The sequence below is a fragment of the Paenarthrobacter sp. AT5 genome (assembly GCF_032764245.1).
Lineage (GTDB): Bacteria > Actinomycetota > Actinomycetes > Actinomycetales > Micrococcaceae > Arthrobacter > Arthrobacter ureafaciens.
The window spans coordinates 4125735-4183255 of record NZ_CP136441.1; the positions used below are offsets into that span (position 1 = coordinate 4125735).

At 64.1% G+C, this 57521-nt stretch carries 50 protein-coding genes, 1 tRNA gene, 1 pseudogene and 1 riboswitch (2 of these 53 cut by a window edge); of the genes and pseudogenes, 32 read left to right on the forward strand and 20 right to left on the reverse strand.

Annotation, left to right across the window (positions count from 1 at the left end; translation table 11 throughout):
• Positions 1-1848 carry the 3' portion of a penicillin acylase family protein gene (locus tag RI444_RS19200; RefSeq protein WP_207605457.1) on the forward strand. Its footprint begins 288 nt before the window's first position, so the window shows 1848 of its 2136 coding nt (coding positions 289-2136); the start codon falls outside the window, past its left edge; the stop codon is at positions 1846-1848.
• Positions 1849-1895: 47 nt separating this feature from the next.
• Positions 1896-2498, forward strand: a complete 603-nt coding sequence (locus tag RI444_RS19205) for a GNAT family N-acetyltransferase (RefSeq protein WP_021474064.1) — start codon at positions 1896-1898, stop codon at positions 2496-2498.
• Positions 2499-2502: 4 nt separating this feature from the next.
• Here RI444_RS19205 and RI444_RS19210 read toward each other — a convergent pair whose 3' ends face one another.
• The 3 genes from RI444_RS19210 to RI444_RS19220 are packed head-to-tail and all read right to left on the reverse strand — an operon-like array spanning position 2503 to position 5455.
• Entirely contained in the window at positions 2503-3297 is a 795-nt protein-coding gene (locus RI444_RS19210; RefSeq protein ID WP_021474063.1) for an energy-coupling factor transporter transmembrane component T family protein, read from the reverse strand.
• Complete coding sequence (locus tag RI444_RS19215; protein ID WP_207605456.1) at positions 3294-4835, reverse strand: ABC transporter ATP-binding protein; 1542 nt, start codon at positions 4833-4835, stop codon at positions 3294-3296. The genes RI444_RS19210 and RI444_RS19215 overlap by 4 nt, the downstream gene beginning before the upstream one ends.
• Positions 4835-5455 carry an ECF transporter S component gene (locus tag RI444_RS19220; protein WP_021474061.1) on the reverse strand — a complete coding sequence of 207 codons (621 nt, stop codon included), beginning with the start codon at positions 5453-5455 and terminating at the stop codon, positions 4835-4837. Before RI444_RS19220 ends, RI444_RS19215 begins: the two co-directional genes overlap by 1 nt.
• A gap of 77 nt (positions 5456-5532) precedes the next feature.
• Positions 5533-5668: riboswitch (TPP riboswitch) on the reverse strand.
• 182 nt (positions 5669-5850) lie between these two features.
• Here RI444_RS19220 and RI444_RS19225 point away from each other — a divergent pair.
• Both RI444_RS19225 and RI444_RS19230 read left to right on the forward strand, forming a co-directional pair.
• A complete protein-coding gene (locus RI444_RS19225; RefSeq protein WP_021474060.1) occupies positions 5851-6522 on the forward strand; it encodes an NUDIX hydrolase in 672 nt (223 codons plus the stop codon).
• A gap of 37 nt (positions 6523-6559) precedes the next feature.
• Complete coding sequence (locus tag RI444_RS19230) at positions 6560-6820, forward strand: DUF4235 domain-containing protein (protein WP_021474059.1); 261 nt, start codon at positions 6560-6562, stop codon at positions 6818-6820.
• A 47-nt stretch (positions 6821-6867) separates the two neighbouring features.
• On the opposite strand, the gene mnhG is transcribed toward RI444_RS19230, so the two are convergent.
• The 6 genes from mnhG to RI444_RS19260 are packed head-to-tail and all read right to left on the reverse strand — an operon-like array spanning position 6868 to position 13122.
• Positions 6868-7251: a monovalent cation/H(+) antiporter subunit G gene (gene mnhG / locus RI444_RS19235; protein WP_021474058.1), complete on the reverse strand. Its 384-nt coding sequence runs from the start codon at positions 7249-7251 to the stop codon at positions 6868-6870.
• Complete coding sequence (locus RI444_RS19240; RefSeq protein WP_021474057.1) at positions 7241-7519, reverse strand: monovalent cation/H+ antiporter complex subunit F; 279 nt, start codon at positions 7517-7519, stop codon at positions 7241-7243. Before RI444_RS19240 ends, mnhG begins: the two co-directional genes overlap by 11 nt.
• Entirely contained in the window at positions 7516-8082 is a 567-nt protein-coding gene (locus RI444_RS19245) for a Na+/H+ antiporter subunit E (protein ID WP_021474056.1), read from the reverse strand. Before RI444_RS19245 ends, RI444_RS19240 begins: the two co-directional genes overlap by 4 nt.
• On the reverse strand, positions 8079-9647 hold the full coding sequence (locus RI444_RS19250; protein WP_069696826.1) for a Na+/H+ antiporter subunit D: 1569 nt from the start codon (positions 9645-9647) through the stop codon (positions 8079-8081). The genes RI444_RS19245 and RI444_RS19250 overlap by 4 nt, the downstream gene beginning before the upstream one ends.
• Positions 9644-10144 carry a Na(+)/H(+) antiporter subunit C gene (locus RI444_RS19255; protein ID WP_021474054.1) on the reverse strand — a complete coding sequence of 167 codons (501 nt, stop codon included), beginning with the start codon at positions 10142-10144 and terminating at the stop codon, positions 9644-9646. The genes RI444_RS19250 and RI444_RS19255 overlap by 4 nt, the downstream gene beginning before the upstream one ends.
• Positions 10141-13122, reverse strand: coding sequence for a Na+/H+ antiporter subunit A (locus RI444_RS19260; RefSeq protein ID WP_179011916.1), 2982 nt, complete (start codon positions 13120-13122; stop codon positions 10141-10143). The genes RI444_RS19255 and RI444_RS19260 overlap by 4 nt, the downstream gene beginning before the upstream one ends.
• A gap of 129 nt (positions 13123-13251) precedes the next feature.
• Between RI444_RS19260 and RI444_RS19265 the strand changes: the two genes are divergently transcribed.
• The 3 genes from RI444_RS19265 (at position 13252) to RI444_RS19275 (ending at position 16420) form a co-directional block, all read left to right on the forward strand.
• Entirely contained in the window at positions 13252-14655 is a 1404-nt protein-coding gene (locus RI444_RS19265; RefSeq protein ID WP_069696804.1) for an MFS transporter, read from the forward strand.
• Positions 14656-14732: 77 nt separating this feature from the next.
• Positions 14733-15215: a cation:proton antiporter regulatory subunit gene (locus tag RI444_RS19270; RefSeq protein ID WP_021474051.1), complete on the forward strand. Its 483-nt coding sequence runs from the start codon at positions 14733-14735 to the stop codon at positions 15213-15215.
• 5 nt (positions 15216-15220) lie between these two features.
• Complete coding sequence (locus tag RI444_RS19275; RefSeq protein WP_069696805.1) at positions 15221-16420, forward strand: cation:proton antiporter; 1200 nt, start codon at positions 15221-15223, stop codon at positions 16418-16420.
• A gap of 143 nt (positions 16421-16563) precedes the next feature.
• Here the strand turns inward: RI444_RS19275 and RI444_RS19280 are convergent, their stop codons facing one another.
• The 3 genes from RI444_RS19280 to RI444_RS19290 form a co-directional block, all read right to left on the reverse strand.
• Positions 16564-17505: a hypothetical protein gene (locus RI444_RS19280; protein WP_021474049.1), complete on the reverse strand. Its 942-nt coding sequence runs from the start codon at positions 17503-17505 to the stop codon at positions 16564-16566.
• Between the two features lie 162 nt (positions 17506-17667).
• Positions 17668-18243: a dCTP deaminase gene (dcd, locus tag RI444_RS19285; protein WP_021474048.1), complete on the reverse strand. Its 576-nt coding sequence runs from the start codon at positions 18241-18243 to the stop codon at positions 17668-17670.
• A complete protein-coding gene (locus RI444_RS19290) occupies positions 18237-18935 on the reverse strand; it encodes a hypothetical protein (RefSeq protein ID WP_021474047.1) in 699 nt (232 codons plus the stop codon). Before RI444_RS19290 ends, dcd begins: the two co-directional genes overlap by 7 nt.
• Here RI444_RS19290 and RI444_RS19295 point away from each other — a divergent pair.
• Entirely contained in the window at positions 18883-20391 is a 1509-nt protein-coding gene (locus RI444_RS19295) for a CAP domain-containing protein (protein ID WP_242703201.1), read from the forward strand. The genes RI444_RS19290 and RI444_RS19295 overlap by 53 nt on opposite strands.
• A gap of 57 nt (positions 20392-20448) precedes the next feature.
• Here the strand turns inward: RI444_RS19295 and RI444_RS19300 are convergent, their stop codons facing one another.
• Positions 20449-20892: an SRPBCC family protein gene (locus RI444_RS19300; RefSeq protein WP_021474045.1), complete on the reverse strand. Its 444-nt coding sequence runs from the start codon at positions 20890-20892 to the stop codon at positions 20449-20451.
• 195 nt (positions 20893-21087) lie between these two features.
• Here RI444_RS19300 and RI444_RS19305 point away from each other — a divergent pair, with 195 nt between their 5' ends.
• The 3 genes from RI444_RS19305 (at position 21088) to RI444_RS19315 (ending at position 23365) form a co-directional block, all read left to right on the forward strand.
• The gene (locus tag RI444_RS19305) at positions 21088-22641 is read left to right on the forward strand and encodes a D-alanyl-D-alanine carboxypeptidase family protein (protein WP_069696810.1); all 1554 of its coding nucleotides are present in this window, start codon (positions 21088-21090) and stop codon (positions 22639-22641) included.
• 74 nt (positions 22642-22715) lie between these two features.
• Positions 22716-22786 (forward strand) — tRNA-Gly (locus tag RI444_RS19310).
• Between the two features lie 102 nt (positions 22787-22888).
• Positions 22889-23365, forward strand: coding sequence for a nuclear transport factor 2 family protein (locus RI444_RS19315; protein ID WP_021474043.1), 477 nt, complete (start codon positions 22889-22891; stop codon positions 23363-23365).
• A 21-nt stretch (positions 23366-23386) separates the two neighbouring features.
• Here RI444_RS19315 and RI444_RS19320 read toward each other — a convergent pair whose 3' ends face one another.
• A complete protein-coding gene (locus RI444_RS19320; RefSeq protein WP_207605455.1) occupies positions 23387-24802 on the reverse strand; it encodes an MFS transporter in 1416 nt (471 codons plus the stop codon).
• 151 nt (positions 24803-24953) lie between these two features.
• On the opposite strand from RI444_RS19320, the gene RI444_RS19325 reads away from it, so the two are divergent.
• Both RI444_RS19325 and RI444_RS19330 read left to right on the forward strand, forming a co-directional pair.
• Entirely contained in the window at positions 24954-25808 is an 855-nt protein-coding gene (locus RI444_RS19325) for a LysR substrate-binding domain-containing protein (RefSeq protein WP_021474041.1), read from the forward strand.
• Positions 25809-25853: 45 nt separating this feature from the next.
• Entirely contained in the window at positions 25854-26627 is a 774-nt protein-coding gene (locus RI444_RS19330; protein ID WP_021474040.1) for a sugar phosphate isomerase/epimerase family protein, read from the forward strand.
• 962 nt (positions 26628-27589) lie between these two features.
• Here RI444_RS19330 and RI444_RS19335 read toward each other — a convergent pair.
• On the reverse strand, positions 27590-28627 hold the full coding sequence (locus RI444_RS19335) for a LacI family DNA-binding transcriptional regulator (RefSeq protein ID WP_207605454.1): 1038 nt from the start codon (positions 28625-28627) through the stop codon (positions 27590-27592).
• 197 nt (positions 28628-28824) lie between these two features.
• Here RI444_RS19335 and RI444_RS19340 point away from each other — a divergent pair, with 197 nt between their 5' ends.
• From RI444_RS19340 to RI444_RS19350, 3 genes are read left to right on the forward strand one after another with little or no spacing between them, the layout of a single operon-like run.
• Positions 28825-29994, forward strand: a complete 1170-nt coding sequence (locus RI444_RS19340; RefSeq protein WP_166187601.1) for a Gfo/Idh/MocA family protein — start codon at positions 28825-28827, stop codon at positions 29992-29994.
• A complete protein-coding gene (locus RI444_RS19345) occupies positions 29994-31208 on the forward strand; it encodes a dihydrodipicolinate synthase family protein (protein WP_021474146.1) in 1215 nt (404 codons plus the stop codon). The genes RI444_RS19340 and RI444_RS19345 overlap by 1 nt, the downstream gene beginning before the upstream one ends.
• Positions 31205-32044 (forward strand): sugar phosphate isomerase/epimerase family protein, encoded by an 840-nt coding sequence (locus RI444_RS19350; RefSeq protein ID WP_207605453.1) that lies wholly within the window; start codon positions 31205-31207, stop codon positions 32042-32044. Before RI444_RS19345 ends, RI444_RS19350 begins: the two co-directional genes overlap by 4 nt.
• Positions 32045-32160: 116 nt before the next feature.
• Here the strand turns inward: RI444_RS19350 and RI444_RS19355 are convergent, their stop codons facing one another.
• Together RI444_RS19355 and RI444_RS19360 are read right to left on the reverse strand one after the other, a co-directional pair.
• Positions 32161-33243 (reverse strand): YihY/virulence factor BrkB family protein, encoded by a 1083-nt coding sequence (locus RI444_RS19355; RefSeq protein ID WP_021474148.1) that lies wholly within the window; start codon positions 33241-33243, stop codon positions 32161-32163.
• Between the two features lie 130 nt (positions 33244-33373).
• Positions 33374-34585 carry an ROK family transcriptional regulator gene (locus tag RI444_RS19360; protein WP_069696372.1) on the reverse strand — a complete coding sequence of 404 codons (1212 nt, stop codon included), beginning with the start codon at positions 34583-34585 and terminating at the stop codon, positions 33374-33376.
• A 137-nt stretch (positions 34586-34722) separates the two neighbouring features.
• Here RI444_RS19360 and xylA point away from each other — a divergent pair, with 137 nt between their 5' ends.
• The 8 genes from xylA to RI444_RS19400 all read left to right on the forward strand — a co-directional run bounded on the left by xylA (position 34723) and on the right by RI444_RS19400 (position 45064).
• Entirely contained in the window at positions 34723-35910 is a 1188-nt protein-coding gene (xylA, locus tag RI444_RS19365) for a xylose isomerase (protein ID WP_207605452.1), read from the forward strand.
• Positions 35911-36002: 92 nt separating this feature from the next.
• Positions 36003-37427 (forward strand): xylulokinase, encoded by a 1425-nt coding sequence (xylB, locus tag RI444_RS19370; protein ID WP_207605451.1) that lies wholly within the window; start codon positions 36003-36005, stop codon positions 37425-37427.
• A gap of 69 nt (positions 37428-37496) precedes the next feature.
• Positions 37497-38480 carry a LacI family DNA-binding transcriptional regulator gene (locus RI444_RS19375; RefSeq protein ID WP_207605856.1) on the forward strand — a complete coding sequence of 328 codons (984 nt, stop codon included), beginning with the start codon at positions 37497-37499 and terminating at the stop codon, positions 38478-38480.
• Positions 38481-38617: 137 nt separating this feature from the next.
• Positions 38618-39904, forward strand: coding sequence for a DDE-type integrase/transposase/recombinase (locus RI444_RS19380; protein ID WP_062095146.1), 1287 nt, complete (start codon positions 38618-38620; stop codon positions 39902-39904).
• A gap of 235 nt (positions 39905-40139) precedes the next feature.
• On the forward strand, positions 40140-41906 hold the full coding sequence (gene araB, locus RI444_RS19385) for a ribulokinase (RefSeq protein ID WP_021474153.1): 1767 nt from the start codon (positions 40140-40142) through the stop codon (positions 41904-41906).
• Complete coding sequence (locus tag RI444_RS19390; protein ID WP_062098269.1) at positions 41903-42610, forward strand: L-ribulose-5-phosphate 4-epimerase; 708 nt, start codon at positions 41903-41905, stop codon at positions 42608-42610. Before araB ends, RI444_RS19390 begins: the two co-directional genes overlap by 4 nt.
• A 31-nt stretch (positions 42611-42641) precedes the next feature.
• Entirely contained in the window at positions 42642-44171 is a 1530-nt protein-coding gene (araA, locus tag RI444_RS19395) for an L-arabinose isomerase (protein WP_062098271.1), read from the forward strand.
• Positions 44168-45064 carry an aldose 1-epimerase family protein gene (locus RI444_RS19400; RefSeq protein ID WP_207605450.1) on the forward strand — a complete coding sequence of 299 codons (897 nt, stop codon included), beginning with the start codon at positions 44168-44170 and terminating at the stop codon, positions 45062-45064. The genes araA and RI444_RS19400 overlap by 4 nt, the downstream gene beginning before the upstream one ends.
• Positions 45065-45122: 58 nt before the next feature.
• On the opposite strand, the gene RI444_RS19405 is transcribed toward RI444_RS19400, so the two are convergent.
• A complete protein-coding gene (locus RI444_RS19405) occupies positions 45123-46139 on the reverse strand; it encodes a LacI family DNA-binding transcriptional regulator (RefSeq protein ID WP_207605449.1) in 1017 nt (338 codons plus the stop codon).
• A 127-nt stretch (positions 46140-46266) separates the two neighbouring features.
• Here RI444_RS19405 and RI444_RS19410 point away from each other — a divergent pair, with 127 nt between their 5' ends.
• From RI444_RS19410 to RI444_RS19445, 8 genes and pseudogenes are all read left to right on the forward strand, one after another.
• Positions 46267-46629 carry an L-rhamnose mutarotase gene (locus tag RI444_RS19410; RefSeq protein ID WP_062098277.1) on the forward strand — a complete coding sequence of 121 codons (363 nt, stop codon included), beginning with the start codon at positions 46267-46269 and terminating at the stop codon, positions 46627-46629.
• On the forward strand, positions 46626-47792 hold the full coding sequence (gene rhaI, locus RI444_RS19415) for an L-rhamnose isomerase (protein WP_021474159.1): 1167 nt from the start codon (positions 46626-46628) through the stop codon (positions 47790-47792). The genes RI444_RS19410 and rhaI overlap by 4 nt, the downstream gene beginning before the upstream one ends.
• A gap of 6 nt (positions 47793-47798) precedes the next feature.
• On the forward strand, positions 47799-49832 hold the full coding sequence (locus tag RI444_RS19420; RefSeq protein WP_207605448.1) for a bifunctional aldolase/short-chain dehydrogenase: 2034 nt from the start codon (positions 47799-47801) through the stop codon (positions 49830-49832).
• Complete coding sequence (locus RI444_RS19425) at positions 49829-51337, forward strand: rhamnulokinase (protein WP_207605447.1); 1509 nt, start codon at positions 49829-49831, stop codon at positions 51335-51337. Before RI444_RS19420 ends, RI444_RS19425 begins: the two co-directional genes overlap by 4 nt.
• Before the next feature lie 32 nt (positions 51338-51369).
• Positions 51370-51948, forward strand: coding sequence for a helix-turn-helix transcriptional regulator (locus RI444_RS19430; protein ID WP_021474162.1), 579 nt, complete (start codon positions 51370-51372; stop codon positions 51946-51948).
• A 29-nt stretch (positions 51949-51977) separates the two neighbouring features.
• On the forward strand, positions 51978-52511 hold the full coding sequence (locus tag RI444_RS19435; RefSeq protein WP_225739997.1) for a DUF6036 family nucleotidyltransferase: 534 nt from the start codon (positions 51978-51980) through the stop codon (positions 52509-52511).
• Positions 52512-52615: 104 nt separating this feature from the next.
• Positions 52616-53047 carry an aspartate 1-decarboxylase gene (gene panD, locus RI444_RS19440; RefSeq protein ID WP_170828595.1) on the forward strand — a complete coding sequence of 144 codons (432 nt, stop codon included), beginning with the start codon at positions 52616-52618 and terminating at the stop codon, positions 53045-53047.
• A 186-nt stretch (positions 53048-53233) separates the two neighbouring features.
• A pseudogene (locus tag RI444_RS19445) lies at positions 53234-54161 on the forward strand (AEC family transporter).
• Between the two features lie 68 nt (positions 54162-54229).
• Here RI444_RS19445 and RI444_RS19450 read toward each other — a convergent pair.
• Both RI444_RS19450 and RI444_RS19455 read right to left on the reverse strand, forming a co-directional pair.
• Positions 54230-56866: a trehalase-like domain-containing protein gene (locus RI444_RS19450; RefSeq protein WP_069694891.1), complete on the reverse strand. Its 2637-nt coding sequence runs from the start codon at positions 56864-56866 to the stop codon at positions 54230-54232.
• A gap of 90 nt (positions 56867-56956) precedes the next feature.
• A protein-coding gene (locus RI444_RS19455; RefSeq protein WP_021474167.1) for an LLM class flavin-dependent oxidoreductase crosses the window boundary here: on the reverse strand, positions 56957-57521 show its 3' portion. 425 nt of this gene lie beyond the right edge of the window; the window shows 565 of its 990 coding nt (coding positions 426-990); its start codon lies off the right edge, out of view — the gene reads right to left on this strand; its stop codon occupies positions 56957-56959.

The window sequence follows — 57521 nt, forward strand, 5'->3', positions numbered from 1 at the left end:
CGCCGCTGGTGTGGGAAATATGTGGACGGCGTGAACCAGGCTTTGGCGGACGGCCTGCGGAGCGGCGCGGAATTCGACCGGGCCGGCGCTGCGGCCGAACCGTGGAATCCCTGGACCCCGCTGGGAGTTTTCCTCGTTCACCACATCCTGTTCTCCACCTTTCCCAACAAGCTGTTCCGCGCCCACGTCGCCCGTACCCTTGGCGCCAAGGCAGTGGACCTGTTCAGCATCGAGGCACCGGTATGGTCGGGCAGCAACGCGTGGGCTGCACATGGATCCGTCACTGAAAGCGGGCTTCCGCTGGTGGCCGGCGACCCCCATCGCCTCATGGAACTGCCCGGCGTGTACCAGCAGGTGCGCCTGGCTTGCCCGGAGTTCGACGCCGTCGGGTTCGCTTTCCCTGGTATCCCCGGGCTGCCGCATTTTGCGCACACAGGTCACACCGCCTGGGCCATCACCAATGCCATGGCCGACTACCAGGATCTCTTTGAAGAACACCTCCGCCGGCTCCCCGGCCGTGGGGCCTCCGCCGAGCGGGTGCTCGCGCGGGGCCCCAAGGGTTGGGAGGTCGTTGAGGCCGGCGTCGAAACCATCACCGTGCGGGGCGGCGAGCCGGTCCGCGTGGAAGTCCTCCAGACGCCCCGCGGTCCCGTTATTTCACAAACGCCCGACGGCGGCGCGCTGAGTTTGCGCTTCCCCGCGTCGGTTGAAGGGCGGCTGGGTTTCGAATCCCTCCTTCCGCTGTTGCGGAGCCGGAGCGTGGCAGATGTGGAGGCTGCATTCGATTCATGGGTGGAACCCGTCAACAGTGTCATAACAGCAGACGTCCATGGCTCCGTACGACAATTCGTGGCCGGCCTGGTTCCGCAACGCAATCCTGCAAACCGTCGCTTGCCTGTTCCGGGCTTCTCTTCCCGTCACGGATGGGACAAGCAGTACGTGGCTCTTCCCCGCACCGAGGTCCGCCGTTTCGCCGTCAGCGCCAACGATCGCGCAGCTGGCGGTGGAGACTCCGTAGCCTTGGAGTTCGCTCCGGAACACCGGGCGCGGAAGATCCGCGAGCTCTTGGAGGCCGCCTCGGAACCCTTGACGGCGGAGCACATGCGGGCCATTCACTCGGACACGTACCTGGGGCCGTGGCCACACTTCCGGAAACTCTTGGCGGCCCTCGATGCAGATGATCTTTCCCCGGAGGCGTCGTCCCTCCATGCCAGGCTTCTCGAATGGGACGGTCGGATGGACGCCGGGAGCCATCTGGCGGCGTGCTTCGCAGCGTGGCGGGGTGCCCTCGTCCAAAGGATGGTCAGGCATCCTGCCTTATCTGCCCTTGCCGGGCCGACGGGATTTTCGCCCTTGTTCGGACCGTGGCTCTCCATAGGTTCCCGGGTGGGTTTCGCGCTCGAAACCCTGACGGTCCGCGCCGGCGAACTGGGGATATCGGTGCCTGTTGAGGCTGCTGCGGCCCTTGCGGATGCGGCGCAGGATAGGGCCTTGGAGGATTCAAGCAAGAACCGCGGCACGTGGGGTGACCGGCATCAGCTTCTGGCGGTCCATGTGCTACCCGGAGACCTCACCGGTTCGGCACCAACACGTGCGCTCAGCGGGGACACCGGATGCGTCCTCTGCACGGAGAGCCTTCCCGGTGTTGACGACCGCAGCTTCCGGGGACCTGTCGCCCGTTATGTCTGGGACCTTGCCGAGCGAAGCAACAGCCGCTGGGTGGTCCCTTTCGGCGCCTCCGGCAGACCGGACAGCCCCCATTTTGCCGACCAACTCCCCCTCTGGGCCGAGGGTGAACTCATTCCCGTGATCACGGATTGGGGCCGTCTTCGCAACGAAACGCGCTGACAGCTGCTTCCGGCACGCACGCCACACACAAACCAAATGGAGAATGAATGACCACCTCAACAGAGGACTTTGCCGTCCGCCAGACCATCTACGCAGAAGAACTCCCGGGCTGGGGTTCGTTGCGGATTGTCCCGCTCATTCCTTCGGAAGACATCGAATTGGTCCACCAGTGGGTCTCGCAGCCAAGGGCAAGGTTCTGGGGCATGACCGAAAAATCACGCGAGGAAGTCCAGGGAATCTACGAGTTCCTGGACTCCCTGGACACGCACCATGCCTTCCTGGTGATCCTGGACGGGGAGCCGCTGGCTTTGTTCCAGACGTACGAGCCGCTGCACGATCCCGTGGGTGAGGCCTACCCTGCGCGCGAGGAGGACATCGGCATGCACCTGCTGCTCGCTCCCGCGACGCGGCCGATTCCGCACTTCACCCCGCGGCTTGCGACGTCCCTCATCAAGTACATGTTCTCGGTGCCCGGAAAGGACCGGATCATAGTGGAGCCCGATGCCAGGAACGCCAAGGCGCTTCGACGGCTGGAGGCGACCTGCTTCGAGCTGGGTCCGATCATCCAGCTCGAAGAAAAGGAAGCCCAGCTCGGCTTCCTCACGCGGGCCGGCTTCGAACAAATCCAAGCGGAGCAATCCACTCGCTGAACCCCTAGCGCCAGACGAAGCTCCACGTGCCTGCGCCCAAGGCGGCCAACACAGCCGCGGCGGCAATCAGCACCCCTCCCAGCAAGACCCAAACGTCCAGCATTGAATAGGTGGACTCCCGGGCCCACGTGCGCTGCGCTCCTCCGAAGCCCCGGGCCTCCATGGTCACAGCCAGCCGCGACGCCCGCCGGACAGCTTGGACCAGCAGCCCGAAGCTCTGACCAAGGGTCGCTTTGAGCCGCTGCACCGGGTTTCCCTGCGATCCCACGCCGCGGGCGCGCCGGGCCATGCCAATGGTTTGCCATTCCTCCGCCATCAGCCCCACAAGCCGCATCGCAGCCAACGATCCCAACACGAACCGGTGCGGGAGGCGGGCCTTCTGAGCCAGCGCGTCGGCAAGGTCGGTGGGGTCCGTGCAGGTCATCAGGAGGATCGCGGGGAGGGCGATCGCCAAGCCGCGGAGCATGAAACCCAGCCCCAACTCAAGGGAACCTTCGCTGATGGACCACAGTCCGACGTCGAGCAGTACGGCCCCGCTGTCCGCAGCGACAATCGCCGTGCTCCACCCGCCAATTGCGGCTGCGATGATGAGCGGCCACGCCCGCACCCACAAGAGCCGCAAGGTCAGCCCGGCCAGCGGGAACAGTGCGAGTTCGGCGGCAAGGGCGATCGATGCCGATACCCAGTCGATGGACAAGGCCAGGACCATCGAAATCAGGAAGACGGCGACGAACTTCGCCAGGGGGTTGGCCTTGGTCAGCACCGCGTTGTTTCCGGTGAGGCTTAGCGCATCCCTCATGCGGCACCCGCTTCCTGCCTGGCAGCTTCTGTGGCCGGGTCCAGCCGCAACTCCATGCCGCCCAGCACTGCGCTGAATTCCTCGTCGTGGGTGACGGACACAACGGCCGTGCCCTGGTCCAGCAACTCGGACAGGAACGACGCGAGTTCCGCCCAGGTGTTGGCATCCTGCCCGAAGGTAGGCTCATCAAGCACCAGGACCTGTGGGTGGGCGGCCAGGACGGTCGCGACGGAAAGCCGCCGCTTCTCGCCGCCGGACAGCGTGTAGGGATTCGCGTCCACCAAGTGCGTCAAACGGAGCCTCTCCAGGAGTTCGTCCACCCGCTCCTCACCCCTGCCGAGGTGCCGGGGCCCAAACATCAACTCATCCATCACTTTGCCCGTGACGAACTGATGCTCAGGCTCCTGGAACACCGTCCCGATCCGGGAAATCAGTTGATCCGCCTTCCATTTGAAGGGATCGATTCCGGCGCCCTCGGAAAGCTCGACGGCGGCAGAGACCTTTCCTGCCACCGGCGCCAGAAGGCCGGCCATCGTGAGCGCAAAGGTGGACTTCCCTGCGCCGTTGGGGCCAGTGATGGTCAACGCCCGTCCTGCCCGAACCTGGGCAGACACACCGGCTTGGACCGGGATGGGCGGGATGCTCTTGAAACCCCTCCGCCGCGGCTTTTCACGGGAAACGGCCACGTGTTCTGCTGCGAGGAGCAACTCCGCCGGCCCCTCAGCGGTGGTCCTGGTGCGGGTACGGGGCACATATCCCGGGACCCAGACTCCGGCTGTGATGAGCATGCTCCGGGCTTCGGCGAGCACCTGATCGGGAGGGCCGTCCAACAGCACTCCGCCACCGGCCGCGCCCGGTTGGAGGACCACTATGCGGTCAACCAGGTCCTTCCATACGGACACCCGGTGTTCCACCACAACCAGCGTGGCACCGGTCTTTTCAAGGCAGCGGCGAACTGCGTCCCGGACTTCCAGCACGCCTGCCGGGTCCAGGTTCGCCGTTGGTTCATCGAGCAGGATCAGCCCCGGCCGCATCGCCAGAATCCCGGCCAGCGCCAGGCGCTGCTTCTGTCCGCCGGAAAGAGCCGCCGTCGGATGGTCCAACGCGAGGCCGTCGCCGGCAGCGGTACGCAACCCGACGTCGTCGAGCGCTTCATGGACCCGGGCCCAAATGTCGTCCCGGGGCACGGCAAGGTTCTCAGCTCCAAAAGCGACGTCGTCGCCCACGCGCGACAGGACTACTTGCGTTTCCGGGTCCTGCTGCATGAGCCCGGCCCGGCCCCGCTGTTCGCGAGGTGCCGCACCGTCGATGAGGAGGGAACCGGTCTCGTCCGCGTCGTCTTCCTCATCACCCAGCACCCCGGCCAGGGCGTGCAGGAACGTCGATTTTCCGGCGCCGGACGGCCCCAGCAGCAGAACCCGTTCCCCGGGTTCGATCTGCAGGTCCAGCCCCTGGATGGCTGCTACCGTCCGGCCGGAATGCCGCCAGCCCCAGCCGTTGGCGGAGATGGCGGCGGGCCGTACCTGTGCCGGTCCCATCAGTTGAAGACTGACTCTGACGCGGCTTTCCGGGAAGCGAAGGAACTCAAGACGCCCGTGGACGCGAGCCCGCGGGTGGCCACCCAGGACAGTGCCCCGGCGATGATTGCACCCGAAACGGTGGTGAAGGCGATGTAGGCCAGCTTGTCGACGGCTTCGTAGGCGATGTTCCAGCCCCACGGCATGAAGGAATCGTTAAGGCCGCAGAACAGTCCTGCCCCGGCACCCGCGAGGAGGGCCACCGGGAGGTTGAACTTCTTGTAGCGGAAAGCAGCGAAGATCAGTTCCGCTCCGAGGCCCTGCAGGATGCCGGAGATCAGGACCGTGGTGCCGTACTGGGACCCCATGATGAGCTCACCCGTTGCTGCGACCGCTTCGCAGAACAGCGCTGCTCCCGGTTTGCGGATGATGAGCATGCCCAGTACGGCCGGGATCATCCACCCACCGGCGATCAGGCCGGTGAGGGGCGGATAAGCAGCATTCATGGGAACGGATACGAGTGCGGCGCCCTGGGACCAGGCCCAGAAGATCACTCCGCCTGCGATGGCAATCAGCGCCGCCACCACAATGTCTACAACGCGCCAGCTGTTGCCGGCCTTCTTCACGCTTGACGTGGTCATTCTTAGCCTCCTGAGGTTACAGGAGGGGAAAGTGCTCCCCGGTATTCCCGGTGGCCTGCTGCCATCCGGTTCCGGACACTCTGAGAAGCTCGACTCCCTTGCGCCGGTACTAACCGGATCAGGTTCGAGGGTCTGCGGCTGTCCGCACTCTCAGCGCCCTCGCGTCTCCTGCATGCCTGCAGGTTCGACGGCGGCGCTCCCCTGTCGTTATCAATCTGCCCTTGTGGGCGTGCCCAGTTTACACCGGAAGGGGTGCGCCGGGTTATGGGCCCGGTCATAAACCTTTTGCTGTTTCACGGGCGCACAGCCGCGACCCGCTGTGCCGCACACCTGAGAGAATGGGGCCAGCAGATTCAGCACACCGGATTCACAGCAGCAAGAGGGGCGCCCATCCCATGACAGAACAGCCAGCCAAGGACACCCCCGTGGCCGAACCCCGCCTTGCCGCCAGCGTGATCCTGCTTCGGGATGCGTCGGCGGGACTGGAAGCCTTTGTCCAGCACAGGGTCTCTTCCATGGACTTTGCCGCCGGCATGGTGGTGTTCCCCGGCGGTCGCGTCGATGCCTCGGACGCGGAGGGCTGGGACTACTCCTCCGAACTGCTGGAAAGGCATGCGGCCGACTGGGCGATGAGCTCGATCGCGGCCTCCGACCCGCATGCGCAAGCAGGCACGGTGCTGGCGGCTGCCATCCGTGAAGTGTTCGAGGAAGCAGGGCTGACCCTCGACGCCTCCCAGCTCCGCCCCTGGGCCAACTGGGTGACGCCCACGGACATGCCCAAGCGCTTCGACACCTACTTCTACGTGGCCAGGCCCGCCCCCGGAGCCGAGCCGCAGCACCAAACCACGGAGGCCTGGCAGTCACTCTGGATGCCGGTGGAAGGCATCCTGGCGGCCGAGGCAGAGGGCAAGCTTCAGCTCATGCCCCCAACGTACTTCCTGCTCAAGGAGATCTCGGAGTTCCACAGTGTGGAGGCCGTGTGGCAGGCCGAGCATCAGGTGCGGCCCGTCCTGTCACCTCCGGGCTCCATGGCTGCGTTCCTGAAGGAACGCGGGAACAAGCAGTAAAACGCGGCCCCCACCGCCGTGACGCTAGGCTGAGGTCATGAACTTCTTCTTCAAGCTTCTGGGTGCCGGTGTGAGCCTCGGCGCGGGTTTCCTTGGCACCAAATTGGTGAACAAGGGTTGGGAAAAGGCCACAGGCCACAAGCCGCCCACAGGCCACGACGACGTCGAGACGAGCCTCCGCTCAGCCCTGACCTTCGCGTTGGTATCGGCTTTCGTCAGCACGCTCATCCAGGTGCTCACCAGCCGCGGAACCCAGCGTGCCATTGCCCGGTTCGCGAAGTCCCAGGACATCATCTAGGAGCTTCCGGTTTCCTGGCACGCGTTCCTGAAACGCAGGAACGCGTGTCAGTTCTCCTTCTGGCTTTCGGCTGCCCGCTGGACCACTGCTTCCAGTTCATCCTTGGTCAGCAGTTCCCGGTGTCCGTGCTTGGTGCGGTACGCGGAGCGGCCCACCATGTGCGCGGAGACTGGAGCGGTGAGCAGTTGGAAGATCCAGGCCACCAGCAGGACCGGCCACACCCACCACGTCCTCATCTGCAGGCCTATGGCAGCCAGCATCAGGAACAAACCCAGGACCTGGGGCTTGGTGGCGGCGTGCATGCGGCTCATCAGGTCGGGAAAACGCAGCAAGCCAATAGCAGCACCCAGGGACATCAGCGCGCCCACCACCAGAAAGACGGCGGTCACGCCATCAATGACTGCGTCCATGCCCGTTGCATCAGGACTCATTGCTTTGACCCCTTCTGTCGGCCACGAAGCGGGCAACCGTTACGGATCCGATGAATCCAATAACGGCCAGGGCAACCAGCAGCATGAGGTTGTTCAAGTGGCGGTTCACGGCCATGTCGATAGCCAGCGCCGCGCCCAGGATGGCCAGCAGTACGTCCGATGCCAGCACGCGGTCCAGGAGCGACGGGCCGATGGCGATCCGGATGATGGCCCCGGCAGCAGCCAGGCTCAGGATTGCCGCCGTTAGCACCAGTACAAGTTCTTTCACAGCGCTGCCCCTTTCACACCTGGGTGCTGCTCGGCCTGCAGCGCGTCCAGTTCTTCACGTGTTCCCATGATCCGGATCAGCCCGGCTTCGATGTCCTGGACCTCCCGGCGGATCTTCTGGATGTCCTCTTCGGTTTTCATGTTCAGGGCGTGCAGGTACAGGGTGGACGTGGAGCGGTCCACTTCCACCACCAGCGAGCCCGGAATCAGCGAAATGACGTGGCCGGTGGCCGTCACCATGAGGTCGGAATGGCTCCGCAACGGAACAGCGACGATGGCACTGCGCACGCTGGGCCCTTTGACCACGGCCAAGTAGAGGACCAGGAAGCTCGCTGCCGCCACTTTGCCGAGGAACATGAGGGCGAAGCGGAATGCCCGGAGCACGTTGAACCGCCCGCTGAGTTCCACGGGCGGAAGGTAGAACAGCTTGGCCACAATGATCGCGATCAACGCGCCGAACAGCAGATTGCCCGGGCTGAAGTCCCGCCAGAGGGCACCCCACACGATGACCAGCCAGACCAGCAGCGGCAATTCGGTCCGGAAGGATATGGGTTTACGGCTCATTTGGCATCACCCGGCTGCGCCTGCGCGGGCACGGGAGCGGTGTCACCCAGCACGGAGTGGATGTACGCACCCCGGTCCAGCATGATTTCCGCAGAGCCGCCGGCGAGGTTGAAGAGCGGTCCGGCGAAGACTGTCAGTGCCACTCCGAAGACCACCAGCGCTGCGGTGGAACCCACCATGCTTCGCGGGAGGACTCCGACGCTGCCGGGAGACTGAAGGACGGGGTCCGGGAAGTCAGCGTCCTCGGGCTTGCGCCAGAAGGCCCTGTTCCAGACGCGGGCAATCGCCAGCAGCGTCAAGAGGCTTGTGACAACCCCGCCCACTACAAGCGTTATGGCCAGCGGTGTTCCCAGATCCACACCGGCCTGCAGAAGGCCGAGTTTGCCCAGGAACCCTGAGAAGGGCGGAATGCCTGCAAGGTTCATGGCCGGTAAAAAGAACAGCACGGCCAGCAGCGGGGAGAGTTTGGCCAGTCCGCCCAACCTGTCGATCGACGACGATCCGCCGCGACGTTCAATGAGGCCCGTTACCAGGAACAGGCTTGTCTGCACCGTGATGTGGTGGGCCACGTAGAAGACTGCCGCTCCCAGCCCCGTCACGGACGACACCGCCAAGCCGAACACCATGTACCCGATGTGGCTGACCAAGGTGAAGGAGAGCAGACGTTTGATGTCGCTCTGTGCCAGGGCACCGAGGATGCCCACCACCATCGTCAGCAGGGCCACCACCATAAGCGGGGTGTTGAGCGTGTCCCCCGGGAAGAGGAGCGTCTCCGTCCGGACCATGGCGTACACGCCCACTTTGGTCAGCAAGCCTGCGAAGACTGCCGTGACCGGTGCCGGGGCCGTCGGGTAGGAGTCCGGCAGCCAGAAGGACAGCGGGAAGACGGCTGCTTTGATCCCGAAGGCTACCAGGAGCATCACGTGCAGGAGGTTCTGGGTCCCCTGATCCAGCTCGGCCAGTTTGATGGCCAGGTCCGCCATGGTGATGGTGCCGGTGGCGCCGTAAATCATGGCGATGGCGATCAGGAACAGGACCGAGGAGACAACCGAGACCACCACGTAGGTGACGCCGGCGCGGATGCGTGGTCCGGTACCTCCCAGGGTCATCAGTACGTAGCTCGCGGTCAGGAGGATCTCGAAGCCCACGTAGAGGTTGAAGAGATCACCGGTGAGGAAGGCATTGGACACGCCGGCCACGAGGATCAAGTAGGTGGGGTGGAAGATCGAGACGGGAGCTTCCTGGTCGCCGTCGGCCATGCCCTGGCCGGTTGCGTAAATCAAAACCGCGAGGCTCACCACCGTGGAGACCACCAGCATGAGTGAGGAGAACTGGTCCACCACCAGGACCACGCCCCACGGAGGCAGCCAACCGCCCAGCGTGACGGACGTCGTGCCGCCGTTCCACACGGAGAAGAGGAGGAAGGATTCCAGAATCAGTGTGAGGCTCAGGATCCCGATGCTGACGGCACGCTGCGCCGCAGTGTGCCGGATCAAGACGAACGCCAGCGCAGCGCCCAGGATGGGGAGAAGGACAGCAAGCGGTGACAGGTTAGCGAGATTCACGCGCTGCCTCCTTCCCGGCTCTTTGCCGTTTTGGGGGTTTCGGTTTCTTCCGGATCCAGGCGTTCCTCGGGGGTGGACGGCGTAATGGCGAACTCCGAGGTTTCCAAGGGAACGATTGCATCGTCTTCAGCGTCGTAGCTGGGTGTTTTGGCCACGCGGCGGTCTTCAACGTCATCCTGGATTTCGTCTTGCCGTGCCAGGGCCCAGGTGCGGTAGATGATGCCGAGCATGAAAGCCGTGACGGCGAAGGAGATGACGATCGACGTCAGGATCAAAGCCTGCGGCAGGGGGTCGTTGTAGGCCCCCGGATCTGTCTCTTTGCTGTACAAGGGAGCCAGGCCCGCGTAGCCGCCGGTCGCGAGGATGAGGATGTTGGTGGCATTTGCCAGCAGCATCAGGCCCAGCAGGACGCGCGTAAGGCTGCGTTCCAGGATGAGGTAGATCCCGCAGGCGTAGAGAACGCCCATGACGATCAGCAAGGTCAGGTTGATGCTCATGCGTTGCCCTTCCCTGCAGAGGCGGTCTCGGCGGCGTCTTCCTCGGCGATGGGGGCTCCCTTTCCTTCAAAGTGCTCGTCGATCTCGGCACCAAGGCTGCGGAGCACGTCCAGGGCCAGGCCCACCACCACGACGTACACGCCGATATCGAAGATGGTGGAGGTGACGAACTTGACGTCCCCGAACACCGGGAGCCAGAACTCGATGATGGCGCTCTGGAACACCTGGCCGCCAAGGAACAGCGGTACGACGCCGGACGCAGCCGCCGTGGCCAAGCCAGTTCCCAGGAGTGTTCCGGCGCTGACTGTCGCTGCCTCACTGAGTTCGAACCGGCCGCCGGCCAGATAACGAATGGTGAGGGCCAGGCCTGCTGTCAGGCCTCCCGCAAAACCGCCGCCCGGCAGGTTGTGCCCGGCCAAAAGCAGGTAGATCGAGAAGACAATCATGGAGTGGAAGATCAACCTGGTGACAACTTCGAAGATGATGGACCTGCGCTCGGGGGCCAGGGTACGGCCTGCCACAAGCCAGGCATCGCGTGTCACGTCGCTGAACTTCCGGGCGACGGCCAGCGTGGCACTGTCGCGGGAATCGCGCTCCACCCGCCGGCCCACACTGCCTTCGGGTACTGCCGCTGACGTGCGGATCCGGTCGCCCCGGCTGCGCACGAAGATCAAGCTGGCCACACCGGTGGCTGCAACGGCCAGCACCGAGATCTCACCGAACGTGTCCCATGCCCGGATGTCCACGAGGGTCACGTTGACGACGTTCAGTCCCCCGCCGCCTTCGTAGGCAAGCTTCGGGAACTCCAGGGAGACCGGCGTGGCTACCCGCGCACCCATCGCGAACATGGCAACGAAGATCATGGTGGCGCCGAAGGCTGCACCGATAATGACGCGGATAACCCGCAGCCTGCCGCCGGTGCGGTCCCTCAGCTCTGCAGGAAGGCTTCGCATGGCCAGCACGAAAGCAACCAGGACGATTGTTTCCACGAGCATCTGGGTCAAGGCGAGGTCAGGAGCGCCTTGGAGGGCGAAGACCAGGGCGATCCCGTAACCGGTGACGGACACCATGAGTACGGCGAGGAAACGTTTGTTGGCCCGGACGGCCGCAAGCGCACCCACCACAATGCCGATTCCCACAATCAGCTGGAGCGGCGAATTGGGATCGATGAAGTACACGTTGCCGGGCAACGGCTTGTTGGAAACGAGCAGTGCTGTCAGGGGAACCGCGAAAGCGACACTGAGGATGACCGTCAGGTAGAAGTACAGGGAACCACGCTGCGTGCGGCCGGTGATCCAGACCGCGACGTCGTCCAACGCGCCGATGGTGTGCTGGTAGGCGCGGTCGCCATCCACCCAGTCAGGGACAAATGCCTGTGCCCGGGACACGAAGTTGCGGCCGTAGAACATCGCCGCGCCCACCGCGAAGGTCAGTGCTGTCAGTCCCAAAGCGGGAGTGACGCCATGCCACAAAGCCAGGTGTCCGGCGTCGACGGCGTTTTCCTTGCCTGCGAAGAGCGCGGCGTAGGGCTGGATCCAAGCGTCCACGGGCACCGGCCAGACGCCGTAGGCGATTGACAGCGCGGCAAGGATGGCAGGGGCCGCGAGGAAAGCAGGCTTGATGGCTTTGAACGGGGTGCGTTCAATGCCGGGCTTCGTGGCGAATGCCCCCCACATGAACCGCGCGCTGTAAGCGAATGTGAGGATGGAGCCGATCACCAGCCCCACCAGGATCCAGATGCCCCAGGCGGGCGCATCGTGCTCGGTGGCGTAATGCACGAACGTCTCGAACACCGACTCCTTGGCCACGAAGCCAGCCAACGGCGGCACACCGGCCATCGATGCTGCGGCGATGGCAGCCACTACGCCCAAAGCCCGGGAGGAACGGAATACGCCGGACAGCTTGCGGATATCACGCGTACCCGATTGGTGGTCGATGATGCCCACCACCAGGAACAGCGTTGCCTTGAACAAACCGTGGGCCAGCAACAGTGCCAGTCCGGCCAGGGCCGCGTCCGGCCTGCCCAAGCCAACCACCATGGTGAGGAAGCCGAGCTGGCTGACAGTGCCGTAGGCGAGGATGAGCTTGATATCGGTCTGCCGCAGCGCCCGGTAGCCGCCGATGAGCATGGTCGCCAGGCCCAATCCGAGGACCAGCGGCAGCCACAACGCAGACTCGGCAAAACCGGGAGCAAGCCTGGCAACAATGTAGATGCCGGCCTTCACCATCGCCGCAGCGTGGAGGTATGCACTCACCGGCGTGGGCGCCGCCATGGCACCGGGCAGCCAGAAGTGGAACGGGACGAGGGCCGATTTGGTGATGGCACCAACCAGGACAAGCACGACGGCGGCGGTCACGGCATCCTGCATGGGGCCGCCCACGAGCTCCCCGGCTTGCTCGAGGATCGCCGAGATCCGGTAGGTTCCGGCTGCCTGGCCGAGGATGATGAGGCCCACGAGCATCGCCAGCCCGCCTGCGGTGGTGACCATCAATGCCTGCAGGGCCGAGCGGCGCGCTGCCAGCCTGGTCCGCGCGTAGCCGATCAGGAGGTAGGAGAGGATGGTGGTCAGTTCCCAGAAGATGAACAGCATCAGCAGGTCATCGGACGTCACCAAACCGAACATCGCGCCTGCAAAAGCCAGCAGTTGGGCACCGAATCCGCCAAGACTGTGGTCTGAATTCTTGAAGTACCGCGCGCAATAAACCAGCACCAGCGTGCCCACGCCAAGGATCAACAGCGACATCACCCAGGACAGGGCGTCCATCCTGAACGCGAATTCCAGTTTCAGGTCCGGAATCCAGGGGACAATCTCTTCTATGCCGCCGGCGGAATATACAGCGTCATGCTGAAGGACCAGCCAAATGAACGCGCCGGCAGGTATGGCGGCCAAGGCATAAAAAGCGTTCCTACCGAGTTTGCTGAAGATCAAGGGCGCCACAGTTGCCGCTACAAAGGTGATGGCGAGAACTGTGATCAAAGGTGTCTCCGCAAAGTCAGGAATGAATTATCAAAAGTTGGAGCAGGCGGTACATACGTTGGGTTCAGTCTGTCTAGTTTATCAAGGCGAACCGACAGTTTTTCCCCTGCTCCGGATAGCATTCAGGCTATGAACGCGGCTGCAGTTCCCGAAACTTCCCCACCGTCGTCCGAGCTTGCCTCGGGTCCTGCCTCTTCCAAGAAAGGCCAAATACTGGCGTGGGCTGCATGGGACTGGGGTTCGGCTGCGTTCAACGCCGTGATGACCACTTTCGTGTTCACCGTGTACCTCACATCGAATGCTTTCGGCGGGGAAGATACTGCATCTGCTGCCCTTGGCACCGCCCTGGCCGTCGCCGGCCTCGCCATTGCCCTCCTTGCCCCGGTCACCGGCCAACGCTCGGATGCCGGAGGGCGCCGGAAGCTCTGGCTGGGCGTCAACACTGCAGCGACGGCAGTTCTGACCGCGTTGTGTTTCTTCGTGTTCCCGGAACCGGGTTTCCTTCTGCTGGGCGTCAGCCTGATCGCGCTGGGGAATGTCTTCTTCGAATTCGCAGGGGTCAACTACAACGCGATGCTCGCCCAGATCTCCACGCCCAGGAACATCGGCAAGGTCAGTGGCTTCGGGTGGGGCATGGGGTACCTCGGCGGGATTGTCGCCCTCCTGCTGGTCCTGCAACTGTTTGTCCAGCCGTCTTTCGAGTGGTTCGGTTCGTCCACGGAAGACTCCCTTAATATCCGCCTGGTGGCCGTCTTCTCGGCGTTGTGGTTCTTTGTCTTTGCCCTGCCGGTCCTCTTGACGGTGCCCGAAGTGCGGATTCGCAAGGACACTGCCTCGCTGGGCTTCTTCGCTTCATATCGCTTGCTGCTGCGGCGTATCGCAGCCATTTACCGCACCAGCCCGCACACGATCTTCTTCCTTCTCTCCAGCGCGATCTTCCGGGACGGGCTGGCCGCCGTCTTCACCTTTGGCGGGGTGATTGCCGCAGGCACGTTCGGCTTTGAACTGAAGGACGTCATCTTCTTCGCAATCTTCGGCAACGTGGTCGCAGCCGCCGGCGCCATCGTGGGCGGCTTCCTGGATGACAGGATCGGGCCCAAGGCCGTCATCGTCCTGTCGTTGATCGGGTTGCTCATCGCCGGAACGGTCATCCTGGTCCTCGGCAACGGGGACTATGATTTCTTCGGATACCAATGGGCCGGCTCCACCACCTTCTGGGTTTTCGGACTCCTCCTCTGCCTGTTCGTAGGACCGGCGCAATCGTCATCCCGGGCTTACCTTGCCAGGCTGGCTCCGGAGGGCGAATCGGGCGAACTTTTTGGTCTTTACGCCACTACGGGTCGGGCTGTCAGCTTCCTCGCTCCCAGTCTTTTCACCTTGTGCATCACAATCGCCGCTCCGTTTGTTGAAGAAGGTGGGGCCCAACGTTGGGGCATCCTCGGGATCATGGTGGTCCTGCTGGCAGGCCTGCTGGTGATCCTGCCGGTGAAGCCGCCGAGCAAGACCGCGATTGCCGTGGTCCCCAGCAAATAAAGGCCCGGCGGGAACCGGGCACGAATGCCGCTCCCAAGCGGACTATCGAAGATTTTCTACAGAGTTAAGGTTGAGAGATGAACGTGGAAGAGACCGAACTCCCGGGCCTCGGTGTCCGCAAGGACTTCGTCACAGCGTCGGGTCGTCGCATCGGCGTGGTTGAGCACCGTGAGGGTGAGACCGAACTTTTCGTTTCCACATGGGACGATCCTGACACTTGCCAGGCTTCCATCCCGCTGACGGCCGATGAAGCTGCAACCTTGGGCAACCTCCTTGGCGGACAGCACATTGCCATGCGGCTTGCGGAAGATCACAAGGAACTCCCGGGCATCATCACCCGGCAGTTCTCCATCAAGTCCAGTTCCCCCTTCGCCAACCAGCCCATGGGGAAGGCACAGATCAGGACGCGGAGCGGGGTTTCCATCGTCGCCCTCATGCGCGAAGGCGAGGTGATCCCGTCACCGTCACCCGAAGACGTCCTTCATCCCGGTGATTTGCTCGTAGCGGTCGGCACGCAGGAAGGCCTTGACCTGGCCGCCGCCATCTTCCGTAACGGCTGACCCGCATGGATCCTTTAGCAGTGACCCTGGTGGAACTGGGCGCCGTAGTCTTCTGCCTGGGGCTGCTTGCCAGGTTGGCCGGCAGGATCGGTATGTCCCCGATTCCGCTGTACTTGGTTGGCGGACTGGCCTTTGGGGCAGGCGGACTGGTGGATTTGGATGGCCTGCATGAGTTCGCGCACCTGTCCGGCGAGATCGGGGTGATCCTGCTCCTGCTGATGCTCGGGCTGGAATACACCGCTTCCGAACTGGTCACCGGACTCAAGCGCTCATGGCAAGCCGGAATTATGGACCTTGTCCTCAACTTCATCCCCGGCGCGGGCATCGCCATGCTCCTTGGTTGGGGACTGGTGGGGGCAATCGTGATGGGCGGCGTCACCTACATTTCGTCCTCGGGCATCGCCGCGAAGGTCATTACGGACCTTGGCCGGATCGGTAACCGTGAAACACCCGTGGTGTTGTCGATCCTTGTTTTCGAGGACCTCGCCATGGCCGTCTACCTCCCGATCCTCACCGCCATCCTTGCCGGCGTCGGCTTCCTCGGCGGGCTGCAGACCGTGGGCATAGCACTGGCTGTTGTCACGGTGGTCCTGGTGGTGGCGCTGCGGCACGGACATCGGGTGTCGAAGGCGATCCACAGCGAGAACTCCGAGGTGTTCCTGCTCAACGTCCTCGGCCTGGCGCTCCTGGTTGCGGGTTTGGCCTCAGCGCTGCAGGTCTCGGCCGCAGTGGGTGCCTTCATGCTGGGCATCGCCATCTCCGGCGCAACCGCCCACAACGCCACCCGCATCCTGGAACCCCTGCGGGACCTTTTCGCGGCCATTTTCTTCGTAGCGTTCGGGCTCAACACCGATCCGGCATCTATTCCGCCGGTCCTCGGCTGGGCGCTTGTCCTGGCGATCCTCACGGCCGCAACCAAGGTGGTTACCGGCGTCTGGGCAGCCAAGCGCGCGGGTATCGCAGTTCCCGGTCGTTTCAGGGCAGGGGCGGCCTTGATTGCCCGCGGCGAATTCTCGATCGTCATTGCCGGGCTTGCCCTTGCGTCCGGCGCCGTTCCAGGCGAGCTCGCGGCTCTCGCAACGGCTTACGTGCTCATTATGGCCATCCTGGGCCCACTCGCGGCCCGGTTCGTGGAGCCCTTGGTCAAGATGATCCGCAAGAGCCCCAAGGCTCCTCCCCGGAGAACCGAGCCCACCCCGGTCTGAACACCCCGCTCACCCAGGGGTGAGTTCCCGGCACTAAGCCCTCACCTAAACCCCGGGAACAAACCCCTCGGGGTGCACTCCCAAACGACTCCCTCACCGAGGGGTGAGTTCTCGGCACTAAGCCCTCACCTAAACCCCGAGAACTAACCCCTCGGGGACCACCCTTTGCGGATCAGGGCATCCCGTACACGTCTTGCCGCGGCATCATAGCCACCGGACCGGATGTGCTGTGCCGTCACCGTTATGGATGTCCATCCGTTTTCGGCCAGGGCTTCGTCCCGGCGAATATCGGATTCTTTCTGCTCGGCAGTCAGGTGATGTCCGCCGTCGTAATGGGCAGCCACCCTGAACTCCCGAAAGGCGAGGTCGGGCCACGCTATTTCCCGCCCCTCCGGAGTGCACACCACATAACTGAGCACCGGTTCGGGGAGGAATGCACGGCCCAGGGCCAGGCGAAGCTTAGTCTCGGGCACGGAATCGGCACCTACCCTCGCGAGTTCCAAAGCAGCCCGGGCCTTGCGAATTCCCCGCTGACCGGCGTTTGCTTCGATCTGCGCAGCCAAGTCGGCGAGCGAACACAGGGCGGTGCGGTTGTGTCCAAAACTCCTGGTCTGGCTGCAGACAAAATGGTCGGCCGCCGCCACCAGGTCTTCCAACGGCAGGACGTTTGCCAGGTCCAACCACGTACGCGCCGGGGTGGTCAGCTGCACGCCGTCCAGCTCGCAAACATCCGCGTCGGGCAGGACCATCCGATGCCCGCGGACTCCACGCCGTTGCGGCCGGTGCGTTCCATCACGCCGGGACAGGTGCACCAGGAAGCTGCGCTGGGTGGCCAATGGCAACGGACACAGCCACAACTTGGCAGCAGTTTCACGAACACAAACGGTCCCCTCACAGACCGACGTCAGAACGCGTGCTGTGTGCCGGATGTCCTGGGTTTGGCCCCACGGAACCCGGATGCCCCGGCTGGGAACCAGCAAGTCACTGGCCCACGCTCGGTGCTCGGGAACGCCTGCATCCCTCTGCTGGGACAACGTGAACGAACGTCCTTGGATGTCGAAAGGCAGGGCCGCAGGTTTCCTCATGAACCATTTTTGGCACGACAAAGGCGCCTCAGCTGGGCCCCGAACGGGTTACCCACAGTGTGGAGGAGCAGTCCCGGCCAGATCCCTCCACCGAGGGGTGAGTTCCCGGCACTAAGCCCCCACCTAAGCGCCGGGAGCTAACCCCTCGGCGGGCGGGAACAGCTAAATGGACGTCCTGTGGAAGTTCAGGTGGCTGCGGCTGGCGGTCGGGCCACGCTGGCCTTGGTAGCGGTTGCCGTACTCGCCGGACCCATAGGGGTGCTCCGCTGCCGACGTGAGCCGGAAGAAGCACAACTGGCCGATCTTCATCCCGGGCCAGAGCTTGATGGGCAGGGTTGCCACGTTGGACAGCTCCAGCGTGACGTGGCCGGAGAATCCCGGGTCAATGAACCCGGCGGTGGAGTGGGTCAAAAGACCAAGCCGGCCGAGGGAGGACTTTCCCTCCAGCCGCGCCGCGATGTCATCCGGAAGGCTCACGGTTTCATACGTGGAACCGAGGACGAATTCACCCGGGTGCAGGATGAACGGCTCGTCGCCCTCGACCTCCACCAGGCGGGTCAGCTCGGGCTGCTCCTCGGCGGGGTCGATGTGGGCGTATTTGTGGTTGTCGAACAGCCGGAAAAAGCGATCAATCCGCACGTCCACGGAAGACGGCTGAACCATCGCGGGATCGTACGGTTCAAGGACAATCCGTTGGGAGTCAATTTCGGCACGAATATCGCGGTCAGAGATCAGCACAGCATCAAAAATACAGTATTGATTGTTCCGGCTCCCGTGGGACGATAGTTCCCGGACAAGTTAAGCCGCGCCCGTGGTTTGGGGGCAACGAGCATTCGCGGGGTAATTGTGGGGAAATGGGCAGCGCCCGCGGCTATGGTCGTGGCCGGAACAGTGGCATTGGTCATAGTCGGATCCAGCCAGCTGCTTCCGGCGACGGAATCCACGCCGGGGGGCGGGACCACCCCCTCCAGCAGCGCACCTTCCGCTTTCCAGGCTCCCGAACCAAGTACGACGCCGGCACCCTCACCTGCGGTGGACACGCCCGCGGTTGGCGGGGATTCCACGTCCACCCCGGCGACGGACCCGGGATCGATTCCGGCACCTGCCGGGCCAACCCGGCCAGTCGCCGTCGAGCCGACCATTGAGAGCCCGCCGCCGGTGCCGACGATCGGACCGTCATGGGGTCCGGACGCCCCGGGTACGGTTGGCACGCCATCAGAGAGCGCAGGGGCGGGTGCCTCTGGACCGGCACCGAGCGAACCGTCCGCGTCCGCAGTCCCGACGCCGACTGCACCCGCCGCTGGACCCGGACCTTCCGCGCCGCCGTCGGCAGCGCCCACCGCAACGGTGACCCCGTCACCCAAGCCCACCGCCACGGTGGCCCCAACAGCAGCGCCCACTGCAACGGCCAGCCCGTCGGCAACAGCCATTCCGTCACCCAAGCCCACCGCCACCCCGACCCCCACCAAGGCAACGGGACCCAGCGCAACTCCAACGCCGACGCCGACGCCGACCGGCACAGCCACAACTCAGACAAGCGCTCCAACACCGTTCCCCGGCAAGACCCCCAGCGGCGACGCCAACGCTGACAACGGCGCCCTCGCTCTGCTTCCCGACAGTAATTCGGCCGCGATCCTCACTGTTTTCAATTCCATCAACAGCTACCGGGCTTCCCTCGGCCTGGCCCCGGTGAAGTACCACGCAACCGTGGCAGGCCTCGCGCAGGATTGGTCCAACAACATTGCCAGCCGGGAAGTGATCCAGCACAGGGCCAACTTCTGGACGGATCCCCGCGCCTTGAACCCGAACAACGGTGCCGGCGAGGTGATCGCCGTCCGTTGGGACCGCGACGCCGCACAGTTGGTGGAGTGGTGGAAGGGTTCTCCCGGCCACGATGCCGTATTGAGGGATCCCCGGTTCAACGTGATCGGCATCGGCATCACGTACACCGACGGTAACTGGCAGACCACGCCCAACCGCTTCACCATGTGGGGCGTGGTCAACTTCTTCGGCTACACCACGTTGCCGTCGGGGACGGTGACCAAACCGGGCGGAACAGGCACGCCTCCGGGAACGGTCACCCCTCCGGCTGATCCGGTGGCCGCCTGCGAACCCGGCGATAAATACCAGCCGCCCACGGTGGACCTGAAGTCAGCCGCCATCCGCAGCGGAGCGGACCTCGTGTCTGTCGCAGCCGACGGTTCGGTGTACTCGTACCCCTCCCTGGGCAACGCCAAGTACGGTGCGGCCCGGAAGATCGCCCAGGGTTTCACCGGGCTCAAGGAACTCTTCGTTTCGGACTGGGACCGTGACGGGGTGTTCGACCTCATCGCCCAGCGGACGGATGGACAGCTCCTGGTGTACCCGGGCAGGGCTTCGGGCGGGTTCGGCTCGCCCGGCGTCCTGGGCCATGGGTGGCAATCGCTGACCCTCGCGGTGGGTCAGTGGTGCGCGACCAACCGCCTGCCGCAGATCGTGGCCATGGACGGTTCGGGCGGGTTGTGGCTCTACAAGAACTCCGGCATGACGTACATCCGAAGCCAGGCCGCCATCGCCACAGGCAATCCTGCGGTGCGGCTCAGCATGGTGGACTACAACGCCGATGGTTTCCAGGACCTGCTCACGGTGGAGGCCAGCGGTTACCTTCGCCTGTACCGCGGCAGCGGGCTGGCCACTCCGCGCCAGGAAGCACGGCCGATTGTCGGTGCGGCCTGGACCGACTACACCGGCTTGCGTTCCCTTCAGGGAGTGGACGGGCCCGGCAGCACGGGCGTCGCGGGCTTGGGCACGAACGGCGTTCTGGAGTACTGGGACCTCACCTCGGGACGACTCACAACGCCAGTGTCCGTGGGCGGCGGCTGGACCGGCTTCAAACTGGCGCAGTAGCAAGCCTGCGCAGTAGCAGACCGGCGCAGCCAGCCGGGGCCGGGCCGGCAACGAACGTCAGGCGGCAGGGCGCGATTCGATCACTGCCTTAAGCTGTTCCAGCTGTGCAACCTCGGCCTCCATGGTTTTTTGGACCATGCCAACCATCAGCTTTTGCAGGCCTTTGGGGTGGTATTCGAGGGCAAACCGTAGGCGCGTTGCAGGCCCCTCGGTGCTGAGGTAGTAGCCGCCCGTGGGGCGTGCGGGTCCGGCGATGACTTCGAAACGGACTTCCGCTCCGGGCCGCGCGTCAGTGATCCGGAAGTCTGCGGCGATCGACCGGCCGCCGGGGCCTGTCAGCGTCTGCTGGTACACGGCACCTTTTTGGCCGCGCTCCCCTGATTGCAGCGAAATGCTGCGCACGCCGGAACGCCAGAGGGAATTGTTAAGGCCATCCATGAGGAACCCGTAAACGGTCATGGCGTCCCTGTTGATCACCACTTCATAGGCTGCGAGTGCCACGGAAACTTCTTTCGGCGTACGGTCGAATGGTCGTAGCCCGGTTCCCCATACACTGCAGCTAACACCTTCAGAATAATCAGCCGGACCTGCCTCCAACACGCACTCGGGCGAGCCTTGATCGAATGGTTACCTGACATGGCACCCCGGGGCGCGGTAGAGTGCGTGCCGCTGGCAAAAACAGATGTTGGGGGAAACATGCAGCTTCACGATCACCGCGCTCGGGCGGCAATAGTACGACGACGGCTGGTCGGGCTGGCTGCCGGCCTCGCCGTGGTGGCGGGCAGCGCAGCAGTCGCCGCACCGGCAGACGCAACGGCCGCCGCATCGGCAAGTGCAGCCCACATGACCCCGGCGCGGGTGGGTGCAATGCCCAACGCCGCACCGCCGTCGTCGGTTGCCAAGGCCGCCCTGCCCGCCACCGTGAACCCGCTGCCAAGCGTGGACCCCATCAGCGACCCCGCGAGTTTCTCCGTGCTGGTGAACAAGTCCCGTCCGCTGAACCCCGCAAGCTACGCGCCGGGTGACCTCATCAATGCGCGCGGCTCAGGGCAGTACCTAAGGGCCGAAGCAGCGGCGTGGCTGAACGGCCTGTTCCAAGGGGCAGCGGACGCGGGCACGGGCGGGCTGTCGATCGTGAGCGGCTACCGGTCCTACGCCCAACAGCAGCAGGTCTATGCCTACTACGTCAGCATCTACGGCCAGGCATATGCGGACACCATTTCCGCGAGGCCGGGCTACAGCGAGCACCAGACCGGCCTGGCGGTGGACGTCGGCAACCAGAACGGTTCCTGCGGCCTGAGCACGTGTTTCGGGGACACCGTGGCCGGACGTTGGGTGGCTGCCAACGCGCACAAGTACGGTTTCATAGTGCGCTACCCCAACGGCTACACCGGAACCACGGGCTACAGCTACGAACCGTGGCATTTGCGGTACGTGGGAGTGGCACTGGCGACGGACATGAACCGCCGCGGCTACGCCACCATGGAGCAGTACTTTGCGGGCAACCCGGCCGCTGCCGCCAGCATCAAGTCCGGAGCGGACCTGGTGGCTGCCGATTCTTCCGGCCGCTTGCTGCGTTACCCGGCGACGGCGGTGGGCAGCTACGCGGCGCCGGTTCAGATCGGCTCGGGCTGGACGGGGCTGAAACAAGGCTTCGTGGTGGACTGGGACATTGACGGCGTGTACGACATCCTGGCCCAGTGGAACAACGGTGTCCTGGGCGTCTACCGGGGACTTCCCGGAGGTGGCTTCGCCGGGCAGGTTGTGGTGGGCAACGGCGGTTGGGACCGCATGACCATCACCGTGGGCAAGTGGTCGCACGCCCATCCCCGGCCTTCCGTGGTTGGATACTTCCCCGACGGCGTCCTGCGCTATTACCCCAACACGTTCGGTGGAGCACTCAGCGGCCCGCAGGTCATCGGCACGGGGTGGAACGGCCTCGAACTCACCATGGCCGACTGGGAGGGCGATGGCGCCAACGACATCATTGCCCGCAGGTCATCGGGAGCACTCATCAACTATCGCGGTGATGGCTGGGCCGGTTTTTACGGGCCGGCGATGACGGTCGGCACCGGGTGGCAATACATGCGGGTTCTGACGCCGAGCTTTGGTCTGACAGGCGCGGGAACGCGGGGCATCACGGCCCAGACCATGGAAGGCAACCTGTACAACTACGGACTGGGCCGCGGGCAGTGGACGACGTATGCACAGGTCGGCTCCGGGTGGAACAGCCTGAAGCTCTTCAAGTAGCTCGCGCGTCTGTCCGGAACAGCTCGTGAACTGCGCTAAGCTGGGATTCGCTCCGGTCACCAACCGGGACGAATGCGGGCGTAGCTCAATGGTAGAGCGCTAGCTTCCCAAGCTCGATACGCGGGTTCGATTCCCGTCGCCCGCTCAGACGAAGACCCCTTGCCTGTGGTTCCACGGGCAAGGGGTCTTTTCTTGTGCCGCCCCGAGCCTAAAATCGTAGGTACATCACCTACCCGGGAGGTCCCCCATGACTCTCACCGACGATGCTGGGGCGGGTCCGCTCGCCGTCATCCACCGCCTGTTGGAAGCCACGAACAAACACGATCTGGAAAGCCTGGCGGAGTGCTTCGCTCCGGGCTACGTCAACGAAACCCCGGCCCACCCCACCCGCGGATTCACGGGCCGCGACACTATCCGCAGCAACTGGGAGCAGCTCTTCACCGGAGTTCCGGACATCAAGGTCCGCATGGTCTCGCACAGTGTTTCCGCAGACCAGGTGTGGACGGAACTGCACATGCAGGGTGCCTGGCGCGACGGAACACCCCACGAGCTGACGGGTGTAGTGATCTTCGGTGTGGAAGAGCATGCCATCAACAGCGCCCGCTTCTATATGGAGCCTGTGGAGCATCTCCCCCGCGTCGTCGACACCGCGGACAGGGTCAGTCACCGGGTCACACATGGCCGGCCGGCAACCCGGGAAGCACCGGCTGAAGCGGCACGGTAATCCACCGACGCCGGCCAGGCCTCAGGCGGTCTGTGTCCTCTCCACGATCCGCACTACGCGGCGACGGTCGCGCAGGTCCACTTTCAGCTGCAGCGAGGACCGGCGGGCGAGGACGACGGCGACCACCGCGGCTGCCGTTGCCGGAACGCCGCCTGCTATCAGGATGCCCAGCTGCGGCCCGAGGTGTTCGGCGAGCCAGCCCATCACCGGACCGCCAATTGCCTGGCCGCCAATGAGCACCACCAGGTAGAGGCTCATGACGCGACCCCGGATGCCCATGTTCGAACTTGTCTGGACCATTTGGTTGGCGGCAGTCAGGAACATGAGGCACCAGAACCCTGCAAGGACCATGGCCACGCAGAACCACACCATGGAGGGCATAGCCGCCGACAGGACCAGCATCAGTCCGTAGAGGCCCGCGGATACCACCACCGAACGCAGCCGGAGCTGGCGACGGCGCGCTGACGCCACTGCCCCCGTCAGCGCACCGAGCGCAACCATGGCGTTCAGCAGGCCGTAGCCTCCGGCACCGGCGTCGTACACGTGGTCCGCGAACGCGGCCAGCAGCACGGGCAGGCTCATCGCGAAAACCGCCACGAACCCGGCCATCAACCACGGCCAGTAGATGGTCGGCTTGCTGAGCGCGTAGTTCAGTCCTTCGCGCAGCATGCCCTTCCGGCGGGGCGTGGGCTGGCTGATGTGGAGCTGATCCTTGCGCAGGATGAAGAGCATGGTCACCGTGGAACAGCACGCCACGGCGTTCCCGGCGAAGGCCCAACCGGCTCCGACGGCGGTCAGGAGCCAGCCTGCCAGGGCCGGACCAATCAGCCCGCCCAATTGGAACGTTGTGGAGTTCACGCTGATGGCGTTCCGCAAGTACTTGGGACCGACCAGCTCGTTGACGAACACTTGGCGTGCGGGCTGGTCCAGCACGGTCACGAAGCCCAACAGGAGCGCGATCACGTAGACGTGCCACACCTCCACCACGCGCGTCAGGGAGAGGGCCGCCAGCGCTGCCGCCAGGATCGCGGCCGCGGACTGGCAGATGATCAGGATCTTCCGTTTAGCGAAGCGGTCGGCAATCATCCCGCCCCACGGTCCCAGGAACAGCGACGGCAGGAACTGCAGGGCCACGGTTATTCCGACGGCGGTGACGGAGCCGGAGAGTTGAAGCACCATCCAGTCCTGCGCGATGCGCTGCATCCACACAGCGATGACGGCAATGAAGTGGCCGATGGCGAAGATCCGGAAGTTAGGAACCTTCAGTGAAATGAATGTGTGCCGCCAGGGCAGTTTCTCGCTCACGACGGCGAGCGGCTGGGTGCTGGTGTCCGGCTTGTTTGTGCCCGGCTGGTTCGTGACCGGCATGGGACCAGCGGAGAGGGAATCGACGACGGGCTGGCTGACGTTTGCCGCAGAAGGCGGAGGGGGTGCCAAAGGAAGTCCTCGGATCAGGGGTTTTAGTGGAATGCCATTAACGCTAGGGTTGCCAACAGTAATTGTGGAAGCGTATTGCGGTGATAACTAAGATTGCGGATCGCAATGGGGCGTCCGCCACTCCGCCTTCCGCCAGGCCTCGAGGAGTTCCGTGTTTGAACCTGTCCAGCTCCGTTCTTTCCTCGCCGTGGCGGAAACGCTGAGCTTCACCAAGGCCGCAGAACGCTTGGGCCTGGCGCAACCCACCGTGAGCCAGCACGTCCGCAAGCTTGAGACCGCCGCGAAGCGCGTGCTGGTGGCCAGGGATACCCGCGAAGTCCGACTGACCGACAACGGTGACGCCATGGCCGGGTTTGCACGCAACATCCTGGCAGCACACGACTCCGCTGCCCGATATTTTTCAGGCTCGGCGATGAGGGGCCGCCTGCGCTTCGGAACCGCTGACGACCTGGCCATCACCGGCCTGCCCCGTATCCTCCGCGAGTTCAGGCAGCTTTACCCGCAGATCAACCTGGAACTCACGGTGAGCCAGAGCGACCAGCTGTACAAGCGCCTCAACGCCGGGCAACTGGATCTGGTGTTCGTCAAATGGGTGGCAGGCGCCAAGGACGGGACGGTGGTCCGGCATGACAACTTCGCCTGGGTGGGCCTTGAGCAGACTGTCCTGGAACCGGGTGCTCCGGTACCGCTGATCGCCTACCCCGCTCCGAGCCTGAGCCGGAAGCTTGCGATTGACGCGTTGGAGGCGGCAGGCCGGACCTGGCGTATCACGTGCAGCACCAAGCAGATCAGCGGCGTCCTCGCAGCGGTGCGGGCCGGCATCGGAGTAGCCGTCATGCCCGCTTCCCTGGTTCCGGAAGACCTGAAAGTCATCACCCAACGCTTCGGGCTGCCACCGGTGGGGGACGTCGACTTCACGTTGATCCGGAATCCCTTGGCCAACGCAGAAGTCATTGATGCACTGACCCAGGCGATCATGGGCAGAACGCTGAACAAGTCCACATAGCAGTCAGGCCTATCCCGGTAAGCGCATTCCCGGTAACCTTGGCCGATGATCGACCTCACTACGCTGGCGGACCTCACGCCCGGCATCTGTTCCGTCACGCTCCGCTCCGCAAGTATCGAAGAGGTGGTCAGCGTTGCCTCCGAGGCGGGACTGGCGGGCATCGAGTGGGGAACGGATGCGCATGTCACCGATACCGCTTCCGCGGAGAAGGCCCGGGAGGCCTCGGAGGAAGCCGGCCTGACCGCGCTTTCCCTCGGCTCCTACTATCGCGCGGGCTCGTTCGGGGACTTCGAGCAGGAGCTCAAGCTTGCGGAGATCCTGGGCGCACCGAGGATCCGGATCTGGGCAGGCGGGTCGGGCTCAGCCGACGCGGACGCCGAACTCCGGGACGCCGTCATCCGTGATGCCCGGCGGGTTGCAGGGCTCGCTGCCGAACGCGGAATCTCCATCGCTTTTGAGTACCACGCCAACACCCTCACCGACTCCCCCGAGGCCACCCTTGACCTCTTGGATCGCGTCGGCCAAGGCAACGTGGGCACTTACTGGCAGCCCGCCGTCGGGCTTTCCGATCAACAAGCCCTGGAGTCGCTCCACAAGGTCCTGCCCCACGTGGTGGGCGTCCATTGCTTCTCCTGGGGTCCGGAAGCTGAACGCCAACCCCTGCGGTCACGGAAGCAGCTGTGGCAGGCAGTCTCCGATGTGCTGAGGGGCAATGGGAAGGACATGGACGTAATGATCGAATTCGTCGCGGACGACCTCCCGGAAAACGTGCTCAACGACGCCACGTTCCTGCACAGCATCGCCCTCGGCGAGGACTAAGCCCGGGCACAGCCGCCGAGCCGGCATACCAGGATGGACACTGGCCCTGAACCTCGGTCACTCGGTGGGACGCCTTAACCCAATTGCCGACATCGTGAGATCTGTATGCCGATATTCTCTGGATGGCGTCCATGACGCGGTCTATGTTCTGGGAGAAAATCGGCTCATGATGTGCCACCCGGTTCCTTATGCCACGGACCACGCCCACGTCCCGGGCTAACCCTCGTACAGCGGCCGATGTTCCTTCGCTTTCGGGCACGTTCGGGAACACCGTGGTCAGCAAAGGATTCCAGATCGCTGTGTCGTACCGGCTGGAAAGCATTTGTTCCCAGAATACGAACTTGAGCTCTGGGATAACTTTGCCTGTTGTGGGGTTCCGGGAAGCTGCCTGCTGAACATCCCTGCGAGGCTCGTAGCGCCCGTGCTTTTTGGGGGACGCTGTACAAAAAACGGTTGTCCCAGGGCCATCTCTCCCGGTACGTCCGCGTAAGTGCTTCGTGGATGGCGTTCCGAAGCACTACCTCAAACAAGTGCAACGGCAGCAGCAGTGCCGAAGCCAGCTCGGCGTTCCACTCGTACAAGTTGATGGCGTCATCGTGGCTGGCGCCTCTGCTTTGCGCCGCACGGTCAAAAGCTGTCAGTCGGGCAGGGGTGATGGCCCTGCGTATCTCGGCGTACTGCAATTGACCGGACCCGCCTATCTCGGTAGTGTCTTGCGTACACGCTTCGGGTTTTGAGGGCGAAAGCCTACGCTCGGAGATAAAAGAGATTGAGAAAATGCCACCCGATCGGGTGGCATTTTTCATGCTATCGACGCGCTCCATTCGGACCCAATCCGGCTCAGGCGCCTTGAAAACCGGGCACAGCCGCCGAGTTCGCCGCAACGCTGCGGTTCGCGGGAAAGCTTGGGGTGTCACTGCAGGTTTCCGGCGAACGCGGCGAAAAGCATCGCCCGGCCGACCTCAGGCGGGGTCGCCGGCAGGGACCTCAGTACTGCGTCGAAGCTTGACGGACCCCGTGACAGAGCCGCCTTCCGTTGCTCCGGCAGCCAGGCGGCCGATCTCCTCCAACGGCAGGAACACGGTGGACAGGGCCGGACGGAAGTCGCGGAGGGTTTCAATGTCGTCGAACCCGGCAATGGTGGCGTCCCTCGGGATCCATACCCCCTCGGAACGGAGGGCCGCGGTAACGCCAATGGCCATGACGTCGTTGACAGCGAAAATGCAGAGGCGGTCCTTGGCTGAGGTGATCCGTTCGGCCAACGCCAGCCCGGCGTCGTAACCACCTGCACGGTTGAAGCCGGTCCGGATAACCTCGGCGGCAGGCCTGCCGGCTTCCGCAAGTCCACGCTGGAATCCGCGGACACGGTCGTCCGAGGTAAAGAGCCCTTCCGGTCCCGCCACCACCACGAACCCAGCGTCGTGGGAGTCTGCAAGTTCCCGGGCCAGATCGGCAGCGAGTTCTTCGTTGGGTACCTCCACTACGCGGTAGCCCTCGGTTGTTGAAGCACCCACCACTGGATGGCCGACCACCCCTACATGGCCACCGTTGCGGCAATAGCGGTCCAATTCCGCGGCGAGCCCGGCATTGGCCAGAGCGTCTTCGTCCCGGGCAGAGCGTGAACCGGCGATCACGATCGAATCAGCCCGCCGCGCCGCAAACGCGGCCACGGCTTCACGTTCTTCTGCGGGCGATCCGGAGGTGCTGGCCAACAAGACCATGCGGTTTTGCTCGCGGGCCGCACCCTGTACTCCTCGGGCAATCGCCGAGAAATAGGGGTCGGCGATGTCGTGCACGATGAGGCCGATCAAACCCGAGCTGGACTTGGCCAGCGCCTGGGCCTGCGCGTTGGGGACATAACCGAGCTTGTCCGCAGCCTGGCGGACCCGGTCGGCGATGTCCTCTGCCGGCTTGCGGGAGGATCCATTCAGGACGCGCGATGCCGTTGCCAGGGAAACCCCTGCCAGGCGCGCTACTTCGCTCAGTGTGCTGGCGGCCACAACGGCCCTCCTTCTCTGCGTGCGCCCGGGACTGGCGCTAGGGAAATTATGGCAGCATTCCTCCAATTCCGGGAAAGCGCTTGCCAAGCAGCCACGCCATAAGGCATCATCGATTCATTGGGAATGCGCTTTCCCATCCTGCAGACATCCACTGCCCGCACCGTCGCGGCAGGCAACTTTAGGCACTTGGAGAAAACATGGGCTTCGAAACAAAGACGATCCGCATCGCCATGAACGGCATCACCGGCCGAATGGGATACCGCCAGCACTTGCTGCGTTCCATCCTCCCCATTCGTGACGCGGGCGGCTTCACCCTGGAGGACGGCACCAAGGTCCAGGTGGAGCCCATCCTTGTGGGCCGAAACGAAGCCAAGATCCGTGAACTCGCCGAGCTGCACAAGGTTTCCGAGTGGACAACGGACCTCGATGCCGTGATCAACGATCCCACCGTGGACATCATCTTCGATGCCTCCATGACCAGCCTCCGCGCAGCCACACTGAAGAAGGCCATGCAGGCCGGCAAGCACATCTTCACTGAAAAGCCCACGGCCGAGACGCTTGAAGAAGCCATCGAACTGGCCAGGATCGGCAAGGAAGCCGGCGTCACCGCAGGCGTCGTCCACGACAAGCTGTACCTCCCGGGACTGGTGAAGCTGCGCCGCCTGGTTGATGAAGGGTTCTTTGGCCGCATCCTCTCCATCCGCGGCGAGTTCGGCTACTGGGTCTTTGAAGGTGACGTTCAGGCAGCACAGCGCCCGTCCTGGAACTACCGCAAGGAGGACGGCGGTGGAATGACCACGGACATGTTCTGCCACTGGAACTACGTCCTTGAAGGCATCATCGGCAAGGTCAAGAGCGTCAACGCCAAGACCGCCACGCACATCCCCACCCGCTGGGACGAGGCCGGCAAGGAGTACAAGGCAACGGCTGATGACGCTTCCTACGGCATCTTCGAGCTGGAGACCCCGGGCGGCGACGACGTCATCGGCCAGATCAACTCTTCCTGGGCCGTGCGCGTGTACCGCGACGAACTGGTTGAGTTCCAGATCGACGGCACGCACGGTTCCGCCGTCGCAGGTTTGAACAAGTGCGTCGCGCAGCAGCGCGCCCACACCCCCAAGCCCGTCTGGAACCCGGACCTTCCCGTCACCGAATCCTTCCGCAGCCAGTGGCAGGAAGTCCCCGCCAACGCCGAACTGGACAACGGCTTCAAGTTGCAGTGGGAAGAGTTCCTGCGCGACGTCGTAGCGGGACGCGAGCACCGTTTCGGCCTGCTTTCCGCGGCCCGCGGAGTGCAGCTGGCCGAACTCGGCCTTCAGTCCTCGGCCGAGCGCCGCACCATCGACATCCCGGAGATCAGCCTCTAATGACGTCCCTTATCCTCCCCACCGACGACGGCGGTACCCGCGAATACCGCCTTCAGGCGGCCACCACATGGGCCAAACCCGCTGCTCCCCTGACCGCACGGCGCGCTTATGCCGCAGCCCACGTCATCCCCGAGGTCGCTGCTGACAACACCCCCGGCGCCCCGGCCCAGCTCGACTGGGAAGCCACGCTCGCCTACCGGCATGAACTATGGTCCTACGGCCTGGGCGTTGCCGATGCCATGGACACCGCTCAACGCGGCATGGGCCTGGACTGGGCCGCAACCCAGCAACTGATCAAGCGCACCGGAGCCGAGGCCGCCTCGGTGGTGGGCGGCAACAACGCCGCAATCGCCGGAAAGTCCGTGCGTGACCTCGTTTCCTGCGGTGCGGGCACCGATCAGCTGGACATAGCAGCCCTCCCGGACGGCGCAGCCGGCATCAAAGCCGTGATCGAGGCCTACCGCGAGCAGATCGCCGTCGTCAGCGAAGCCGGTCCCAAGGTGATCCTGATGGCATCCCGCGCGCTGGCCAAAGTGGCCACCAGCGCGGACGATTACCTGCACGTCTACTCCACGCTCCTCCAGGAAGTCGAACAGCCGGTCATCCTGCACTGGTTGGGCACCATGTTCGATCCCGCGCTGGCCGGCTATTGGGGCTCGGACGACGTTTCCGTGGCTACCGACACGTTCCTCAGCCTGATCCGTGAACACGCGGACAAGGTGGACGGCGTGAAGGTTTCCCTGCTGGATGCTTCCCATGAGGTTGGCCTCCGCGCAGCCCTTCCGGAAGGCGTGCGCCTCTACACGGGCGACGACTTCAACTACCCGGAACTGATCGACGGCGACGCCACCCACCACTCGGACGCGCTGCTGGGCATCTTCGCGGCCATCTATCCGGCCGCGTCGGTCGCCCTCCAGAAGTACGACGCCGGCAACGGTGCAGAGGGGCGCGCCATCCTTGATTCGACGCGTGAGCTGGGAAAGCACATCTTCAGCGCACCGACGTTCTACTACAAGACCGGAATCGCCTTCCTGTCCTGGCTCAACGGCAGACAGCCCGGCTTCCAGATGGTGGGCGGACTGCACTCCGGCCGTTCCGTGCTGCACCTCTCGAAGACCTTCGAGCTGGCAGACAAGGCCGGGCTCTTGAAGGACCCGTCGCTGGCAGCTTTCCGTATGTCCGATTACCTGCGGATCAACGGGGTGGCCGCATGAGCGACTTCTCGCGTCTTTCCCTCAACAGCGCCACCACCAAGAAGTGGACGCTCGCGGAAGCAGTCGACGGTTGCGCACGGGCGGGCATCCCGGCCATCGGCCCTTGGCGTGACCGCGTTGCGGAAGCGGGCCTGGACAAGGCAGCCAAGCTGATCAAGGACGCCGGCCTTCGGGTCTCATCACTGTGCCGCGGCGGTTTCCTCACGGCAGCCGATCCCGAGGGCCAGGCAGCAGCACTTGCCGACAACTTTGAGGCTGTCCGCGAGGCCGTGGCGCTGGATACCCGGGAGCTGTTCCTGGTGGTCGGCGGACTCGCACCCAAGGAGAAGGATGTTGTGGCTGCCCGCCAGCGCGTCGCGGACCGGCTCGAGGAACTGGTTCCCTTCGCCTCGGAAAACGGCGTGCGCCTGGTGCTGGAACCCCTGCACCCCATGTACGCAGCGGACCGGGCACTCATTTCCACCCTCGGCCAGGCCTTGGATCTTGCCGCGCCCTACGGCGCCAGGGCCGTGGGCGTCGCCGTCGACACTTTCCATGTCTGGTGGGATCCGGAACTGAAGGCGCAGATCGAACGCGCCGGCCGCGACAACCGCATTGCTTCCTACCAGGTGTGCGACTTCAACCTGCCGATTGCCGCCGATGCGCTGCTGTCGCGCGGAATGATGGGCGACGGCGTCATCGACTTCGCGACCATCGGCACCTGGGTCAGGGACGCCGGATACACGGGTGACATCGAGGTGGAGATCTTCAACCAGGAGATTTGGGATGCGGACGGGGACAAGGTCCTGGAAACCATGAAGGAGCGCTACGCGGAGCTCGTGCTTCCGTACGCCTGAGACTTGTGATCCGTCAGGTCGGGAATCCCTGGCGGATCACAGCCAAACGAGCGGATCCCTGCCAAGGTCACGGCAGGGATCCGCTTTTGTTTGTGCCCCCCGGCAGGTCCAGGGTCCTAGGAGCTCCGCCCGCTTTCTCCCTTGCCGTGGACTTCACGGATTTCCTCACCGCTGCGGACCAACTCGTCTTCCTTTTCCTGCATCTTGTCGCTCTTCTTGGTGTCGCGCGGAGGCAGTTGAATGGTCTCTTCGGCTTCGATGCCGCCCTGCAACTGACGGCCCCGCTCCATCTCGGCGTCGAACTCTGCACCAAACAGGAGGGACATGTTCAGGATCCAGAGCCACAGCAGCATGATGATCACACCCGCAAGGGCGCCATAGGTCTTGTTGTAGTTGCTGAAGTTGGCAACGTAGAACCCAAAGCCGAGCGAGGCCAGGGCAAAGATCACCAGGGCGATCAGGGAGCCCATGCTCATCCAGCGGAACTTGGGCTGCTTCACGTTGGGAGTGAAGTAGTAGAGCACCGCGATGATGGCGACGACGATCAGGATCAGGACCGGCCACTTGGCAATGTTCCAAATGGTCAGGAACGTCTCCGACATACCGATGGCCCCGCCCACTGCTTCAGCCACCGGGCCGCTGAGGACAAGCATGGCCGCCACCAGGGCAGCGCCAACCACGGCCACGACGGTCACGGCGAGCATGGTGCCGCGCAGCTTGACGAAGCCGCGGCCTTCGTCCACCTCGTAGACTCGGTTCATGGCCCGGCTAAAGGCCGTGGTGTAGCCGGAAGCTGACCACAAGGCCACCAAAATACCGAAGACCAGGGCCAAACCTGCGGTGTTGGACTTAGTCAGCTCTTCGATGGGCTGGCGCATGGCCTCGACACCCGGCCCCGGCGCGAATTGCTGGACGATGTCCAGGAGCGCCCCGGTCGTCTTCCCGGCATCGCCAAAGATACCGATCAGGGAAACCAGGGCGAGCAGCGCCGGGAACATGGAAAGGACCGCGTAGTAGGTCAAACCCGCGGCCGCGTCGGGGCACTGGTCCTTGGTGAACTCACGCAGCGTGCGCTTGGCAATGTACGTCCAGGTGGGCTTCACAAGGTCATTGGGACTGTCCGGCTTCCGGGAGTCCTCGGGAGAAGGGGCAGTAGCTGCCTTCGCGGTGCTGGTCTTTTCAGTTTCGTTAGTACTCATGAGGCACCTGTCCGTGGGGGATAGCTTGCGCGAACAACTGACCCAACAATACTAAGCATGCTGATTATCACAAGGGAAGTCCGTTGCCCCAATCAGGCCGGCGCCCACGGGCCGGCTTTCACAGTCCGCCCTAGGCGGTGCGGTCCGTCACCACCAGGCCCAGCGGCGACGCGATGACGGAGCGGATCACCTGCCCGGCAGCGCCAAGCAAGGTACCGGCGTGCTTGAGTCCGGACACCTTGAGGTCTTCGGGGCGCACCAGGCCCGGGGCGTGGCGCTCCACGCTGGCCAACACCGCGGGACGCAGCCACTCGGCGAGTTCGGCGAAGTGACCGCCCAGGACCACGGCTTCAATATCCATCAACCGGGCTGATGAGGCGAGCGCGACGCCCAAGTACTTTCCGGCGTCGTCCACTGCTTTGACGGCGCGCGGCTCCTTGTCCGCCAAGGCGGCCAGCAAAGCTGCCGTCCGTCCGGAGAGTGGACCGGGGGCAATCCCGGCAGCCTCGAACACAGCCTCCTGGCCCGCGAAAGTTTCCAGGCATCCCACGCCGCCGCAGGAACATCCGGACCCCTCCGGGTGCACCACAATATGGCCGAGCTCCCCGGCCGAACCGCCGGGGCCCGTGTAGAGCTCGGAGCCGATGATGACGCCGCCACCTACGCCTACTTCGCCGGAGACGTAGAGGAAATCGGGCTGGCCTGCCCCGTACCAAAGCTCGCCCAAGGCAGCGCTGTTGGCCTCATTGGACAAGCGGACACCCAGCGGCACATCACCCAGCAGCGCGTCCACGTTCAATTGCTCATGCTCCCAATGCAGGTTGGGAGCGGACAGGACAACACTGCGGGCCTCATCCACGAGGCCCGGAACGGCAAGCCCGCCTCCCAGGATGGCTATGTCCCCGGCAGCCGCGGCGCCCTTCGCCTCGCCGGCAAGTTCTGCGAGCTTGGCCATGACCTCGCCGGGTTTAAGACCACGGTTATGCGACTCCACAGTGGTGGTGAAGCGGAGGTTTCCCCCGAGGTCCACCAGCCCCACCGCGAGGTAATCCACGTTGATTTCCATGCCCACCACGCCCCGCCTGGGGCTGAGCTCCAGGCCCTGGCCTGGCCGGCCGCGTTCGCCGTCCCTGTAGAGGCCCACCTCGGAAACGAGCCCGGATTCCACCAACTCCGCAACCAGGCTGGACACGGCCGCCTTGGTGAGGCCGGTTGCCGCAGCCAGCTGCGCCCGGCTTGGCTTGGCGTCTCCCGTCCGGGCTATGGAGTCCAGGACCAGTGAAAGATTACGACGGCGGACGTCACCCACCCGCCCGGGCGCGGCGTTCTCATTCACTGGCATGGGACTTCCTCGCGGCTTGAAAGTTTCTTGTCGGATTCCATTGACCATGATCCATCATCACCCATATAGTTCAGATTGAAAACTAATTGGAGTGCTTTTCTCAGGTGCTTCCGTCCACGCATTGCAAAGGAGCAAGAATGTCCCCGCAACCCACACCCCAGGACCGTTTCACCTTTGGCCTCTGGACTGTTGGCTGGACCGGCAATGATCCCTTCGGTGTTCCCACCCGCGAGGCGCTGGACCCGGTGGAAGCCGTCCACAAGCTGAGTGAGCTTGGCGCCTATGGCATTACGTTCCATGACAACGATCTGGTCCCGTTCGACGCCACCGCGTCCGAACGCGACCTCATCCTCAAGAACTTCAAGGGCGCCCTCGCAGAAACGGGCCTCAAGGTGCCCATGGTCACCACCAACCTGTTCAGCCACCCGGTCTTCAAGGACGGCGGCTTCACGTCCAACGACCGCTCCATCCGCCGCTACGCCCTGAGCAAGGTCCTGCGGAACATCGATCTCGCCGCTGAGCTCGGCGCAGAAACGTTCGTCATGTGGGGCGGCCGCGAAGGCAGCGAGTACGACGGCTCCAAGGACCTTTCCGCAGCACTGGACCGCATGAAGGAAGGCGTCGACACCGCTGCGGGCTACATCAAGGAAAAGGGCTATGGCCTGCGCATCGCACTGGAGCCCAAGCCGAACGAGCCCCGGGGCGACATTTTCCTGCCCACCGTAGGCCATGCCCTGGCATTCATTGCCCAGCTGGAACACGGCGACATTGTCGGCCTCAACCCGGAGACCGGCCACGAACAAATGGCAGGCCTGAACTTCACCCACGGAATCGCCCAGGCACTGTGGGCCGGCAAGCTCTTCCACATTGATCTCAACGGCCAGCGCGGCATCAAGTACGACCAGGACCTGGTGTTCGGCCACGGCGACCTCACCAGCGCCTTCTTCACCGTCGACCTCCTGGAGAACGGCTTCCCGAACGGCGGACCCAAGTACGACGGTCCGCGCCACTTCGACTACAAGCCCTCACGCACCGACGGCTACGACGGCGTCTGGGAGTCGGCCAAGTCCAACATGGCCATGTACCTGCTCCTCAAGGAACGTGCCGTCGCCTTCCGCGCGGACCCCGAAGTCCAGGAAGCACTCGCAACCTCCGGCGTGTTCGAACTCGGCCAACCCACCCTGGCCGCCGGCGAGACCACCGCGGACCTCCTGGCTGACGCATCAGCCTTCGAGTCCTTCGACGCCAACAAGGCCGCGGAGCGCTCCTTCGCCTTCATCAGGCTGAACCAGCTGGCCATCGAGCACCTCCTCGGCGCCCGCTGATTCATTCCATCGTGAAGTTGCGGTGGCCGGTCCGGCTTTGACCCCGGGCCGGCCACCGCACCCGATCCGTTTACACGAAAGATAAGAGAGTTATGCCCCTCGTCGCCGGGATCGACAGTTCCACCCAGTCCTGCAAGGTAGTCATCAGGGACGCAGCAACCGGCGCCCTGGTGCGCCAGGGCCGCGCAGCCCACCCGGAAGGCACCGAAGTCCACCCCGACCATTGGTGGAACGCGCTGCAGGAAGCCATCGCCCAAGCGGGCGGATTGGACGACGTCGATGCCGTTTCCGTAGGCGGCCAGCAACACGGCATGGTGTGCCTCGACGAGTCCGGCGAGGTGGTGCGGCCGGCGCTTCTGTGGAATGACACGCGCTCCGCTCCCGACGCCGAAGCCATGGTTATGGAGGCAGGCGAAGGAGATCCGGCTGGCGGCGCAGCGCAGTGGGCCGCGCTCACCGGCACTGTCCCGGTAGCATCCCTGACAGCCACCAAGCTGCGCTGGCTTGCACGCAACGAGCCGGAAAACGCCCGACGCACCGCTGCGGTTTGCCTGCCGCATGACTGGTTGTCGTGGCGGCTTGCCGGCCACGGTCCGGGATCGGGTCCCGAGTCGCTGCGCCTGCTCCGCACAGACCGCTCCGATGCTTCCGGGACAGGCTACTTCTCGACCGAACGCAATGAATACCTGCCGCAGGTCCTTGAGAACACGCTGGGTCATGTGCCCCTGCTGCCCGTAGTCCTTGGACCACTGGAAGCGGGCGGCAAAACTCCCGCCGGCGCCCTGATCGGACCCGGCGCCGGGGACAACGCCGCAGCGGGACTCGGCGTCAGCGCCGCCGTCGGAGATGTTGTGGTGTCGATCGGCACCTCCGGGACGGTCTTTGCCGTATCCGATGTTCCGGCCAAGGACGCCAGCGGCTTGGTGGCGGGGTTCGCCGACGCCACAGGCAACTACCTCCCCCTCGCCTGTACCCTCAACGCCACCAGGATCTTCGATGCCACCGCATCGTTGCTCGGGGTTGACCTTGCCGAACTGGGCCGGCTGGCGTTGTCCGCTCCGGAGGGTGCCGGCGGCCTGACGCTCATTCCTTATTTCCAGGGTGAACGCACTCCGAACCTTCCCAATGCCACCGGCTCCCTTCATGGGCTCACGGTGTCCAATTACACGCCCGCGAACCTGGCGCGCGCCGCCGTCGAGGGTGTCCTGTGTTCGCTGGCCGACGGCCTTGCGGCGCTTCAGGCGCAAGGCGTGGCCGCCCGGCGGATCATCCTGGTGGGCGGAGGCGCGCAATCCGAGGCCGTGCAGCAGGTGGCCGCCGCGGCGTTCGGGCTGCCCGTGTCCGTGCCGGAACCGGGAGAGTACGTCGCCGACGGCGCAGCACGTCAGGCCGCCGGAGTCCTCACCGGATCGCTTCCGAACTGGGAGATGGAGGGAACCAACGTTGCCGCCGGTTCCCCGGACCCGGAGTTCCTGGCCAGGTACCGTCATTACGCCGCGAAGGCAGCCAACCACTGATCGGCGTTGCCGGTGCTCTATCGTGACAGGGTGAGCCCCGAACAATCCGCCCCCAGTCGGCCTCCGGTCATGGAAGACGTCGCCCGCGTGGCCGGCGTCTCCCACCAGACAGTTTCCCGGGTCCTGAACAACCATCCGAACGTCAGCGCAAAAACCAAAGAGCGCGTCGAGCAGGCGATCACCGAGCTCGGGTACCGGCGGAACACCGCTGCCCGCAGCTTGGTGACACGCCGGTCCCAGACCATTGGTGTGCTCGGGAGCGAAATGGGCCAATACGGTCCGTCGCGTACCCTGCTTGGAGTACAGCAGGCGGCGCGGGACGCCGGGTACTTCGTCAGCGTCGCCGGGCTGCGGGACGTGACACCGGAAACCATCAAGGACGCAGTGGCGCACTTCATGGACCAGGGCGTGGACGGCATCGTGGTGATCGTCCCGCACCCGGGGACGTTCGAGGTGTTGCACCAAGTCACAAGCCAAGTGCCCTTGGTAGCCGTAGGTGCCGTGGGGGACGAAGAGTTGAGCGGCGCCGCCGTCGATCAGCGTGAGGGGGCCCGGCTCGCGGTCCAGCACCTCATTGAACTCGGGCACCGCAGGATAGGGCACCTCTCCGGCCCCACTGACTGGATTGACGCAGCCGCCCGCATCGAAGGGTGGCAGGAGGCCCTGCAGGGGGCCGGGCTGGAGCCGGCGGAGTTGATCGAAGGCGACTGGAGTGCCGAATGCGGCTATCGCGAAGGCCTCAGGATCGCCGCCGACCGCACTGTGACGGCGCTGTTCGTGGCCAATGACCAAATGGCCCTGGGCGTCTTGCGCGCTTTCCACGAATCGGGAACACGGGTTCCGGAAGACATCAGCGTGGTGGGCTTCGACGACCAACCTGAATCTGCGTTCTTCATTCCGCCACTGACAACCGTCGCCCAGGATTTCGAAGAGCTGGGCCGGCGCTGCATCGATCTTATGCTCCACCTGGTGGAGAACGGCCCGGGCGTCACTGCCGCAACCGTGGCGCCCCGTCTGGTGGCGCGCAAGACCACCTCCGCCCCTCCCAACTGAGTCGCAGCACTGCGCGTTTTGAGCCGTGAAAACGCGTGTGGAGTCTCATGACTTAATAGACAGTTCTGTCTCATGACTTCGTAGACACTCTGTCTCAGGACATCGTGGACACTTAGCTTGCGGGTTTGCTGCTATGCATGAGCAAACCCCAACCGGACATCAAGATCCGGCATGCTGTGGCAACGTGGTCCGAGGATTCGCCCAGAGGCGCGGTTACTGCGTTCTGCAGGAAGCACAATGTCTCCCGGGCCTGGTTCTACCGGGTCCGGGCGGCGGCTGCCGAGGTGGGGCCGGTGAAGGCATTGGAGAAAAAGCCCACGATTCCAAGAACCATGCCGGCCCTGACCCCACAGGCGATGATCGAGTTGCTGCTCGGTACCCGGGCGGAACTGCAGGAGAGCGGGCAGGACCACGGTCCGCTTTCTGTCATCGCGAAGCTCTCACGACAAGGCTTCACACCGCCCTCGCGTGCCACCGTGGCCAGGATCTTTTCCCGGGCCGGTGTCGTGATGCCCGAACCGCGGAAGAAGCCTCGAAGCGCCTACAAAAGGTTCGTCTATCCGCAACCCAACGCGTGCTGGCAAATCGACTCGACCGAATGGCAGCTCGCCAGCGGCAAGAAGGTAGCCATCTTCCAACTCATCGATGATCATTCGCGTTTGGCGCTGGCGTCCCTGGTCGCACCCGGCGAAACCAGCGCCGCCGCAATCGCCGTCGTTACCCAGGCCATCGAACGCCACGGAGCACCGCAGAAGTTCCTTTCCGACAACGGCTCGGCACTGAATCCCACCCGCCGCGGCCGCACCGGGGCCCTCGTGGAGTTCCTCAAAGCCAAAGGCATCGAACCGATAACGGGCAAACCCTACAAACCCACCACCCAAGGCAAGAACGAACGCTTCCACCAAACCCTGCACCGATACCTGCACAGGCAACTCCCGGCCCCTTCAATGGCTGCCCTGCAACTGCAGGTCGACGCTTTCGATCTCTACTACAACAACGAACGCGAACATCAAGGCCTACCCGCGGGAACGACGCCCTATGAGGCCTGGAACGCCACCCCGAAAACGCCCCCGCCAACCGTTCCTGAGCAAGTCACGCCCGCAACGGACAGGCAAAGCGCGCACCGAACAGTGAACCGGAACGGGTCCGTGACGATCCTAGGAACCCACTTCAAAATGGGCAAAGAACACACCGGCACCACCGTGCACATCATCTACGACGACACCACCATCATGTTCTTCGGAGCACAAGGCACCGAGATCATCACTCACCCCAGACCTCCGCACGGAACCACCTACGTCGGCAACGGAAAACCCTCAGGAGTCGTCGCAGACCCACAAGGCACCCGCAAGAAACGAACAAAGTACCCGCCCCGCAGAGGCCGACAAACAAAGTCCCAAGACGAAGTGTCCACACAGTCGTGAGACAACAACCGTCCACGAAGTCATGAGACATGAAGTGTCTACAAGGTCATGAGACATGACAAGCCGTGAAAACGCGCACTGCTGCGACTCAGTTGGGGGCGGCGGTGAGTGGGGGGCTTGACTTGCTTGTTGTTAGCGCTAACAATTGCAGCAGACCCTTTGTCCGCCCCTTCACCCCTCCCCACTTCACCCGACCCCCGGCAACGAGGCCTTGGCCAGCCGGATGGAGAATCCCATGAACCCCGTAGAAAACTCACCCTTGGATCAGCAGTACGTCATCGGCGTCGATTTCGGGACGCTGTCCGGACGCGCGGTAGTAGTCCGCGTCTCGGACGGGCTGGAACTCGGCAGTGGCGTGTTCGAGTATCCGCATGCCGTGGTGTCCGAGGTACTCCCCGCTACCGGCGAGCGCCTCCCCGCCGATTGGGCCCTCCAGGTTCCCAACGACTACCGCGACGTCCTGCGCAACGCAGTCCCCGCCGCCGTCGCCGACGCGGGCATCGATCCAGAGAACGTCGTGGGCATCGCCACTGACTTCACGGCCTGCACCATGGTCCCGACGACGGCGGACGGCACTCCGCTGAACGAACTGGACCGCTTCGCTGACCGGCCGCATGCCTACGTCAAGCTCTGGCGTCACCATGCCGCGCAGCCCCAGGCGGACCGCATTAACCAGCTTGCGGAAGAGCGGACGGAAGCGTGGCTGCCCCGCTACGGCGGGTTGATCTCCTCCGAATGGGAATTCGCCAAGGGCCTTCAGCTGCTTGAGGAAGACCCCGAGATCTACGCTGCGATGGACCAGTGGGTGGAAGCGGCGGATTGGATCGTCTGGCAGCTGTGCGGCACGTACGTTCGGAACGCCTGCACAGCCGGGTACAAGGGCATTCTCCAGGACGGGCAATACCCGTCCAAAGACTTCCTCACGGCACTCAACCCGCAGTTCGGGGACTTCGTTGACGACAAGCTCGCCCACCGCATCGGGCGCCTCGGCGAAGCGGCGGGAACCTTGACGGAGGAAGCTGCAGCCTGGACCGGATTGCCGGCCGGGATCGCCGTGGCTGTTGGCAATGTGGATGCCCATGTCTGCGCCCCTGCGGCGAACGCGGTCGAACCTGGCCAGTTGGTGGCCATCATGGGCACATCGACGTGCCACGTTATGAACGGGGACACCTTGCGTGAGGTCCCCGGCATGTGCGGAGTGGTCGACGGCGGAATCGTGGACGGGCTGTGGGGTTACGAAGCCGGGCAGTCCGGTGTGGGGGACATCTTCGGCTGGTTCACCAAGAACGGCGTTCCACCGGAATACCACCAAGCTGCCTCGGCTCAAGGCGTCAGCGTCCACGAGTACTTGACCGAACTCGCAGAAAAGCAGGAAATCGGCCAGCACGGCCTGATTGCGTTGGACTGGCACTCCGGTAACCGCTCGGTGCTGGTGGATCACGAACTTTCCGGCGTTGTTGTGGGCCAAACGTTGGCCACCAAACCGGAGGACACCTACCGGGCGCTGCTCGAGGCCACGGCATTCGGCACCCGGACGATCGTGGACGCCTTCCGCGACTCCGGCGTTCCGGTAAAGGAGTTCATCGTGGCAGGCGGGCTCCTCAAGAACAAGCTCCTCATGCAGATCTACGCCGACGTCACGGGTCTGCAGCTCTCCACGATCGGTTCGGAACAAGGCCCGGCGCTGGGCTCGGCCATCCACGCTGCAGTGGCTGCGGGCAAGTACAAGGACATCCGCGAAGCCGCCGCGGCCATGGCTGCAGCCCCGGGTGCCGTGTACACGCCCATCCCTGAAAACGTCGCGGCCTACCAGGCACTGTTCAACGAGTACCGGACCCTCCACGACTACTTCGGTCGCGGCACCAACGACGTGATGCATCGGCTCAAGGCCATCCAGCGGAAAGCGGCGTCCAAGGGAAGCGCATCAGCGATGGCCGGCGACGCACCGCCGTCGAACGCCGCGTCCCAAGCAAGCCAAGCACTGGAAGGTGCCACCGCATGAGCTCCCTCCAAGACACCATCGCCGCAGTCCGGCAAGAAGTCTGCAGGCTGCACGCCGAACTGACCCGCTACCAACTGGTGGTGTGGACGGCCGGCAACGTCTCGGGCAGGATCCCCGGCCACGAGCTCATGGTCATTAAACCGTCCGGCGTTTCCTATGACGACCTAACCCCTGAACAAATGGTGGTCACCGACCTCCATGGCGTGCCGGTCGACAGCATCACCACCGGCACTGGCCAAACCATCTCTTGGCACAATCCGGCCCTGTCGCCGTCCTCCGATACCGCTGCACATGCTTACGTGTACCGGAACATGCCCGAGGTGGGCGGGGTGGTCCACACGCATTCCACCTACGCCACGGCGTGGGCTGCCCGCGGAGAGGACATCCCCTGCGTGCTGACCATGATGGGGGACGAATTCGGCGGCCCGATCCCCGTGGGGCCGTTTGCGCTGATCGGTGACGACTCCATTGGCAAAGGAATTGTGGAGACGCTCAAGAATTCGAACTCCCCCGCGGTGCTGATGCAGAACCACGGGCCCTTCACTATCGGCAAGGACGCCCGTGCGGCGGTGAAGGCAGCCGTGATGTGCGAAGAAGTGGCCAAGACCGTCCACGTTTCGCGCCAACTTGGCGAGCCGCTGCCGATTGATGAAGCCAAGATCGCCTCCCTGTTCGACCGCTACCAGAACGTCTACGGCCGCTGAACCAGGCCCACCCCAAACTTCAGGAGAACTCATGCCCCACAACACATCGGCCAACAGCACATCCCTCGACCAGTTCGAAGTCTGGTTCCTGACCGGCAGTCAGCACCTCTACGGCGAGGACGTCCTCAAGCAGGTTGCAGCCCAGTCCCAGGAGATTGCCGAGGCCCTCAACGCCAACAGCAACGTTCCGGTCAAGCTCGTGTGGAAGCCCGTCCTCACCGACTCGGACGCCATCCGCCGGACAGCCCTTGAAGCCAACTCGGACGACTCCGTGATCGGCGTGACCGCGTGGATGCACACGTTCAGCCCGGCCAAAATGTGGATCCAAGGCCTGGACGCCCTCCGCAAACCGCTCCTGCACCTGCACACCCAGGCCAATCGGGACCTGCCGTGGGCGGACATCGATTTCGACTTCATGAACCTCAACCAGGCAGCCCACGGGGACCGCGAATTCGGGTACATCCAGTCCCGCCTCGGCGTGCCGCGGAAGACCGTCGTCGGGCATGTCTCCAACCCGGAGGTCGCGCGCCAGGTGGCCGCGTGGCAGCGCGCCTCCGCCGGTTGGGCGGCGGTCCGGAACCTGAAGCTGACGAGGTTCGGCGACAACATGCGCAACGTCGCTGTCACTGAAGGCGACAAGACCGAGGCCGAACTCCGCTTCGGCGTCTCGGTCAACACCTGGTCTGTCAACGAACTCGCCGACGCTGTCCACACCGCGGAAGAGTCCGACGTCGACGCCCTGGTTGCCGAGTACGAGCACCTTTACGAGGTGGCTGACGAGCTGAAAGCCGGTGGCGCCCGCCACGAGTCCCTCCGCTACAGCGCCCGGATCGAGCTGGGCCTCCGGAGCTTCCTTGAGGCCAACGGCTCGGCCGCGTTCACCACCTCGTTCGAGGATCTGGGCGAACTCCGCCAACTCCCTGGCATGGCAGTGCAACGGCTCATGGCCGACGGCTACGGGTTCGGGGCCGAGGGCGACTGGAAGACCGCCATCCTGGTCCGCGCCGCAAAGGTCATGGGATCCGGGCTTCCCGGCGGTGCCTCGCTGATGGAGGACTACACCTACCACCTGGAACCGGGCAGCGAAAAGATCCTCGGCGCCCACATGCTTGAAGTCTGCCCGTCCCTGACCGCGAAAAAGCCGCGTGTGGAGATCCACCCGCTTGGTATTGGCGGCAAGGAGGACCCCGTCCGGATGGTGTTCGACACCGATGCCTCGTCCGGCGTCGTCGTTGCGCTGTCCGACATGCGCGACAGGTTCCGCCTGGTCGCGAACGCTGTGAACGTCGTCGACCTTGACCAGCCGCTGCCCCACCTGCCGGTGGCCCGCGCGCTCTGGGAACCCAAGCCGGACTTCGCCACCTCGGCCGCCGCGTGGCTCACCGCCGGAGCGGCGCACCACACGGTATTGTCCACGCAGGTAGGTATGGACGTGTTCGAGGACTTCGCCGAAATCGCCCAAACCGAACTCCTCACCATCGACGAAAGCACCACCATCAAACAGTTCAAGAAGGAACTCGCTTGGAACGCGGCCTACTACAAACTGGCAGGCGGCCTGTGAGCACGGAATTCACCCTTGAAGCCGGCGGTTACAAGGCCGTCGTGACGGAACACGCTGCGGCCTTGCGGGTGCTGCAGTTCCACGGCCGGGACTTGGTGGTTCAGTTCCCGGAAGGGGGGCCCATCCCCGATTACCGGGGCATCATCGCCGCGCCGTGGCCCAACAGGATCGAAGACGGCCAGTACACCTTCGACGGCGTCACCCACCAGTTCCCCGTCAATGAACCCGAGCGTGGCGCTTCTTTGCATGGCCTCGCCTTTCCGCTCGACTGGACTGCGAAGGAGCACGACGCCGGTTCGGTCACGCTGACGTGTGTGGTGGGACCAAGCGAGGGCTACCCCTTCGTGCTGGAACTCACGGCGCAGTACGCCCTGGATGAAAACGGGCTGCACAGCACGGTCCGCGCCGCGAACATCGGGGAGTCCGCAGCTCCCTTCGGCGTGTGTCCGCATCCGTACCTGGTGGCCGGGAGATCGCCACTGAACGAATGGATCCTCGAAGTCCCCGCAGCCACGTTCCTTGAGGTGACGCCGGACCGGCTCCTCCCCATTGAACTGGCGTCTGTGGAAGGTCATGAGTTCGACTTCCGCTCCCCACGTGCAATCGGCACCACCGAGATCGACCACGCGTTCACGGACATAGCGTTCGACGGCGGGTCGGCGCGCCTGTCGCTACGGGACCCGGCGGGCGCCGGCGTCGGAATGGCGTGGGACGAACGCTGCCCGTGGCTGCAGATTCACACGGCGGACAAGCCGGCTCCCCTGCCCAACCGGATCGGACTGGCAGTGGAGCCCATGACGTGCCCGCCGGATGCCTTCAACAGCGGCACGGACCTGATCCGTCTGGAACCGGGCGCAACCCACTCCGCGTCCTGGAGCATCTACTCCCTGTAAACCCAACTGGGTCGCATTTGTGCGCGTTTTGAACGTTCAAAACGCGCACAAATGCGACCTACTTGGGGGAGCCGGCGGTACTTTGGCGCACCACGAGTTCGGGCGTGAAGACGACGGCGCGGTGCTTGGTTCCGCCGCTCTCCTGCTCTTCGGCGAGAAGCTCGACGGCGGTCCGGCCCAGCGCCTCGGTGGGCTGCCGGATGGAGGACAAGGGCACGACGGCGGAGACTGCGAAGTCGATGTCGTCGTAACCGATCAAGGCGATGTCCTCGGGGATTCTCACCGTTCGCAGCATGGTCAGTGACTGCATGACGCCAAGGGCAAGGAGGTCGTTGGAGCAGAAGACGGCTTCGGGACGTTCCTCCGGCGAGCGCTCCACCAGGCTGTTGCCCACTTGGCGCCCGGCAAGGACGGTCTGGCCGGCAGAATCCAGTACCTCCATGGACGCATCGGATTCTTCGGCGACCGCACGCTGCGCGCCCTTGAGTCGGTGGGCCACCTGGCGGATGGACGGGGTACCAACAAAAGCCAGACGACGGCGGCCGATGTCCAGCAGGTGCCGGGCGGCCAGGTAACCGCCTTCCTCATCATCGACGGAGACTGAGCTGCAGCGATCGCTGTCGGCGAGTTGATCCACCAGCACCGTGGGCACGCCGCGTTCCCGCAAGGTATCGATCCGGGCCGTGACGTCTCCTACGGGCGAGATCAGGAGTCCTTGGACGCGCTGTTCCTGGAAGAGGTCCATGTAGTGGGCTTCGCGGGCAGCGTCCTGGCCACTGTCCCCCACCAGGACCACGCTTCCGAGTGCGGTGGCCGCATCTTCGGCGGCCCGGGCCACTGAAGAGAAGAAGGGGTTGCCGACATCGAGGACGACCAAGCCGATGGTTCGGCTCTGGCCGGCGCGCAACTGGCGTGCAGCGTCATTGCGCACGAATCCGAGCTCGGCAATGGATTTGAGAACGCGCTCCTTGGTCCGCTGCGAGACCCGGTCCGGGTAATTCAGCACGTTGGACACGGTGCCCACGGCAACCTTGGCGTGGATGGCAACATCTTTGATGCTGGCTGTTTGGGACATGCTTTCCGGTCTCCCCCGTCGTCTTGTCCGGCTATATGAACGCCCTTGACACCCCCTTCCTTGCGAGGGTAATTTGAATCGTAACAAATGAAACGATTCAAAACCGAGTAACCCCGGAGAACCGCAGATGAGGGTATGTTTCCGCTCCTCAGTTCAGCCCGAACTGATGGATGAGTACAGGCGCCGGCACGCAGCTGTCTGGCCGGAGATGCTTCGCGCATTGAAGGACGCCGGATGGAACAACTACTCACTGTTCCTTGCTCCGGACGGGCAGCTCATCGGCTACCTGGAATGCGAGGACTACGCGGACGCTCAGGCCCGCATGGCCCTCACCGAGGTCAACGCCCGTTGGCAAGCCGACATGGCAACCCTCTTCGCGAACAGCGACGTACCGCCGGATGAGGGATTCGAAATCCTCGACGAAGTTTTCAACCTTGAAGACCAACTGGCTGCGGCCAGTCACAGCACCCACCAGAAGGAAGAAGCATGAACACCACGGAATCGGCCCTGGGCCGCTTGGGAGAACTGGCCATCGAAGTGCCGTCCTGGGCCTACGGAAATTCGGGGACCCGGTTCAAGGTCTTCGGCACCCCGGGGACCCCGCGCACCGTGCAGGAAAAGATCGCCGACGCCGCCAAGGTTCACGAGCTTACGGGCCTGGCGCCCACTGTTGCGCTGCACATCCCGTGGGACAAGGTGGACGATTACTCCGCTTTGCGTTCGTATGCAGAGGACCTGGGGATTGGCCTGGGCACCATCAACTCCAACACGTTCCAGGATGACGAGTACAAGTTCGGCTCCCTGACCTCGTCCAACGAGGCCGTACGCCGCAGGGCCATCGAGCACCACTTGGAGTGCATCCAGATCATGCACGCCACCGGGTCAAAGGATCTGAAGATCTGGCTGGCCGATGGCACCAACTACCCTGGCCAGGACGACATGCGGGGCCGTCAGGACCGCTTGGCCGACTCGCTTCAGGAAATCTACGCCGCCCTGGGTGATGAGCAGCGCCTGGTGTTGGAGTACAAGTTCTTCGAACCGGCTTTCTACCACACCGATGTTCCGGACTGGGGTACCTCGTACGCGCAGACCCTGGCCCTGGGTGAGAAGGCGTTCGTGTGCTTGGACACCGGCCACCACGCCCCGGGGACCAACATCGAGTTCATCGTGATGCAGCTCCTGCGCCTGGGCAAGCTGGGCTCGTTCGACTTCAACTCCCGCTTCTACGCCGATGACGATCTCATTGTGGGCGCGGCTGATCCGTTCCAGCTCTTCCGCATCATGCACGAGGTCATCCGTGGCGGCGGCTTCGGGAAGGATTCCGGTGTCGCGTTGATGCTGGACCAGTGCCACAACCTGGAAGAGAAGATCCCGGGCCAGATCCGCTCGGTGCTCAACGTGCAGGAAATGACTGCCCGCGCCCTGCTGGTGGACACCGCAGCGCTGAACGAGGCGCAGCGTGCCGGGGATGTCCTGGCAGCCAACAGCATCTTCAACGATGCCTTCTACACCGATGTCCGTCCGGCCCTTGCCGAGTGGCGTGAATCCCGCGGCCTGCCCGCCGACCCGATCGCTGCCTACAAGGCCAGCGGCTACCAGAAGAAGATCAACGAGGACCGCGCAGGCGGCCAGCAAGCCGGATGGGGCGCATAAGTAGCCATGAACAAGACTGTTGAAGACCTGATCACCCGTTCCAACCGCCTCGGCGCGGACAAGCGGAACACCAACTTCGCCGGCGGCAACACCTCGGCCAAGGGTTTCGAGAAGGACCCCGTGACCGGCCAGGACGTTGAACTCCTCTGGGTTAAGGGCTCCGGCGGCGACCTGGGCACCCTGAAGGCCGAAAACCTCGCAGTACTCCGGCTCGACCGGCTCCAGGCGCTCAAGTCCGTTTACCCCGGCGTCGAGCGTGAAGACGAGATGGTGGCCGCGTTCGATTACTGCCTGCACGGCAAGGGCGGCGCAGCACCGTCGATCGATACCGCCATGCACGGCCTCGTGGACGCAGCCCACGTTGACCACCTGCATCCGGACTCGGGCATCGCCATTGCGACGGCGGTGGACGGTGAGGCGCTGACGTCGAAGATCTTCGGCGACAAGGTGGTGTGGGTTCCCTGGCGACGGCCTGGATTCCAGCTCGGTTTGGACATCGCCGCGATCAAGGAAGCCAACCCGCAGGCCGTCGGCACCATCCTGGGCGGCCACGGCATCACCGCCTGGGGCACCACCAGCGAAGAAGCCGAAGCGAACTCCCTCTGGATCATCGACCAGGCCGAGAAGTACATCGCAGAGAACGGCAAAGCCGAGCCATTCGGCCCCGCCCTCCCCGGCTACGGCGCCCTGCCGGAGAAGGAGCGCCGCGCCAGGGCGGCGGCCCTGGCCCCCGTGATCCGCGGCCTGGCCTCCACGGACAAACCGCAGCTGGGGCACTTCAGCGATGACGCCGTCGTGCTTGACTTCCTCGCCTCCACCGAGCATCCACGCCTCGGCGCACTCGGCACGTCCTGCCCGGACCACTTCCTCCGGACCAAGGTCAAGCCCCTCATCCTGGACCTGCCCGCGGACGCGTCCATCGAAGAGTCCGTGGCCCGCCTGAAGGAACTGCACGCTGAATACCGCGAGGATTACCAGGCGTACTACGACCGGCACGCCGACGCTGATTCACCTGCGTTGCGCGGCGCGGACCCGGCGATCGTGCTCATCCCCGGGGTGGGCATGTTCTCCTACGGCAAGGACAAGCAGACCGCCCGCGTGGCCGGCGAGTTCTACATCAACGCCATCAACGTGATGCGCGGCGCCGAAGCGATCTCCACTTACGCCCCGATCGAGGAATCCGAGAAGTTCCGCATCGAGTACTGGGCACTGGAAGAAGCCAAGCTCGCCCGGATGCCCAAGCCCAAGTCCCACGCCACCCGCATCGCGCTGGTCACCGGTGCGGCGTCCGGCATCGGGAAGGCGATCGCCACCCGATTGGCGTCCGACGGCGCGTGCGTAGTGATTGCCGACCTGAACCTTGAGAACGCCCAAGCCGTCGCCGAGGAACTGGGCGGTCCCGACGTCGCCATCGGCGTCCAGGCCGACGTGACCAACGAAGCCCAGATCAACGCCGCCATCGCCGAAGCCGTGCTCACCTTCGGTGGCCTGGACCTGGTGGTCAACAACGCCGGCCTGTCCATTTCCAAGCCGCTGCTCGAAACCACCGAGAAGGACTGGGACCTGCAGCACAACGTCATGGCCAAGGGATCGTTCCTCGTCTCCAAGGCCGCAGCGAAGGTCATGATTGACCAGGGCCTGGGCGGAGACATCATCTACATCTCCTCCAAGAACTCCGTGTTCGCCGGACCCAACAACATCGCCTACTCCGCCACCAAAGCCGACCAAGCCCACCAGGTCCGGCTCCTCGCTGCAGAGCTGGGCGACCACGGCATCCGCGTCAACGGCATCAACCCCGACGGCGTGGTCCGCGGCTCCGGCATCTTCGCCGGTGGTTGGGGCGCCAAGCGCGCAGCGGTCTACGGCGTGGACGAGGAAAAGCTGGGCGAGTACTACGCCCAGCGCACCCTCCTCAAGCGCGAAGTCCTCCCCGAACACGTGGCCAACGCCGCAGCCGCGCTCACCAGCAACGAACTCTCCCACACCACCGGCCTGCACATCCCCGTGGACGCCGGCGTCGCAGCAGCGTTCCTCCGATGAGCACTGCATTTGGCGATATCGACGGCGGGCGGCCCACCTCCGGTGTGTTCGCCGCCGTCGATATCGGCGCGTCCTCCGGCCGCGTCATGCTGGGCCGCGTCTGCCCCTCCACAGGCGCGACGCTGGAGACCGTGCACCGTTTCCCCAACGGAGTGGTGGAGCTCGACGGCGGACTCCGCTGGGATTTCGACGCCCTCTTCGCTGAGGTACTTGGAGGCCTCCGCACGGCCGCGACTGTGGCAGCCGGAAACGGTGAGCGGATTCAAAGCATCGGCATCGACACCTGGGCCGTGGACTACGGGCTGGTGGACGCTTCCGGGAAACTGATCGCCCCACCGTACAGCTACCGGGACGAACGAAGCCGTTCCGCCGTGGCGCGCGTGCACGCGCTCATCCCACCGGAGCAGCTGTACGCCACCACCGGCCTGCAGTTCCTGCAGTTCAACACCATCTACCAACTGGCTGCAGAGCCCTCCCTCGACGGTGTGCAGGCACTGCTCATCCCGGACCTGATCGCTTTCCTGCTGACCGGGCAGCGTCGGACCGAGGCAACGAATGCCTCCACCACCGGGATGTTTGATGCGGTGACGGAGGAATGGGCCACGGAATTCCTGGATGTACTGGGGCTTCCGCGGGACATCTTCCCGCCACTGATCCAGCCGGGCGAATCTTACGGAACCCTGCGGCCGGACATCGCCTCACAGCTGGGCATGCCTTCCGGTACCCCCGTGGTTGCCGTGGGCTCGCATGACACCGCCTCGGCTGTTGCCGCAGTCCCTGTCGAGCAGGAAGAGTTCGCCTATATCTCCTCCGGAACGTGGTCCCTGGTGGGCCTGGAGCTGAAGCACCCCGTGCTCTCCAAAGAAAGCCGGGCCGCGAACTTCACCAACGAACGTGGAGTCGACGGGACCATCAGGTACCTGCGCAACGTGGGCGGGCTCTGGCTACTGAGCGAGTGCCAGCGCACCTGGGCAGCCCAGGGATTCGCCCAATCACTCCCCGCACTGCTGGACGCGGCTGCCGCCCTGCCTCCTGGCGGACCGCAGATCAATGCCGAAGACCCCGCTTTCACCGCGCCGGACAACATGCCCGAACGCATCCGCTCAGCCGTGCGGCACAACGGTGACGTTCTCCCCGACCGTCCGGCCGCCGTCGTGCGCTGCATCATGGACAGCCTTGCCGCAGGTTACGCCCGGACCCTCAACGACGCCGAGCGCCTCACCGGCCGTACCGCCGGCGTGGTGCACGTGGTGGGTGGCGGATCGCAAAACAGGCTGCTCTGCCAACTGACAGCGAATGCCACGGGCAGGCCGGTGGTCGCCGGGCCGGTTGAGGCCACGGCCCTGGGCAACGTGCTGGTCCAAGCCCGCGCCGCCGGCGTGGTGATCGGCGGGTTGACGGAATTGCGGGCGCTTGTTGCGTCAGGGACGGAACTGGTGAGGTACGAGCCCGTGGAGGCCCGGATCGTTCAGAGTTCCTCACGTTCCAGCACAGGCCCGCACTGAAGAATGTAACCGAAAGGTGTCATAATGAAGTCATGGACATGAGTGTTGAGTCTATTGGCCATGCAATTCGCGAGCGACGAAAGGCTTACGGCTACACCCAACAGGATTTGGCTGACGCAATCGGCACTTCCCGTAAGTTTGTGGTCGATCTGGAGGGGGGCAAGGGTGGGGCATCTTTTGGCCTGGTCCTGAAGACCATGAAAATCCTTGGCCTGAGCATAACCTTGGACGACAACCGTGCCCACGAATTCGCCGAAGACTTTACAAAGACAATTAATGAGGGCGACTTTCACTATGCCATTCGCTTGCTGGGTGAATACGCTGCTTCCTCACTCTCAGCCGGACGAGCGCTCATGCCAAATGCACCCTCCTTCGCGGACGATGCCTACTGCACCGCACTTGGCGCAGTCACTCGGTGGGTAGCAGCTAAGACCGGCACCCCAGCGCCCAAATGGGCGAAGAACGCCAAGGCGGCAACGCAACCCGTGTTCCTGGCCGAGAAGCTCCATCCGGTCAGCGAACGAATGAAGGAGCTCATTCGTCGTGAAACTCCGTATGAGATCGCTGCAATGAACGTATGGATCCGCGAGCGGGACTTGGCGACGGTGTGAGTGCATTGAGTGAGTTTCGACGTTCAGACGTGGTTAGGTTGCTCCAGGAGCTAGAGGCCCGCCTCGCATCCCGTGGCGTCTCGTTGGACATCCAAATCATTGGCGGGGCCGCGCTCCTACTCCACGGTCTTCTTGATCGCGCAACCACCGACGTCGATGCCCAATACACCCCCAGCGGTGTGGTGGATGCAGTAGCTGCAGACATGTCCCAAGAGTACGGGTTGCCCCCAAAGTGGTTGAACAACCGCGCAGCAGCGTTCCTTCCTGACGACGCCCAATGGATTGTTGGTCCGAAAGGAACCTCTTCGGCGGTGAGACTCGCCGACTTGCCCACCCTGGCTGCAATGAAGATAGCGGCGGAGCGAGCCAAGGACATCGAGGACCTTGGGCATTTGGTGTTGGCCATGGGCATTGATGATGCTGCCGAATTGGTGCAACTGGCTTTTCAAAAGTATGGCGAGCATTCAGTGACACTGAGCGCCCCCACTGAAAATTACGAAATTGTCGCCGAAGAGGCAATTGCCGCCGCCCGGGCCCTGCGCCGACCACCCATTTCCCCGTAATTCATGCCGCCCAGCGGTTCATGCACCGCGAGCGCAGATCACTGACCTCGAACGTCTCCTACGTCACAGCGGCCGTGAAGCCCCCGCGCTAAACTGAACGCATTATGATCCGCACAATGTTCAAGTCCAAGATTCACCGTGCCACGGTGACCCACGCCGATCTCCACTACGTCGGGTCGGTCACCGTCGATCTGGATCTCCTGGACGCCGCCGACATTCTTCCCGGCGAACTCGTGTCCATCGTGGATATCACCAACGGTGCCCGCCTGGAGACGTACACCATCGCCGGCGAGCGCGGATCAGGGGTCATCGGCATCAACGGTGCCGCAGCCCATCAGGTCCATGTGGGCGACCTCGTCATCCTCATCACTTATGCGGAGATGACTACTGAAGAAGCCAGGTCCTACGAGCCCAAGGTGGTTCACGTGGGGAAGGAAAACCAGATCCTGCAGCTCGGCAACGATCCCGCCGAGGCCCACACACCCGGACTGATGCGGCCCCCGCATGCCTTGAACAACGCGGCTCACCTTAGCTGAACCAGCCACAAACCAAACCTCGACGGCGGCACTCACCCTGAGTGACGCCGTCGGCGTCTGCGCGCGTGAATGGGCCCTCGAGTGCGTGCGTCCGGATAACGGACCTCAGCACTGAAAACGCTTACCCGTGAATAAATCTGATTAGGCTGAAGGCGTGATCCACATTTACCCAGCCTGTCCCCTGCCATGATCGGAGTCTTGTCCGGGTTCTTCGTGGTGTGGGCCATCATCCTGGTGGGAATGTTCGTGGGGCGCCGAAACATCCTCGGTGACAACGCGAGATCCGTGCTCAGTTCGCTGACGTTCTTCGTCGCCAGCCCTGCCTTGCTGTTCGAAACGTTGAGCAAAGCCAAGCTTCACGAGGTCTTCGCCGCGCCGCTGCTGGTGACGGCAGTGGGAGCGACCATCACGGGGCTCCTGTTTTTTCCTGATTGCGAAGTTCTGGCTGAAGCGCAGCCTTCCTGAATCGCTCATGTCCTCGATGAGTTCGTCTTTGGCCAACTCGGCCAACCTTGGCATTCCCATCGCCGTGTTTGTCCTGGGCGACGCCAGCTACGTGGCGCCGTTGCTCATCTTCCAACTGGCATTTTTCACGCCCATGTATTTGATGGCGTTGGATGCGAGCACCAGCAACCATCGCACCACTCCCCTGCGGTTCGTCCTGATGATCGTCAGGAATCCGATGATCGTGGGATCCGCATTGGGCCTTGTGGTGGCTGGTACCGGCTTTCAAGTCCCCCAACTGATCCTCGAGCCGATCCACTTGATTGGCGGGGCGGCGATTCCGGCCATGTTGATGGCTTTCGGTATGAGCCTGAACGGTTCCAAGCCGCTGCAAAACTCCGGGGGCCGGCGCTTGGACACCCTGCTGGCCAGTGCGTTCAAGCTGCTGGTGCATCCCCTGATCGCGTATGTGTTTGCCCGCTTCGCCTTGAACATGGACGGGCACGCGCTGTTCGCGGTGGTGGTGACCTCTGCCCTGCCGACAGCACAGAACGTGTTCGTTGCCGCCAACCGATACCAAGCGGGCATCACGGTAGCGAAGGACACCGTCCTGCTCACAACCATCGTGGCTGTCCCCGCGATGATCGCAGTGGCGTTGTTGCTCGCCTAGTCCCCAACTGGATCGCAATTGTGCGCGTTTAGCGGCGTGTAAACGCGCACAACTGCGACCTGGATGGGCTACTCGACGTCCGCCTTCGCCAAATTGAGCTCCAGGAGTTGGGCGCAGCGGATAAATCCCAGATGCGAATAGGCCTGGGGGTGGTTGCCAAGGTGGGTCTCCGTGCCGGGATCGTATTCCTCCGGCAACAATCCCGTTGGACCGAACAAGGCGACCAGGCGGTTGAAGAGCTCCAAGGCATCGTCCAAACGGCCCACTGCGAGGTAGGCCTCGATCAGCCACGTGGTACAGATGTGGAAGCCACCCTCCAAGCCCGGCAGGCCGTCGTCGTACCTGTACCGGAAGACTGTGGGCCCCACGCGCAGTTCCCGTTCCACTGCGGTGACCGTATCCAGGAAGCGCTGGTCGCGGACATCCAGCAGGCCGGACAATCCAATGTGCAGCACTGCGGCGTCCAGGTCGGGGCTGTCATAGGCCACCGTGTAGGACGCAACGGAAGAATCCCACCCTTCCCGCAGGACTTCATCACGGATGGTCTCAGCGGTTCCCGCCCAATCGGCATGCGGCATCCGACCATGCAAACCCGCCGTGCGGACAGCACGATCCAGGGTGACCCAACACATGACCTTGCTGTAGACATGGTGCCGGGGCGGTTTGCGGGCCTCCCAGATTCCATGGTCCGGCTCGTGCCATCGGGCGATGACGGCGTGGGCCATCTGCTCCATGAGGAACCAGTGGTCATCCGGCAGGAAACCCCGCCGTTCCGCCAGGTCATGGATCAGTTCCGCAATGGGACCGAAGACGTCCAACTGAACCTGGTGGTCAGCCGCGTTGCCGATCCTGACCGGGCGCGAACCGGCATACCCCGGCAGGCTGTCCACAATTGCTTCGGTGGAAAGCGGCGCCCCCGTCACCGAGTACAACGGGTGCAGCCATTCGGGCCCCGGGGCGTTCTCCAGGATCCGCCCCAACCAGCCGAGGAAGCCCTCCGCTTCCTCCGTGGACCCGAGGCCCACCAACGCATTCACGGTCATCGAGGCATCACGGAGCCAGCAGTAGCGGTAGTCCCAGTTCCGCGTGCCGCCGATCCCCTCCGGAAGCGACGTGGTGGGCGCGGCAAGGACAGCCCCGGTGGGCTGGTGGACCAAGGACTTCAGAACGAGCGCCGAGCGTCTCACCAGTGAAGTCTTAATGGCCGGCAACCGGAGCGATTTGACCCACTCCCTGGAGGACTGCCCGACGGCGGCGCGCCTGGCCGGTTCTCCGTCCGGATCCGGAGGGGCGGATTCTGTATCACCGCAGCGCAAATTGAGCACAACCGGCCCGGACCCCAGATATACCTCCGCGGTGGCAGTTGCGTGCCGGCTGTCACTGGTGATGGTGAACTCAACGCCCGGCGCGGACAGGATGATGGGATCCGAGGTGCCCACAACGTGGATCTCATCGCCGCGGATCTCCATGTTGAAGGGAGCGCTGGCGTAGTCCGGGCGGGGGGCGAAGACCACCCTGGCCGTGCCGTTTCCGGACAGGACCCTGACCAGGCTGGTGATGCCGTCCGGTGCCGGTTCGAGGTAGTCGGTCACGGTGACATCGGCCCAGCGGGTCTCCACGATCATGGTGTTGTCCACGTAGCGCTGCGCGAGGACCGCAGAGGGTTTCACGGGCTCGATGCTGAAGTGACCTGCCGGCTCGCCACCGAGGATGTGTGCGAACAAGGACCCGGAATCGGGCAGCGGGTGACTCATCCAGCAGACCTTCGCGTCCGGGGTGAGCAGCGCCGTGGAGGTGCCGTTCCCAATCATCGAGTGCCGCTCCAAACCAACGGCGTCCTCACCAAAGAGCCACGACCGCCGCAGTTCGAACAACAAAGCCAGCACCCTCGCGAAGGCTTCGGGGTCCGGAATGGTGTGTGCCGCCGTCGTATCTCCCGGCCCGACGTGCAAGCCAAGGTCCGGTCCGCGCAGCGTGGCGAGCGCCCGTTCGTCGCTCTCGGCGTCCCCGGCGTAGAGAGCGGCTGTAACGCCCAAACGGGATCGGAGCTGTTCAAGTGCCTTGCCCTTGGCAGGTTCTTCCACCGTGAGGTCCAGGACGGTGCCGTCGACGATGAAGTAGAGGCCGTACTGGATGGCAATGTGCTGCGCCTTGTACGTTACGCGTTCCACCACATCCTGCGTGGCGGGGCGGGTGCGGACCGCCACGCCTACGGGTTTGCGGACTATGCTGACGCCCTTCTCGAAGCCAACGGCCTCACTCAACGCCGTAGCCACCTCATGCAGCAGGTTTTCGGTGGCAAGGGATTGCCCGTAGGCGAATCCCATGTCGAATTCGACTCCATGGGACCCCACCAAATGCACCTCCGCCGGCAACCGGGAAACGGCGGCCAGGTCCCGCAATGACCGCCCGGAGATGATGCCTGCATGCGTGTTGGGAAGCGCCGCCAGCGCACGCAGTGCCACGGCCGCGCTGTCCAAGGGCAACGTCTCATTGGAAACGCCTTCGGCCTCACACAGCGTGCCGCCGTAATTGCAGGCCACCAAAAGGCCCGGAACCCTGGACAGGACTTTGAGGTCAGCCATCAACTCCGGGGTGATCCCTTGGTCCTCCTGGGGACGGACAAACGAACGGAGTAAACCAAGCGGCAACGAGTTCATCAAGAGCGCCGAATCGGCAACTGACTGGTTCAACGGCGTCGGCATGGCGGTTCCTTCCGGAGTGGATAGGAATAGTTTCCGCCCGAAGGGTTTCCCTCGTATAGCTCTGTAATTGCGTATGTGTAAAAGGAGGTCCTAGGCCGGGACCAGACCCGCCACCTCGGCCACCAACTCGACCGACCGCAGCCGCTCCTGAGTCCCCACGCTCTGGTGCGCAACGATCAGTTCATCCGCATCCGCATGCTTGGCGAATTCGTCCAGGTATTCCCGCACAACGTCGGGGGTTCCCACGGCGGAGAACTTCATCATCTGGGCGATGTGCTGCCCCTGCGGGGAGTCAAGGACCATATCCGCCTCGTCGTCCGTGAACTCGCGTCCGCCGCCAAAAAACAGCGCCACCCTGGCACGCTTCACGGCGAGGTGGATTGCCTGGGCTTCTGCGTTGGTGTCAGCCGCTGTCACGTTGACGCCGGCAATGACGTAGGGCTCGGACAGTTGCTCGGAGGGCTTGAAGTCGCGGCGGTAGATAGCCACTGCGTCGCGCAGGGCGGCGGGCGCAAAGTGTGAAGCGAACGCGTACGGCAGTCCCAGCCGGGCAGCCAGCTGCGCACCGAAAAGCGAGGAGCCCAGAATGTACAGCGGCACGTTGGTTCCCTTGCCCGGAGTCGCCTCCACGCCTTGGATCCGGGTAGGACCCGTG

Bases quoted from the DNA above. Each gene is read 5' to 3' on its own strand.
- RI444_RS19205 (WP_021474064.1), top strand. From the start codon at position 1,896: ATGACCACCTCAACAGAGGACTTTGCCGTCCGCCAGACCATCTACGCA.
- RI444_RS19210 (WP_021474063.1), bottom strand. From the start codon at position 3,297: ATGAGGGATGCGCTAAGCCTCACCGGAAACAACGCGGTGCTGACCAAG.
- RI444_RS19215 (WP_207605456.1), bottom strand. From the start codon at position 4,835: ATGGGACCGGCACAGGTACGGCCCGCCGCCATCTCCGCCAACGGCTGG.
- RI444_RS19220 (WP_021474061.1), bottom strand. From the start codon at position 5,455: ATGACCACGTCAAGCGTGAAGAAGGCCGGCAACAGCTGGCGCGTTGTA.
- RI444_RS19225 (WP_021474060.1), top strand. From the start codon at position 5,851: ATGACAGAACAGCCAGCCAAGGACACCCCCGTGGCCGAACCCCGCCTT.
- RI444_RS19230 (WP_021474059.1), top strand. From the start codon at position 6,560: ATGAACTTCTTCTTCAAGCTTCTGGGTGCCGGTGTGAGCCTCGGCGCG.
- mnhG (WP_021474058.1), bottom strand. From the start codon at position 7,251: ATGAGTCCTGATGCAACGGGCATGGACGCAGTCATTGATGGCGTGACC.
- RI444_RS19245 (WP_021474056.1), bottom strand. From the start codon at position 8,082: ATGAGCCGTAAACCCATATCCTTCCGGACCGAATTGCCGCTGCTGGTC.
- RI444_RS19255 (WP_021474054.1), bottom strand. From the start codon at position 10,144: ATGAGCATCAACCTGACCTTGCTGATCGTCATGGGCGTTCTCTACGCC.
- RI444_RS19265 (WP_069696804.1), top strand. From the start codon at position 13,252: ATGAACGCGGCTGCAGTTCCCGAAACTTCCCCACCGTCGTCCGAGCTT.
- RI444_RS19270 (WP_021474051.1), top strand. From the start codon at position 14,733: ATGAACGTGGAAGAGACCGAACTCCCGGGCCTCGGTGTCCGCAAGGAC.
- RI444_RS19275 (WP_069696805.1), top strand. From the start codon at position 15,221: ATGGATCCTTTAGCAGTGACCCTGGTGGAACTGGGCGCCGTAGTCTTC.
- RI444_RS19280 (WP_021474049.1), bottom strand. From the start codon at position 17,505: ATGAGGAAACCTGCGGCCCTGCCTTTCGACATCCAAGGACGTTCGTTC.
- RI444_RS19290 (WP_021474047.1), bottom strand. From the start codon at position 18,935: ATGGCTGTTGCCGACGGGCTGGCCGTTGCAGTGGGCGCTGCTGTTGGG.
- RI444_RS19305 (WP_069696810.1), top strand. From the start codon at position 21,088: ATGCAGCTTCACGATCACCGCGCTCGGGCGGCAATAGTACGACGACGG.
- RI444_RS19315 (WP_021474043.1), top strand. From the start codon at position 22,889: ATGACTCTCACCGACGATGCTGGGGCGGGTCCGCTCGCCGTCATCCAC.
- RI444_RS19330 (WP_021474040.1), top strand. From the start codon at position 25,854: ATGATCGACCTCACTACGCTGGCGGACCTCACGCCCGGCATCTGTTCC.
- RI444_RS19340 (WP_166187601.1), top strand. From the start codon at position 28,825: ATGGGCTTCGAAACAAAGACGATCCGCATCGCCATGAACGGCATCACC.
- RI444_RS19345 (WP_021474146.1), top strand. From the start codon at position 29,994: ATGACGTCCCTTATCCTCCCCACCGACGACGGCGGTACCCGCGAATAC.
- RI444_RS19350 (WP_207605453.1), top strand. From the start codon at position 31,205: ATGAGCGACTTCTCGCGTCTTTCCCTCAACAGCGCCACCACCAAGAAG.
- RI444_RS19355 (WP_021474148.1), bottom strand. From the start codon at position 33,243: ATGAGTACTAACGAAACTGAAAAGACCAGCACCGCGAAGGCAGCTACT.
- RI444_RS19360 (WP_069696372.1), bottom strand. From the start codon at position 34,585: ATGCCAGTGAATGAGAACGCCGCGCCCGGGCGGGTGGGTGACGTCCGC.
- xylA (WP_207605452.1), top strand. From the start codon at position 34,723: ATGTCCCCGCAACCCACACCCCAGGACCGTTTCACCTTTGGCCTCTGG.
- xylB (WP_207605451.1), top strand. From the start codon at position 36,003: ATGCCCCTCGTCGCCGGGATCGACAGTTCCACCCAGTCCTGCAAGGTA.
- RI444_RS19375 (WP_207605856.1), top strand. From the start codon at position 37,497: ATGGAAGACGTCGCCCGCGTGGCCGGCGTCTCCCACCAGACAGTTTCC.
- RI444_RS19380 (WP_062095146.1), top strand. From the start codon at position 38,618: ATGAGCAAACCCCAACCGGACATCAAGATCCGGCATGCTGTGGCAACG.
- araB (WP_021474153.1), top strand. From the start codon at position 40,140: ATGAACCCCGTAGAAAACTCACCCTTGGATCAGCAGTACGTCATCGGC.
- RI444_RS19390 (WP_062098269.1), top strand. From the start codon at position 41,903: ATGAGCTCCCTCCAAGACACCATCGCCGCAGTCCGGCAAGAAGTCTGC.
- araA (WP_062098271.1), top strand. From the start codon at position 42,642: ATGCCCCACAACACATCGGCCAACAGCACATCCCTCGACCAGTTCGAA.
- RI444_RS19405 (WP_207605449.1), bottom strand. From the start codon at position 46,139: ATGTCCCAAACAGCCAGCATCAAAGATGTTGCCATCCACGCCAAGGTT.
- RI444_RS19410 (WP_062098277.1), top strand. From the start codon at position 46,267: ATGAGGGTATGTTTCCGCTCCTCAGTTCAGCCCGAACTGATGGATGAG.
- rhaI (WP_021474159.1), top strand. From the start codon at position 46,626: ATGAACACCACGGAATCGGCCCTGGGCCGCTTGGGAGAACTGGCCATC.
- RI444_RS19420 (WP_207605448.1), top strand. From the start codon at position 47,799: ATGAACAAGACTGTTGAAGACCTGATCACCCGTTCCAACCGCCTCGGC.
- RI444_RS19425 (WP_207605447.1), top strand. From the start codon at position 49,829: ATGAGCACTGCATTTGGCGATATCGACGGCGGGCGGCCCACCTCCGGT.
- RI444_RS19430 (WP_021474162.1), top strand. From the start codon at position 51,370: ATGGACATGAGTGTTGAGTCTATTGGCCATGCAATTCGCGAGCGACGA.
- panD (WP_170828595.1), top strand. From the start codon at position 52,616: ATGATCCGCACAATGTTCAAGTCCAAGATTCACCGTGCCACGGTGACC.
- RI444_RS19450 (WP_069694891.1), bottom strand. From the start codon at position 56,866: ATGCCGACGCCGTTGAACCAGTCAGTTGCCGATTCGGCGCTCTTGATG.